Raw genomic sequence first — 56,451 nt, forward strand, 5'->3', positions numbered from 1 at the left:
CACTCAGCTTGACCTGACCTTGAACGCGATTGCTGCCCAGCCCGGCAGCGCCGATCTGTCCCTGCAGCAGTCGCTGCAACGCCATCTGCGCAGCCTCCGCATCTTCCTGGATATCGACGCCGCACAGGTGCTGCACGACCTGGCCGACGCGGCGCAGCGCGTCTTGGAAGCAGGCGACGACACGATGGTTGCATCAGCGATGCGCGACCTGGAACGCATGCGCGCCTTGCTGGACGCGATGTTCCGTCGCCAGGTCGCACAGGCCAGCGCGGCCTGATCGCAAGCGCCATCTAGCCGACACCTGTGGGAGGCCACTCTACGTGGCCTAGGGCCATTAGCGGCGATAGGGCTTTCGCATTACAGCCCCTTCGCCGCTAAAGCGGCTCCCACAGTGTGTGATTCAATCAATCGTGCGCGCCGCCGTGCACGTCTTCGCCGAGCCGGCGATACAGGGTGCTGCGGCTGATCCCAAGCTTGCGCGCGGCCTTGGTGACGTTGCCCTCGCAGTCGGCCAACGCCTGGCGCATCGCCGCTTCGGCGAGCGCGTCCAAACCGGTGCCGTGTTGCATCATCGCGTTTGCCGCCAGTGGCGAAGCCATCACCGGGCGTACGTCGTGCAGATAGGACGGCAGCAGTTCCGCACCGATCATCGCGTCGGGTTCGCTCAGGGCCACCAGCGTGCGCAGGCAGGCGGTGAGCTGGCGCAGGTTGCCGGGCCAGCGATACGCGGCCAGCTGCGCCTGCGCCTCGTCCGTCAGTCGACGGCCCTGGCCAAGCCGCTGCCACAGCGCGCGCACCAGCGCCGCGCGATCGCTGTTGGCGCTGAGCGGCGCGATACGCACGGTATGGTGCGCGATGCGGTAATACAGGTCGGGACGGAAACGGCCTTCGCCCATCGCCTGCTCCATCTCGCGGTGGGTGGCACAGACCAGGGCGAAGTCGAGCTTGATTGGCTTGCCGCCGCCCAGCGGTGACAGCTCGCGCTCCTGCAGCACGCGCAGCAGGCGCGGCTGCAGGGCCAGCGGCATGTCGCCGATTTCGTCGAGGAACAGCACGCCGCCATCGGCCTGGCGCAGCAAGCCCGGATTGCCGTTCTTGCGCGCACCGGTGAACGCGCCATCCTCGTAGCCGAACAGCTCGGCTTCGATCAGGCCTTCGGGCAACGCGGCGCAGTTGACCGCAACGAACGGCTTGCCCGCGCGTGCGCAGCGGCGATGCAGTTCACGCGCGAACACTTCCTTGCCGGTGCCGGTCTCGCCCTGCACCAGCACCGGCAGGCCGGCATCCAGCACGCGACAGGCGCGGGTCAGTTCGGCTTCCTGGACGACATCAAACAGCGGTGCATCGGCCGGCTGCGGGGTGATCGCGGCCGACACAGTGATCGGCGGGCGCGCGGCTGGACGCTTGGGCCGTGCTTCGCCCTCGTCCACGCGGCCGTACAGCGCGCGGCCCTGGCGATCGAGCAGCACGCCATCGTCGCGCAGCTTGCCCAGCGCATCCTCGAACAGCGCCGTGTACGACGCGCGGCCCAGTTCGCCACGCTCCAGTCCGAACAACTGCAGGCCCGCCTGGTTGGCGGCCACCAGGCGCCCGTTGCGGAACGCCAGCAGGCCTTCGCGCGCGGTGCCCAGCAGCGCGGGATCGCGATGCAGGCGCAGCAGCTCGGTATCGGGAATGCCGTCGTCGAAGTAGCGATGCTCGATGTTGGCCACCGCCAGCCGCGCCAGGCCCAGCGCGTGCATGTGCTGCACCTTGGAGTCGCCGGAGATATCCAGCACGCCCACCTGCAAGCCATACGGGTCGTAGATCGGCGAGGCCGAACAGCTGAGGATGCCATGTGGAGTGAGGTAGTGCTCGCCGCCGTGGACCACGACCGAGCGGCCTTCGACGATCGCGGTGCCGATGGCGTTGGTGCCCACCTGCGCCTCGTTCCAGCAGGCGCCGGGCATCAGCGCGACGCGGCCGGCACGGTCAAGGAAGCTGGCGCTGCCTTCGGCGTCGAGGATCCAGCCGTCCTCGTCGGTGAGGATCACGATGCTGCCGGTGGCTGCCGCGTCGGAAGACAGCAACTCCAGTTCGGCACGCGCCAGGCGCCAGAGTTTTTCGTGGCGCTCGCGCATTTCCTTCAGGCGGAAGGCGGGCACTGGTTCGATCTGCGGCGCTTCCTCGGCGGTCAGCCCCAGGCGCTGGCAGCGCACCCAGGACCGCAGGATGGTGTCGGGCACCTTGCCGACCGGTGCACCGCCGTGCTCGAAAAACGCACGCCGGGCCTGGCCCAGATGTCGGTCCGACTGGGATTGCTGCTGTGCCACGGTCCCCTCCAGGTGTCGCATTTTGCGACACCGCAACAGTGCGCTGTCCCAATAAACACCACAGCTTGGGGCGCTTCGCAACGGGGAGCTGTGATGCGCCGCAACAGCTTTTCATCGCGCGTCTTGGAAACACATGGTTCGAGTGCGTGACGCGGCGCAGCACCGGTTTTTTGGCATCGGCCTTGCGCACTCCACCGCACCCGAAACGGGCACCACATCACCCCGCACCAGGAGCTTTCCGATGAACGCCGTCACCAGCACCAAGCCGCTGTCCACCGATCCGCAGTCCATCTTCAAGAAGCGCTACGCCAACTTCATCGGCGGCAAGTGGCTCGAACCCAAGAGCGGTGAGTATTTCGACAACATCACGCCGGTGACCGGCAAGGCGTTCACCCAGATCCCGCGCTCCAACAAGGACGACATCGAGGCCGCGCTGGACGCTGCCCACGCCGCCAAGACCGCCTGGGGCGAAACCTCGCCGACCGAGCGCAGCAACATCCTGCTCAAGATCGCCGATCGCATCGAACAGAACCTGGAGCTGCTCGCCTACGCCGAGACCTGGGACAACGGCAAGCCGATCCGCGAGACGCTCAACGCCGACGTGCCGCTGTGCGCCGACCACTTCCGCTACTTCGCCGGCGCCGTGCGCGCGCAGGAAGGCAGCATCTCGGAAATCGACAAGGACACCATCGCCTATCACTTCCACGAGCCGCTGGGCGTGGTCGGCCAGATCATCCCGTGGAACTTCCCGCTGCTGATGGCGTGCTGGAAGCTGGCCCCGGCCCTGGCCGCCGGCAACTGCGTGGTGATGAAGCCGGCCGAGCAGACCCCGGCCTCGATTCTGGTGCTGATGGAAGTCATCGGCGACCTGCTGCCGGCCGGCGTGCTCAACATCGTCAATGGCTTTGGCCTGGAGTGCGGCAAGCCGCTGGCGTCGAGCCCGCGCATCGCCAAGATCGCCTTCACCGGCGAGACCACCACCGGCCGCCTGATCATGCAGTACGCCTCGCAGAACCTGATCCCGGTGACGCTGGAGCTGGGCGGCAAGTCGCCGAACATCTTCTTCGAGGACGTGGCCGCCGAAGACGACGATTTCCTGGACAAGGCGGTGGAAGGCTTCGTGCTGTTCGCCTTCAACCAGGGCGAGGTCTGCACCTGCCCGTCGCGTGCGCTGATCCAGGAATCGATCTACGAGAAGTTCATGGAGAAGGTCATCGCCCGCGTCGAAGCCATCGTCCAGGGCAACCCGCTGGATCCCAACACGATGATCGGCGCGCAGGCCTCCGGCGAGCAGCTGGAGAAGATCCTGTCCTACATCGACATCGGCAGGCAGGAAGGCGCTGAAGTCCTCACCGGCGGCGAGCAGAACAAGCTCGATGGCGAGCTGTCCGGCGGCTTCTACGTCAAGCCGACGGTGTTCAAGGGCCACAACAAGATGCGCGTGTTCCAGGAAGAGATCTTCGGGCCGGTGGTGTCGGTCACGACCTTCAAGGACGAAGCCGAAGCGCTGGCCATCGCCAACGACACGCTCTACGGCCTGGGCGCCGGCGTGTGGAGCCGCGACGCGTCGCGTCTGTACCGCATGGGCCGCGCGATCCAGGCCGGCCGCGTGTGGACCAACTGCTACCACGCCTATCCGGCGCACGCCGCCTTCGGTGGCTACAAGCAGTCGGGTATCGGCCGCGAGAACCACAAGATGATGCTCGACCACTACCAGCAGACCAAGAACCTGCTGGTGAGCTACTCGCCCAAGAAGCTCGGATTCTTCTGACCGGGCGGCTGGATCGCATCGCACCTCCCCGCGTCGGGATGTGATCCAGGGCTGTGATGGGGTGACCTGGCGACAGGTCACCTCAGCGCGGCTTCCCCGCACCGCTGTCAAGGAGCTCCACATGGCCGTCCGCAATGACGACCAGCGCACAGGCTGCGCCGGTCCCATGGATGTGATCGCGCAGAACGCGCGCGTTGTTTCCCCTTCTTTTCAACATGGCAGGCTGTCGCGGCGCGCACTGTTCAGCGCGCTGGCGCTGGCCTTGCTGGGAGAGAGCACCCTCGCCATGCCCGCGCTGGCCGCCGACGTTGCAGTTCCAGGCATCACCACCCTGCCCACGCTGGACGTGGTCGGTGTGAGTCCGTCTGGCGATGCGACGCTGGCGGCGGACAAATCGCCGTATCCGGTGCGCGGGCTGGATGCGGACCAGCTCGATCGCATGCGCTCGGTCGATCTGACCGCGGCGATGGACCGTTCGGTCCCGGGCATCACCTTGAACAGCGTGCAGGGCAATCCGCTGCAGCCGGACGTGCAGTTCCGCGGCTTCACCGGCTCGCCGTTGCTGGGCATCGCCCAGGGCATTGCGGTCTATCAGGACGGCGTGCGCGTCAACGAGATCTTCGGCGACACGGTTAATTGGGACCTGCTGCCGCAGCAGGGCATCGACCGGCTGGATGTGGTCACCGGCGCCAACCCGGTGTTCGGCTTGAACACGCTGGGCGGGGCGATCGTGCTGCGCTCCAAGAATGGTTTCGACGATCAGGGCACGCAGCTGTCGTACGAAGGCGGCTCGTTCGGCCGCGAGGTGGCCAGCGTTGAATCCGGCGGCAACAACGGCGCGTGGGGCTACTACGTGCTGGCCGACAATCTCTACGAGCAGGGTTGGCGCGATCTGTCGCCCAGCCATGCACGGCACTACTTCGCCAACGTGGGCTGGCACGGCGAACGTGCCACGCTGGACCTGTCGCTGGCCAAGGCCAAGACCGATTTGACCGGCAATGGCGCGCAGTCGATCGAGCAGCTGCAACGCGACCGGGAGAGCATCTTCACCGCGCCCGATGAAACCGCCAACGACCTGACCCAGGCTACACTGCGCGGCAGCTTCCACTTCAACGACGACACCGTGCTGAGCGCGATGGTCTACGACCGCAAGGTCGATACGCGCAGCTTCAACGGAGACGGCAGCGAAGCAGAGGAATGCGAGGCCGACGACGACATCCTGTGCGAGGAGGAAGACGACGAGGGCAACCAGGAAGTCGTCACCGACCAGAACGGCAACCCGATCTCGTCCGAATACGACGCGGTCAACAACATCGGCAAGCGCCGCCAGCGCGCGCACGGCGGCAACGTGCAGCTGGTGTTCTCGCAGGACCTGGCCGGGCATGAGAACCAGCTGGTGGTGGGCGGCGATTTCCTCAGTGGCAACGTGCGCTACGCCAGCATCGTCGCGCCGGCCGTGCTGCTGGAGGACCGCAGCACCTCGCGCGATTCCGGGCTGGAAATCCCCGAGGACGCGCTGGATGTCTATGCCAGCACGCGCACCTACGCGTGGTACGCCACCGACACCTTCAACGTCACCGATGCGCTCGCGCTGACGGTCTCGGCCCGCTACAACGAAACCCGCACGCGCATCGCCGACCAGTCCGGCGAGAACCCGGACCTCAACGGCAACCATGTGTTCTCGCGGCTCAACCCGGCCGCCGGCCTGGCCTGGAAGGTCAACGACGCGCTCACCGCCTATGGCAGCTACAGCGAATCCACCCGTGCCCCCACGCCGGTGGAGCTGACCTGCTCGGACGAGGACGCGCCGTGCAAGCTGCCCAACCAGTTCATCTCCGATCCGCCGCTCAACCAGGTGGTGGCCAAGAGCTGGGAAGCCGGCCTGCGTGGCAAGCACGGCGATGCGCTGCGCTGGCAGGCGGGCGTGTTCCGCACCACCAGCCATGACGACATCCTGTTCCAGACCACCGGCGGCACCACCTCGAACGAAGGCTTCTTCGCCAACGTCGGCGACACCCGCCGCCAGGGCCTGGAGCTGTCGGCGCAGGGCAGCGCGCGCGCCGGCGTGGTGGAGTGGTCGGCCAGCTATGTGTGGCTGGACGCGACCTATCAGGATGGCTTCCAGGAAAACGCGGCCAACAACCCCACCGCCGATGACGATGGGCTGATCACCGTCCAGCGCGGCGACCGCATCCCGGGCCTGCCGCGTCATCAGTTGAAGGCCGCGGTGGACGTGGCGCTGACGCCGACCCTGCGCGTGGGCCTCAACGCGCAGTACCGCAGCAGCCAGTACCTGCGCGGCGACGAATCCAACGACCTGCCGCAGATCGCCGGCTACGCGCTGTTCGGCCTGCAGGCCACGTGGGATGTCACCCCGCGCCTGCAGCTGAGCGCACGCATCGAAAACCTCACCGACAAGCGCTACGCCAGCTTCGGCACGTTGGGCGAGCCGGATGAAATCTTCCCCGGGGATTCCGATCCCCGGTTCCTGGGGCCGGGGGCCCCGCGCGGTGGCTGGGTCGGGGCCCGCTACCGCTTCTAGAAACCCAGCATCCCCAAGGCAACCCAATACCCAGGAGAGCAACACATGAACGTCCATCGTCCCACCCACCAGGCGCTGAAGGCGCTGGCCGTGGCCATCGTGCTGGCCTGCACCGGCACGGCCGCGGCCGCCGATGCCGACTACGCCCCGGTCACCGACGCGCGACTGAAGGCGGCCGGCACCGACAACGGCTGGCTGATGTATCGCCGTGACTACACCAGCCGTGGCTACGCCCCGTTCAAGACCATCTCCACCAAGAACGTGGCCAACCTCAAGCCGGCGTGGGACTGGAAGAGCCCGCTCGACATGGGCCACGAGGCACCGCCGATCGTCAACGGCGATTACCTGTTCGTAACCACGCCCAAGAACCACCTGATCGCCTTCCAGGCCAGCACCGGCAAGCAGCTGTGGACCTATGAGCACGATCTGTCCAACGTCGGCCTGAAGACCATCTGCTGCGACGTGGTCAATCGTGGCGTGGCCCTGTACGGCGACAAGGTCTACATGGCCACGCTGGACAACCGCGTGGTCGCGCTGGATGCCAAGACCGGCAAGGTCGCCTGGAACGAGCAGCTCAACGCGCCCGACGTGGGCTATGCGATGACGCTGGCGCCGCTGGTGGTGAAGGGCAAGGTGATCGTCGGCGTGTCCGGCGGCGAGTACGGCGCGCGCGGCTTCGTCGAGGCGCTGGATGCCAACACCGGCAAGCAGGTGTGGAAGCTGCACACCATCCCGCTGCCCGGCGAGCCCGGCGGCGACACCTGGCCCAAGGGCGCGGCCGAAACCGGCGGCGGCGCAGCCTGGCTGACCGGCTCCTACGACGCCGATACCGACACGCTGTTCTGGGGCGTGGGCAATCCCGGCCCGTGGCTGGCCACGCTGCGTCCGGGCGACAACCTCTACACCGACTCGGTGATCGCGGTGAACCCGGCCGACGGCAAGATCAAGTGGCACTACCAGTACACGCCCAACGACACCTGGGATTACGACGGCACCAACGAGACGGTGCTGACCGACATCACCTACCAGGGCAAGAAGTACAAGGCCATCGTCAGCGCCAGCCGCAACGGCTGGTTCTATGCGATCGATCGCACCAACGGCAAGCTGATCTACGCCGAGAAGTTCGCCTCGGCCACCTCGGTCAGCGGCTTCAAGGACGGCAAGCCGGTCACCGATCCGGAAATGCGCCCGACCGTGGACAAGGAAGTGTTCACCTGCCCCAGCTTCCTGGGCGGCAAGAACTGGTGGCCGATCTCGGTCAGCCCCGACACCCACATGGCTTACGTGCCCACGCTGCACACCTGCATGACCATGAAGGGCGCGGCGGTGAGCTACAAGGCCGGCCTGCCATTCCTGGGCGAGACCTTCCTGGTCAAGCGTGACCCGGCGTTCCCGAATCATTGGGGCTCGGTGCAGGCGATCGATCTGAACACCGGCAAGCAGGCCTGGACCTTCCCGTCCGAGCTGCCGTGGAACGGCGGCATGTTGACCACCGCCGGCGGCCTGCTGTTCTCCGGCAGCGCCGATGGCTACCTGTACGCCTTCGACGCCAAGACCGGCAAGGTGCTGTGGAAGAGCCCGCAGATGGCCTCCGGCGTGCTGGGCGTGCCCTCCACCTGGACCGTCAACGGCAAGCAGTACGTCGGCGTGTTTGCCGGCTGGGGCGGCGGCGTGCCGATCTGGGGCGGCGAGATGGCCAAGGATCCCAAGGTCCGCAACATCCCGCTGGGCGGCCACCTGTACGTGTTCTCGCTGTAAGAAAAACCGGAGCCAGGAAGATGAAACATACCCCGCACCCCACCATCATCCGCACCGTCCTGTCGCTGGCGCTCGTCGCCAGCGGCATCGGCGCCGCCCAGGCCGCGGTCTCGGTCTGCGTGGATACCTCCAGCCCGACCGTGGCGATGGACAAGGCCATTGCCGCAGCCGTAGCCAAGCAGCAGAAGACCACGCTGACCGTGCATGAGTTCGACGGCAGCGGCGATGACGAAGGCTTCGACCTGAAGGAGTTCAACGCCATGGCGTCCAAGGACTGCCAGCTGGTGATGGGCTTCCCGGTGGATGCCTCGGCCAGTGGCCTGCCCGAGGGATTGAAAGCTACCGATGCCTACGGCCGTACCGGCTTCGTGCTGGTGACGCCGGTGGCCGCGCCGTCGCATTCGCTGTCCACCCTGCCCGAAGGCAGCCAGGTGGCGGTGACCTACCAGACCACGCCCAACCTGTACTTCGCCAACTACCCGAAGCTGCAGGCCGACGTGCACCTGACCAACGATGACGCCATCGCCGCCCTGGAGCAGAAGAAGGTCGGCGCAGCGATGCTGTGGCGTCCCTCGGTGGTCGGCTACCTGGCCCAGCACCAGGAGGAGAAACAGTTCGACTATGCCGAACTGGACGAACCCCACTCGCGCTGGAACCTGGTGGCGCTGTACGACCAGAGCAATGCGGCAGCGGCGCAGGCCTTCGACGCCAGCGTCAAGGCGCTGCAGGCCAACGGTGCGCTGGGCAAGCTGCTCGACCCGTACGCGGTGGTCGCCGGCAACACCGGCGCCAGCAAGGGCCAGGCCAATGCCATCACCCTGTCGATGCTCCAGCGTGGCGCGCAGCTGGCCAGCAACGCCACGGGCGCACCCAAGGCCGAGCCGGCTGCGGCCGGTGGCGCGGTCGCCAAGCTCTATACCAGTGCCCAGGCCGACCGCGGAAAGACCGACTATGCCGACAACTGCGCGCTCTGCCACGGCGACACGCTGGCAGGACGCGCGGGCCCGGCGTTGAAGGGAAAGCACTTCGCCAATCCGGCGGCGAACTTCCACGTTGGCGATATTTTCACCATCGTCTCGCAGAACATGCCCGCCACCCAGCCCGCCAGCCTGGACCCGAAGATGTACGCCGACATCATGGCGTTCCTGCTGCAGGAGAACGGCTTTCCGGCCGGCGACAAGGAGCTGACCTTCGACGACGCCAAAGCCTCCAAGGAGCCGCTGGTCTATCACGGCACCGAGCAATGAACCGCGCGCGGTCACCGCTGGCGACAGCGGTGACGGCGCTTTGAATCACGACACAGACCACGTAACACGCCGCACCGTCGGTGGCGCCTCCCCGCACCCACTGACGCCAGCGTCCACACCTGCCTCGCAGGCGTACGACGCGGGAGCTTAGGCGACGTCCGACCCCGCAACGGACGCACGCGGATCCATCCAAGGCACTCACGTGCAGGCCCGCAAAGGCCTGTGCCTGGCCGCCGCATTGCCTGCCGAACGCGGACCGGCCCTGTGTGGGACCGCCCGTGTGGCGGGTCCAACCGAGGCCGGACCAATACCGGCACACCGACGTGCATCCCGGGGAGGGAAACGACATGAGCAAGCAAGCACATCCACGCGCCAGCAACGCCCATCACCTGTCACTGCGCCTGCTGACGGCCTGCATCGCGCTGGCCGCGCTTCCGGCCGCCAACGCGGTGGAGATGACCGCCGGCGACTGGAAGATCGACGTGGGCGGTTACATCAACGCCTACTACACCTCGGTCAGCTGCGGCAGCGAAGCGGTTGGCGGCCTCGCCCTGGCCGGCCGCGCGCTGGGCTGCGGCGGCGAATCCAGCCGCACCACCATCGGCAACGGCCTGCTGCCCAATGCGCTGGTGACCAAGTTCTCCACCGAGCAGGAGGGCTACGACATCGGCGGCCAGATCGCGATCATGGCCCACACCGCCACCGATAGCGCCATCGATGCCAACAGCGGCGTGGACGTGCGCCAGGCGTTCTTCACCATCGGCAACGGCGACATCGGCAGCTTCAAGCTGGGCCGCGATTACGGCGTGTTCGGTTCCAACGCGATCCTGAGCGACATGACGTTGATGGGCGTGGGCGCGCCGGTGCAAGCCACCCAGCGCGGCCGCGTGGCACTGGGCCACATCGGCGCCGGCTACACCTACCTGGGCAACTACGGGCAGATCGCCTGGACCAGCCCGGATCTCAATGGCTTCAGCGCCACCGTCGCCCTGGTCAGCCCGGTCGGCAACAACGGCGCATACGAGTCCAAGTCGGTGCCGCAGGTGCAGGGCCAGCTGCAGTGGAAGAACGACAGCTTCAAGGCCTGGGTCGGCGCCAAGACCCAGCGCTTCTACAACCAGGCCAACGAGGATGATCAATTCACCATGCGCGGCTTCGAGGCCGGTGCATCGGTCACGGCCGGGCGTTTCGGCGGCCTGGTCAACGTCCAGGCCGGCACCGGTCTTGGCATCCTGGCCGACGGCGACCAGGAAGAGACCAAGTCCACCAACTGGCTGGCGCAGGGCACCTTCGCCATCACCAGCAAGGTCAAGCTGGGCGCCAACTACGGCATCAGCCGCAACCGCGACGAGACGCTGGCCACCGGCGGCCTCAAGTCCAATGCCAACGCCACGATCGGTGCGTACTGGCAGATCACCAAGTCCGTGACGCTGGCGCTGGAAGGCAGCCGCACGCGTTCGGAAGCCTTCGACGGCACCACCGTGGACATGAACGGTGGTTCGGTCGGCGGGATCATCTTCTTCTAGCGTTCCACCCCGCGCCGTGCGCATCCGCGGGGGATGCGCGCGGTGCGGGTTCTTTTTTCCCCGCCCGCTTCCCCGTACGAAACAGGAGTCAAAGATGCGCAAGTTGATCCCCATGCTGTTGTTGCTGTGCCTGGCCGCGTTGGCCCCGTCGGCCTTCGCCAAGACCTGCACCGTCGCCATCAGCGGCGATGACGCGATGAAGTTCGACAAGACCGAGATCAAGATCGAATCCAGCTGCACCCAGGTCACCGTGACCCTCAAGCACACCGGCAAGCTCGCCGCCAACGTGATGGGCCACGACTGGGTGCTGGCCAAGACCGCCGACATGCCCGGCATCGATGCCGATGGCATGAAGGCCGGCATGGCGGCCGGTTTCCTCAAGGCTGGCGATGCCCGCGTGATCGCCAACACCAAGGTGATCGGCGGCGGCCAGTCCGACACGGTCACCTTCGCCACGTCCAAGCTCACCAAGGGCGGCGATTACAGCTTCTTCTGCTCGTTCCCGGGCCACTCGACGATGATGAAGGGCAAGTTCGTCTTCGGCTGATGTCACCGCGATTGCGCTGCATCCGCACTGGTCAGACCATCTGCGGATGCAACGTTGTCGGGGAAACGATGTGTTTTCTTCTTTTCCCGGCCCTGTGCGGCGTGCATGCCTGACCAAAGTCGTAGCATGTCGCCGCCTGGCCCATCGCGCGTCGCGCGCACACTAGCGACCATGCTGTCGCGCCGACGGCCAGCTGCCATCTCCGTAGACGAAGAACCGCCATCCATGAACTCCCCGCGCCCCACCCTGCTGCACGTCGCCTGCCTGGCCATCCTCTCGATCAGTGCACCCGCACTGGCCGATGACGCGCCCGCCACCTCCGATCCGGTGAACCTGGATCGCGTCGTGGTCACCACGCGCCTGGAGCGCGTGCCGGCCTTCGACGTGCCCGCCTCCACCACCACCGTGGACCTGGGCGAGGGCGGCCACAACGACGTCAACCTGTCCGATTACCTGGGTGGCGTGCCTGGTTTGCTGGCGCGCGACCGACAGAACTACGCGCAGGACACGCAGATCTCCATCCGCGGCGCCGGTGCGCGCTCGACCTTCGGCGTGCGCGGCATCCGCCTGTATTCCGATGGCATCCCGGCGACGATGCCCGATGGCCAGGGCCAGGTGTCGCACTTCAACCTGCTGGGCGGCGAGCGCGTGGAAGTGCTGCGTGGGCCGTTCTCGGCGCTGTACGGCAACTCGGCCGGCGGCGTGATCCAACTGTGGAGTGCTGCGCCCACGCAGGAACCGGAATTCACCGTGCAGTCCACCTATGGCCGCAACGACAGCTGGACCGCCGGCGCGCGCGTGCGTGGCACCGCTGGCCCGGTCGGCTACAACGTGGCGGTGCAGCGCTTCATGACTGATGGCTACCGCGATCACAGCGCCGCCGAGCGCAACTCGGGCAATGCCAAGTTCACCTTTGACTTAGGAAGCGCCGGCACGCTGGACCTGGTCGGCAACAGCTTCCAGTCCGATGCACAGGACCCGCTGGGCCTGACCTGGGCGCAGGTGCAACAAGACCGCACGCAGGCCACGCCGCAGGCCGAGCAGTACAACACCCGCAAGTCGATCCAGCAGAACCAGCTGGGCGCGCTGTACACGCTGCCCATCGGCGAAAGCCAGAAGGTCCGCGTCAGCGCCTGGGGCGGCAACCGCAAGGTCGTGCAGTACCTGTCGCTGCCCATCGCCACGCAAGCCAACCCGCTCAATTCCGGCGGCGTGATCGACCTGGACAACGACTACGGCGGCGTCGATGGCCGCTGGTCCTACCAGGGCGAACTGGCCGGACGGCCGCTGGAACTCAACGTCGGCAGCAACTTCGAGCGCCAGCGCCAGACCCGCACCGGCTACAACGATTACGTGGGCACCACGCTGGGCGTGCGCGGTGCGTTGCGCCGCGACGAGCGCAACACGGTGGAGAACTTCGACCAGTACGCGCAGGCGTTCTGGGAGTTCGTGCCGCGCTGGTCGCTGCTGGTCGGCGCGCGCCACAGCCAGGTGCGCTTCTCGTCGAAGGACTACTACATCGTCGGCACCAATCCCGATGACAGCGGCAGCAAGGACTATTCGGAAACCACGCCGGTCGCGGGCCTGAGCTTCGCGGCCACCGACGACCTGCGCTTCTACGTCTCGGCCGGCCGTGGGTTCGAGACGCCCAGCTACAACGAGATCGGCTATCGCGCCGATGGCGGCGCCGGCCTGGCCTTCGACCTGCAGCCGGCGGTGAGCCGCAACTACGAGCTGGGCGCCAAGTGGCGCGCGCAGTCCGGCGCACATGCGGAAGTGGCGCTGTTCCGCGCCAGCACCGAGAACGAGCTGGCCGTGGCCCGCAACGTCGGCGGCCGCAGCAGCTACCGCAATGTCGGCGATGCGCGTCGCCAGGGCGTGGAAGTCAGCGCTGGCTTGCCGCTGGCGCAGGACTGGTCGCTGGACGTGTCCTATACCTATTTGGACGCCACCTTCCGCGACAGTTTCCCGATCTGCACCGCGGCCGGCTGTACCGTGGCCAACACTCTGGTCGCCGCCGGCACCCGCATCCCCGGCACCGCGCGCAACCAGCTCTCCACCACGCTGGGCTGGCGCCACGGCGACTGGAACGCCAGCCTGGAAGGCGAAGGCGTCAGCAACGTCAGCGCCAACGACCCTGGCACGGCGATGGCGCCGGGCTACTTCCTGGCCAATATCGAAGCCGGCTACCGCTGGCGCTTCAGCCACGGCACGCTCAACGGCTTCGTGCGCGTGGACAACCTGCTGGACCAGGATTACATCGGCTCGGTCATCGTCAATGAAGGCAACGGCCGCTATTACGAACCCGGCCCGGGCCGCGGCGTGATGGTCGGCGGCCGCTGGACCTGGGGCGGCGACGGCGGCTGAGCCACCTTTCGCAACACATCAAACGAGGAGATCACCATGGACACCCGTCAGGTCATCGCCACCATCCCCACCCTGCAGCTGGTGGACAAGCTGCGCGGACGCCACGGACCGGTGCTGTTCCACCAGTCCGGCGGTTGTTGTGATGGCTCCTCGCCGATGTGTTTCCCCACCGACGATTTCATCGTCGGCGACCACGACGTGCAGCTGGGCGAGATCGGCGGGGCGGCGTTCTACATCAGCGCCTCGCAGTTCGAATACTGGAAGCACACGCAGCTGATCATCGACGTGGTGCCGGGGCGTGGGGGGATGTTCTCGCTGGAGAATGGCGAGGGGGTGCGCTTCCTGGTGCGCTCGCGGTTGTTTACGGATGAGGAGTTCGAGGCGCTGAAGGTGGAGGGGAAAGTTTGATCTTCTCTTTCTCGTTCGAACTACGCCTTGCTGCCGGGCAGGTTTCTAGCAAAGCAGAGCTTCCACGCCGCTGCGCGGCGCGTCTTCCTTTTGTCTTGGCAAAAGGAAGCAAAACCGCCAGCGCCTGACACTCGCCGCCGCGATGCGGCGGTGCCCTGTGCTCCTCGCCGGAAACGGCACGGCGCGCAAACTCGCTTCGCTCAGACACGCGCGCCTCTTCGGCCGTTTCCAACTCCGGTGCTCGGCTCGCTTTAAAGGCGCTGAAATCAAGAGCGAAGCAACAGCAAAATCAACATCGGCACTACGCGCGATGCTGCTCTTGCTTGCGCTTTCAGATCTCCGTGAGGCACGGCGAAGGGATGAGGTAAAAACCCGCAGGGCGATGCACATGGATGTGCATCGTTTTTGGACGGGACAGGATGTCCCATCCAAAAATCCCTCATCCCGTAGCGAACCCGCGCAGCGGGCGTGTCGCCCGGAGTGTGTTTCTTTGCCTAGCTTTCTTTGCACAAGCAAAGAAAGTAGGTCGGGCGGCGAAGCCGCACGAAAGCTCTGCGCTTCAAAGCATCAAAAGCAAAAAGCGGCGCGCGTCAGAACCGAAAGAAATACGGCCCCGCCATCAACACAGCGCCAATCAACACCGTCACCCAAGCGCTATCCACAAACCACGTAAACAACCCCAGCGCCAATCCACACAACGCCGGCATCAGCATCTTCTGGCGAACGCCATAGACCATGTAGCCGCCGCCAATGGCGCCGAACAGCATCCCCCAGACCAGGTTGGCGGTGTCCATGCAATCGCTCGCGGCAAGACAAGTGAGGAGCGCAGTCTAAAACCGCGACATGCGCGCCGTGTGCCGGCCTCAGTCCAGCGTCACCTGCTGGCTGGCCGAGGCGCCGACCACCGTCGCCCAGGGCTTGACCGTCCAGCCCACCACCACGCCGTTGCGCACGTACGGATCGTCCTGGGCGAAGGCGCGCGCGGCCGCGTCGCTGTCGCCCTGGAACAACAGCAGCGCGCTGTCGGCCGGCTCGCCCACCGCGCCGCCCAGGACAAGTTCGCCACGTGCCACCGCAGCCTGTGCATACGCCAGATGCGCGCGGCGGAATTGCCCGCGGCGGGCCAGGTAATCCGGCGCGGTGTCGTAGATCAGCAGGAAGTGCATGGCCAAGGGCTCCGGGCAGGCGAAAGCAGGGTCAACCAGTGTGGTCGTGGCCGCGCGCGGCTTCAATGGCGACGGCACCAGGCCACTGTTGGCTGAACGTTGTCGCCTGCAACCATCTACTGGGACACAAAGCCGCGCCGCTGCTGGGTTTGCCCGGGCTGTGCCTGTTACGATTGCACCCCATTTTTCCGCCCCGGCGCCCTGCGCTGGCGGCGGAAGACGCGCCTGCCGCGCGCCCTCTTTCTCCCGCCACATCGAGTCACGCCGTGTCTTCTTTTGCATCCGTTGAACAGGTCCCGGGCGATCCCATCCTGGGCCTGACCGAGGCTTACAACCACGATACCCGTCCGGGCAAGGTCAACCTGGGCGTGGGCATCTACTACGACGAGTCCGGTCGCATCCCGCTGCTCAAAGCCGTGGCCAAGGTCGAAGAAGCGCTGGCGCTGGAAGCCAAGCCGCGCGGCTACCTGCCGATCGACGGCCTGCCGGCCTACACCCAGGCCACCCGCGAGCTGCTGTTCGGCAAGGATTCGGAGCTGCTGAAGGCCGGCCGCGTCGCCACCACCCAGACCGTGGGCGGCAGCGGTGCGCTGCGCGTTGGCGCCGAGGTGCTGCGCAAGCTGCTGCCGCACGCCACCCTGGCCCTGAGCCGCCCGTCGTGGGAAAACCACCGCGCGGTGTTCGAGGCCGCCGGCTTCGAGGTCAACGAGTACACCTACTTCGACGCCGCCAGCCACGGCGTGGACTTCGCCGGCATGCTCGCCGACCTGAAGGCGCTCAAGCCCAAGACCACCGTGCTGCTGCACGCGTGCTGCCACAACCCGACCGGCGCCGACCTGACCGTCGCGCAGTGGAAGGAAGTGGCGCAGGTGTTGAAGGACGGCGACCTGTTCCCGTTCATCGACATGGCCTACCAGGGCTTCGACAAGGGCATCGCCGAAGACGCCGCCGCGATCCAGGTCGTGGTCGAGGCCGGCATCACCGATTTCATCGTCGCCAGCTCGTACTCCAAGTCGTTCTCGCTGTACGGCGAGCGCGTCGGCGCGCTGACCATCGTGGCCGCCACCGCCGAGCAGACCAAGGCGGTGCAGTCGCACGTCAAGCGCATCATCCGCACCATCTACTCCAGCCCGTCGACCCACGGTGCGGCGCTGGTGGCCGGCGTGCTCAACAACCCCGAGCTGCGCAGCGACTGGGAAACCGAGCTGACCGCGATGCGCGAGCGCATCCACAGCCTGCGCGCGGGCCTGGTGCAGAAGCTGGAAGAAGCCGGCGCCGGCGATTTCAGCTTCATCGCCAAGCAGGCGGGCATGTTCAGCTACTCAGGCCTGACCAAGGACCAGGTGGAGAAGCTGCGCGAAGAACACGCCATCTACGCCATCACCTCCGGCCGCATCTGCGTGGCCGCGCTCAATGCCAACAACCTGGACCGCGTGGCCCAGGCGATCGCCGCGGTGGTCAAGGGCTGAGGCTTTCGCGTGTCCCCGGTGTGATCGGGGACATCGCGGAATAAAAAAGCGCCGGCATTGCCGGCGCTTTTTTGTTGCCTGATGAGCGGCTGAGGTTTTGTGGGAGCAGCTCCCACAACAAGCTTCAAACCTGATCCGAATCAAAGCTGCGCGCGCGGCACCAGCGACTGCGGGCCGATATCGGCGATCGTGCGTGAGCTGGTCAGCACCATTGCCACGCGCATTTCCTTTTCGATCAGGTCCAGCAGATGCGCCACGCCGGCCTCGCCCGCGGTGGCCAATGCGTAGATCCAGGCGCGGCCCAGCAGCACCGCATCGGCGCCCAGCGCGAGCATGCGCACCACGTCCAGGCCGGTGCGAATGCCCGAGTCGGCCAGAATCTTGATGTCGCCCTTCACCGCATCGGCAATGGCCGGCATCGCGCGGGCCGAAGACAAGACGCCATCGAGCTGGCGGCCGCCATGGTTGGAGACCACGATGCCGTCGGCGCCGAAACGTACCGCATCGCGCGCGTCGTCCGGATCGAGGATGCCCTTGATCACCATCGGGCCCTTCCAGAATTCGCGGATCCACTCCAGGTCCTTCCACGAGATCGCCGGGTCGAAGTTCGCCCCCAGCCAGCCGATGTAGTCCTCCAGCCCAGTCGGCTTGCCCACATAGGCCGAGACGTTGCCCAGGTCGTGCGGCTTGCCGTGCAGGCCCACGTCCCAGGCCCAGCGCGGGTGCGTGGCGGCCTGCCACATCCGGCGCAGCGGCGCGTTGGGCCCGCTCATGCCCGAGTGCGCATCGCGGTAGCGCGCGCCCGGCGTGGGCATGTCCACGGTGAACACCAGGGTGGTCACGCCGGCGGCCTGCGCGCGCTCCAGCGCGTTGCGCATGAAGCCGCGGTCCTTGAGCACGTACAGCTGGAACCACATCGGCCGCGAGATCGCCGGGGCGACTTCCTCGATCGGGCAGACCGAGACCGTGGACAGGGTGAAGGGAATCCCGCGCGAAGTCGCCGCACGCGCGGCCTGCACCTCGCCTCGGCGGGCGAACATGCCGGTCAGGCCGACCGGCGCCAGTGCGATCGGCAGCGAGAGTTTTTCGCCGAACAGTTCGGTGCGCAGGTCCAGCGCCGACATGTCCTTGAGCACGCGCTGGCGCAGCGCGATCTCCGACAGGTCCGACACGTTGTGGCGCAGCGTGTGCTCGGCGTAGGCGCCACCATCGATGTAGTGGAACAGGAACGGCGGCAACCGGCTTTGGGCCGCGGCGCGGTAGTCGGTGGCGGCGGAAATGATCATGGGGTCTCCACGGCAACGGGACGGCGCGCGGCGCGCAGGCGGCGGGCCTGGTCTTCGTCCAGCGCGCGCAGGGAGGTGTGGACGAAGCGCAGGTGCGCCTGCGCCGCATCGCGGGCGCGTTGGGCATCGCCGGCGACGATGGCGTCCATCAGCGCGCGATGCTGCTGCGAGAGCGGCTCGAAGGTGCGGGGCGACAGGTAGAGCTTCTCGCGGCTCTCGCGGATGCTTGCCTGCAGCAGCTCGAACAGGCCGCGCATGACCTGCAGCAGCACCAGGTTGTGCGAGGCCTCGGCGATGGACAGATGGAAGGCCGCATCGGCGCGCGCTTCGGCCTGGTGGTCGCCGTGGCCGTGCGCGGTCTGCATCGCCTCAAAGCAGGCCACGATGCGTGCGCGGTCTTCGTCGGTCGCGCGCAGCGCGGCCTGCCAGGCGGCCTCGCCTTCCAGCGCGTGGCGGATCTCCAGCACGTCGAAGGCGTAGTCCGGGTTGTCCTGCACCAGCGCACTCAGCGGCGCGACGATGCGCTGCTCCTGCCAGCCCAGCGCCGCCGCCTGGACGTAGGTGCCGCCGCCGACGCGGCTGACCAGCAGGCCCTGGCTGGCGAGCTGGGCGATGGCCTCACGCAATGCCGAGCGCGAGACCGACAGTTCCTGCGCCAGCGCGCGTTCGGCCGGCAGGCGGTCGCCGGCCTTCAGTCCGCAGGTCTGGACAAGCGCGCGCAGTTCGGCGGCGACGCGGTCGGCCACCCGCATCGGGGCGGGCGGCACGGGAAATTTGGTCTGACCGATTGAGGCATGCATTCCAGCATTAGACGCCGGTTGGTCTGGCCTTTGCAAAGCCTGCTTTGGTCGAATGCGCCTCTCACCGAATGGATTGGACGGACCAATCAAGCAATCCCGCTCACCACACGCCCGGCAGCAGGCGCCAAGTGCGCCTGGCATGAGCGGCCCACGCCGGTCCAAACGCCTGGGCCAGCACGCCTTCTTCCACCTGGATCCGGCGCAGGAACACCGCCGTGCTCAGCACCACCATCACCGCCAACGAAGCCCAGCTACCCAGGCCCAGGCCCAGCCCGTAGAAGCAGGCCAGCGCGCCGGTATAGGACGGATGACGCAGCACGCGGTACGGCCCGGCGGTGATCAGCACGTGCTCGGGCTGGATCCCCACGTCCACGGTGAACTGGCGACCCAGCACGCGGATCGCCCAGATCCGGAACGCCAGTCCGCCGGCCACCAGCGCGGTGCCGAGCCACAGCAGCGGCGCCTGCCAGCCCGCCGGCCAGTGGCCGATGCCAAGCGTGGCCAGCACCACCGCCACGGCGATCGCGCCGTACAGCACGATCCACAGCAGGCGCAGCGTGCCGGCATCGCGGGCGGGATCATCGGCACTGCGGCGGCGATGGCTGACGAACACTTCCATCGCCCACCAGGCGGCGCAGGCGATCCAGAACAGCAGGTGCGGCAGGTCAAGGTGCATGGCGGTCTCGTTGGCGACAGGGGCTTGGGCCCGATGTATCCAGTCTGCGCCGCGATGCATCGCCGATCAGGTGCCGGCGGTCATCGCCGCGACCTGCCAGAAGTCACCACTTGCCGCGCAGCCATTGCGGAGCGGCCAGCGTCGCGGTCAGCATCGTGGCCATGAACGAGATCGTCCGCCGCATCGCCCTGCCCCTGCACCTGGCCGGCCTGGTCAGCGTGGCCGCCGTGGGCGTGTCCTTCCTGCACCAGGACATCGCACACGCGCCGCTGCACTGGGTGCTGCTGTCGGTGTTCGCGCTCTGCACCGTGGGCCAGCATGGCTGGCCGGAATATTCGGCGAGGCGCATCGCGGTGGTGCTGCTGGAAGTGGCCTGCGCACTCGGCCTGGCCTGGCTGGCGCCGCGCCAGGGCACCGCGCCGGTGCTGCTGGTGATGGTGGTCGCGCAGCTGTCGATGCTGTGGCCACCGCGCGTGGTGCTGGTGGTGGCGCTGCTGCTGGATGCGGCGCTGTACGTCGTGCTGCGCGCGAACGGCTTCACCAATGCCGGGCTGATCGTGGCGGTGTACCTGGGCTTCCAGGGCTTTGCGGCATTGATCGGCTACTACGCGCGCACGGCGTGGAAGGCCCGCGACGCCTTGGCCCTGGTCAACGCCGACCTGCTGGCCACGCGCGCCCTGCTGGCCGACAGCGCGCGCGATGCCGAGCGCCTGCGCGTGGCGCGCGAGCTGCACGACGTGGCCGGCCACAAGCTCACCGCGATGAAGCTCAACCTGCGCGCCCTGGCCGGCGATCCGGCCCTGGCGGAGCGCAGCGAGGTGCGCATCGCCCAGCAGCTCTCCAGCGAACTGCTCGACGACATCCGCCAGGTCGTGCAGGCGCTGCGCGATACGCGCGGGTTGGATCTGCAGACCGCGTTGCGTGCCCTGGCCGCGCCGATGCCGCGCCCCGCCCTGCAGCTGTCCATCGCGCAGGACGCCACGGTCACCGATCCGGCCTTGGCCGAGACCCTGCTGCGCATCGTGCAGGAAGCCCTCACCAACGCCGCGCGCCATGCCGATGCCGACACGCTCTTCGTCCAGCTCACGCGCGAGGGCGATGCGCTGCTGCTGCAGATCGAGGACGATGGCCAGCGCAGCGTGCGCCTACGCGAAGGCAACGGCCTGTCCGGCATGCGCGAGCGCATCGCCGCCGCGCATGGCCACCTCGAACTCGACACCAACCCGCGCGGTGCGCTGCGCATCGCCGCCAGGATTCCCGCATGACCGACGCCGCTCCCATCCGTATTGCCCTGGCCGATGACCAGGCGCTGGTCCGCGCCGGGCTGCGCGCGCTGCTGGAGCAGCAAGGCATCGTGGTGGTGTTCGAAGCCGGCGATGGCGCAGAGCTGATCGCCAAGCTCGCCGACCAGCCGGTGGACGTGATCCTGAGCGATATCCGCATGCCCGGCGTCGATGGCATCGAGGCCTTGATCCAGCTGCGCGCGGCCGGCAACGCCACGCCGCTGATGCTGCTGACCACCTTCGACGACAGCGACCTGCTGTTACGCGCGACCCAGGCCGGCGCGCAGGGCTTCCTGCTCAAGGACGCCGCGCCCGAGGATCTGCGCGAGGCCATCGCCCGCGTCGCCGGTGGCGACACCCTGCTGCAGCCGGTCAGCACCGATCCGGTCCGCGCGCGTTTCCAGTATCGCGAGCAGGACGCACCCAGCGATCCGTTCAACGAGCGCGAGGTGGCGATCCTGCGGCTGCTGGCCGGCGGCTATTCCAACAAGGAGATCGCGCGCACGCTGTTCCTGGCCGAAGGCACGGTGAAGAACTACGTCTCCACCATCCTGGACAAGCTGGGCACGCGCGACCGCACCCGCGCGGTGCTCAAGGCGATCACGCTGCGGGTGATCTGAGCCGCGCGTCGGCGTCCAGCCACGCCAGCGCGTGGCGACGCAGCCGCGCATGCACGGCCAGCGCCTGGTCCAGCGCCGCGCTGGGGCCCTGGCCCGGCATCCGCAGCGGCGCGGGCTGGAAGTCCTCCATCGGCACCGGCGCGTCCAGCCCCAGGTGCTGGCCCAGGCGCGCGGCGAACCGCGTGCGCTGCCCGGCCAACAGGTCGTAATCGATGAACACCTGGCGCTGGCGCACCTGCGGCGGCTGGGTCAGCAGGTGCGCGTACACGCTGCTCCACAGCTGCAACCAGTAGTCGAGGTGATCGCGCGACAGCGATTGCAGCGGCGCGCCAGCCAGCAGGAACGGACGCTGGTCGGCGCCGAATTCGTGATGCCCCAACCAGCCCATGTAGCGCACGCGGAACGGATCGTCGGCCGCCAGCGCGCAGGCACGCCGATGCTGCGCGCGCAGCGAAGCGGCCTGCTGCAGCGGATCGCGGAACGGATGCAGCAACGTGGCGTCGGGCGCCGACTGCAGCAGCGCCGGCAGGCGCAGCAGGTTGTTGTTGTTCTTGGACAGATAGCGCGGCCGGCCGTGGCGCAGCTGCACCAGGCGCAGATAACGGGTGAAGGCGATGACGGTCGCATCGCGCGGCGGCACCGGCACCAGCCCGGACGGACTCAAGTAGCGCTCGCCTTCGTGGTGCAGCCAGAACACTTCCTCGATCGCCTCGGGGCTGTCCAGGTCGTGCAGCACGCCATCGCCGTGGCCGCGCTCGCGCGCCTGCACCTGGCGCTGCGTGCCGCCGCTGAGCCGCGCCCAAGTGTTGGGCGCCAGGGCGAACGGCATGTCCCGATACGACAGCGCGGCGAAGTGCCCGGTGCCGTGCAGCATCCGCATCAGCACCGTGGTGCCGGCCCGCGCCAGGCCGCTGACGAACACCGGCTGCGGGCTGGCCAGCACGTCGGCTGCACGGCCGTAGCGCGCCTGCTCCAGGTCGTAGGCCAGTTCGCGCGCCGGCGCGCTGCCCAGCGCCACGCGATGCAGCAGGCGCTCGCCCAGCGAAGGACGGCGCGATCCGGGCGCCCCGCTCATGCGGGGCGGGCAGCGATGGAAGACACGGGCGCTGGCACGGAGGGCTCGGGCACGACAACACAGGTGCGCAGACTGCCCGCGCCAGCGGCCGGCACGATCCCGGCCCTTGTCAGCCCCGCGCACGCCGCGTTTGCGGCCGACACAGACACGCTCACCATCGCCACGCGGGAAATTGGCGACAATGCCCGCCCCCACGTCACGAGGCACCGTCCACGATGCAGCCTGTCACCCTCACCCGTTACCTGGTCGAAGAGCAGCGCGAAGGGCGCATCAGCGCCGAGCTGCGGCAGACCATCTCGGTCGTCGTCCGCGCCTGCACCACCATCTCCATTGCCGTGGGCAAGGGCGCGCTGGGCGGCGTGCTGGGCGAAGCCGGCACCGGCAACGTGCAGGGCGAGGCGCAGAAGAAGCTGGACGTGATCAGCAACGACATCCTGCTGGAAGCCAACGCCTGGGGCGGCCACCTGGCCGCCTGCGCCTCGGAGGAAATGGACCACTGCCAGCCGGTCCCGGCCGAATATCCGAAGGGCGACTTCCTGCTGCTGTTCGATCCCCTCGACGGCAGCTCGAATATCGATGTCAACGTCTCGGTCGGCACGATCTTCTCGGTCCTGCGCTGCCCGGAAGGCCGCAGCGAAAACCCGACCGACGAAGACTTCCTGCAGCCGGGCCGCCAGCAGGTCGCCGCCGGTTACTGCATCTACGGGCCGCAGACCACGCTGGTATTGACCACCGGCCACGGCACCCATGCCTTCACCCTGGACCGCGAGCAGGGCCTGTTCGTGCTGACCCAGGCCCACATGCAGATCCCGGTCGAGACCAGGGAATTCGCGCTCAACATGTCCAACCAGCGCCACTGGGAGCCGCAGATGCAGGCTTACGTGGACGACCTGCTGACCGGCAGCGAAGGCCCGCGCGGCAAGGACTTCAACATGCGCTGGATCGCCTCGATGGTGGCCGACGTGCACCGCATCCTGACCCGCGGCGGCATCTTCATCTATCCGTGGGACAAGAAGGACCCGGGCAAGGCCGGCAAGCTGCGCCTGATGTACGAGGCCAACCCGATGGGCCTGCTGGTCGAACAGGCCGGCGGCCTGGCCAGCACCGGCCGCGCCCGCATCCTGGACCTGCAGCCGGACCAGCTGCACCAGCGCGTGCCGGTGTTCATGGGCTCGCGCGCCGAGGTCGAGGCCGCCGAGCGTTACCACGCCCAGGCCTGAAACCTGAAAGCGCCGGCCACGCCGGCGCCTGACCGGAACCTGACGCCCGCGTCAGGTTCCTGAGACAATCGAACGCTTGTGGCCGCGTCAGCGGCGCCAGCTCAGGTTGTCCCCAGATGTCCCAATATTCCCCGCGCCGCGAAGTCGGCCCTTTCGCCCTGATGCTCACCGGCCTGGGCTCCATCATCGGCTCGGGCTGGCTGTTCGGCGCCTGGCGTGCGGCCGGCCTGGCCGGCCCCGGCGCGATCTGGGCCTGGGTCATGGGCGCGGCGATCATCACCACGATTGCGCTGACCTACGCCGAACTGGGCGCGATGTTCCCCGAATCGGGCGGCATGGTGCGCTATAGCCACTATTCGCACGGCTCGCTGGTGGGCTTCATCGCCGGCTGGGCCAACTGGATCGCGATCGTCTCGGTGATCCCGGTCGAGGCCGAGGCCTCGGTCCAGTACATGGCCTCCTGGCCCTACGCCTGGGCACAGGCGCTGTACGTGCACCTGCCCGATGGCCACGGCGAACTGGCCGTGCCCGGCCTGCTGATCGCCGCGGTGCTGGTGATCGTCTACTTCCTGCTGAACTTCTGGAGCGTCAAGCTGTTCGCGCGCTCCAACACGCTGATCACGGTGTTCAAGCTGGTGGTGCCGGCGGCCACGGGCCTGGCGCTGATCGCCAGCGGCTTCCACAGCGAGAACTTCGGCGTCGGCATCCACGGCGATGCCCACACCATCGACCTGGCCGCGGTGCTGACCGCGGTGGCCACGGCCGGCATCGTCTTCAGCTTCAACGGCTTCCAGAGCCCGGTGAACCTGGCCGGCGAGGCCCGCAACCCGGGCCGCAGCATTCCCTTCGCGGTGCTGGGCTCGATCGCGCTGGCCACGGTGGTCTACGTGATCCTGCAGGTCGCCTACCTGGGCGCGGTGCCGCCGGACCTGCTGGCCAAGGCCGGCTGGCACGGCATCGATTTCCGCTCGCCGTTCGCCGAGCTGGCGATCCTGGTCAACCTGCACTGGCTGGCGATGCTGCTGTACGTGGATGCCTTCATCAGCCCCAGCGGCACCGGCATCACCTATACCGCCACCACCTCGCGGATGATCTACGCGATGCAGCGCAACGGCACGATGCCGGCAGTGCTGGGCCGCCTGCACCCGCGCTGGGGCGTGCCGCGCCCGGCGATGTGGTTCAACCTGGTGGTGTCCTACCTGTTCCTGTTCTTCTTCCGCGGGTGGGGCACGCTGGCGGCAGTGATCTCGGTGGCGACGATCATTTCCTACCTGACCGGCCCGGTCAGCGCGATGGCGTTGCGCCGCAGCGCGCCGGAGCTGGATCGCCCGTTCCGCCTGGTCGGCCTGCCAGTACTGGCCGGCGTGGCCTTCGTGATGGCGACCGAACTGCTGTACTGGGCGCGCTGGCCGCTGACCGGGGAAATCATCCTGCTGATGGGCGTGGCCCTGCCGGTCTACGCCTATTACCAGCGCAAGCAGGGCTGGCATGACTTCGCCCGCCACTTCCGTGGCGCGGCGTGGCTGGTGGTGTACCTGCCGGTGGTGGCGTTCCTGTCGTGGGCCGGCAGCACGACCTTCGGCGGGCGCGGCTACCTGCCCTACGGCGCCGACCTGCTGGTCGTGGCCGTGGTCGGCGTGGTGTTCTACCTGTGGGGCGTGCGCGCCGGCTGGCGCACCCCGGCCCTGGCCGAGGCCAAGGCGGACTAACGCCACGCACCCAAGCCGCCACCGCCACGCTGGTATCGTGGCCGGATGCAGCAAGACGATTTCATCGAGGTCTTCCACGACGCGGTCGATGCGGCCACGTGCGCGGCCATCATCGAGCGCTTCGAGGCCAGCGGCCAGGAACATCCCGGCCTGGTCGGCGGCGGCCACTTCCCCGACCTCAAGCGCAGCAGCGACATCAGCATCAGCGGCCAGCACGGCTGGAGCGATGTCGAGCAGGCGCTCAACCAGGCCGTGTTCCGCGGCCTGCTGCAGTACCTGCGGCGCTATCCCTTCGCCCTGATCGCGCCGGTGATGCTGCAGCACGCCGAGCCGGGCGAAACCCCGCGCCGGATCACTTACGACGACATGCTGGACATGGAGGACGCGCGCCTGTCGCAGCTGCTGATGACCGTGCTGCGTCCGGGCCGGATCAACCTGCAGCGCTATCGCGCCGGCGAAGGCGGCTATCCCTACTGGCACTGCGAGCTATATCCCAAGGACAAGCCCGCCGAGACCCTGCACCGCCACCTGCTGTGGACGCTCTACCTCAACGACGGCTTTCAGGCCGGCGAAACCGAGTTCTTCCACCAGCAGCGCAAGATCGCCCCTCGCACCGGCAGCCTGCTGATCGCCCCGACTGCCTTTACTCACACCCACCGCGGCAACCGCCCCGTGGGCGGCGACAAGTACATCGCCACCAGCTGGGCGCTGTTCCAGCCGGCGGCGCAGTTGTACGGCAACTAGCGAGCGGCTGGCGTGGACGCGCCGTCGTTCAAGCAGACGTCGCGCGCCTGAGTATTGGCACCTGTAGAAGCATCCGATGCCATGACCAGCCCCTCCCTTTGTCCGCGGCGAAAGGGAGGGGCTGGACCGCGGCTTCGAGCGGCGGCGAACGACCGCCAGACAACAGCACCCGCGATGCCTCCCTGTGCCGCCGCCCGAACACTTGACGCCACCCTGCGTGTATTAGAGTATTGATACACATGGACGCATCCCTGCTCTCGATCCAGCCTGCCTCGGCGGTGCCGATCTACCGCCAGATCGTCGACCAGCTGCGCCGGCTGATCCGTGCCGGGCAGCTGCCGGCCGGCGCCACCCTGCCCTCGGTGCGCGAGGTGGCCGCGGTCCACGCGATCAACCCCATGACCGTGTCCAAGGCCTACGGCCTGCTGGAAACCGAAGGCCTGCTGCTGCGCCAGCGCGGCAAGGGCATGGAAGTGGCCGCCCAGGCCGCGGCGGCTGGCTCGCCGGATTCGCGCCTGGCCCTGCTCGATCCGGCGCTGCAGACCGTGGCCCATCACGCGCGCCAGCTCGAACTCCCCGCCGAAGCCGTCCTGGCCCGGCTCTCCGCCCTGCTCGACAAGGAATCCTGAGCATGTCCTCGACCAGCCCCGCCCTGCACCTGTCCACCATCCTGCCCGGCCACGACGCGGCGACGCCCCTGCGCGCCGAAGGCCTGAGCAAGCGCTATGGCCGCCAGACCGTGCTGCAAAACCTGTCGCTGCAGCTGGAACCGGGCACGGTGCTGGGCCTGATCGGCCGCAACGGCGCCGGCAAGAGCACCCTGCTGCAGCTGCTGCTGGGCCTGGCCGAACCCGATGCCGGCCAGGCGACGGTGTTCGGCCAGCCGGCGCTGCGCATGGGCGATGCGGTCAAGCAGCGGCTGGGCTACGTGCCGCAGCAGCCGATGGCCTTCCAGTGGATGACCCCGCGCCAGCTGCTGCGCTTCCTGGCCCAGGTCTACGACGGCTGGGACCAGGCTCATGCCGAGGCGCTGCTGGCGCGTTGGGACATCCGCGCGGACAAGGTGCTGGCCAAGCTTTCGCCCGGCGAAACCCAGCGCCTGGCAATCGTGCGCGCGCTGGCGCCGCGCCCTGCCCTGCTGGTCCTGGACGAACCGGCCGCGGCGCTGGACCCGGTCGCGCGCCGCCAGCTGCTGCGCGAGATCGTCGCCCACGCCGGCGAGGAAGGCGGCAGCGTGCTGTTCTCCACCCACATCGTGTCCGACCTGGAGCGTGTGGCCTCGCACGTGGCCTTCCTGCACGAAGGCCGGCTGCTGCTGCACACCGACATCGACGCGGCCAAAGAAACCATCGCCCGCGTGCACGTGCCGGCGGCAGGCGTTGCGGCCCTACCCGAGCGCCTGCCGGGCGAGCTGGCCCGGCGCGCGCTCGGCGATGGCGGCATCGCCCTGGTGCTGATGGACGATGGCCACACCAGCGCGCAGCTGGCGCAGCGGCCCGGGGTGCAGTGCGAGCCGCTGGGGCTGGAGGATCTGTTCGTGGAGATCGCCGGATGAGCGCGCATCCGCTGACGCTGCCGGCCACGGTGATCGCCAACCGCCATGCCGGCACCTGGCTGGTCCACGCGCTGTGGCTGGTGTTCAACGTGGGCGCGGCGTTGGTCCCCGTGCCCAACCACATGCTGCACCTGCTGCTCAGCGGCTTCGGCATCGCCTTCTGGTGGATGCTGATGAGCGGGCACCTGCTTGGCACCGCCTGGCAGATGCACCGCATGCTGCTGCCGCGGGTGTGGTCCACGCTTGCCAGGCTGCTGCTGCCGGCCTGGATCGTCACCGTGCTGCTGCCCGCGCTGGCCTGGGCCTGGCTGGACCACGCCAGTGTCCTGTCCAGCATGTGGATTCTGACCATGATCATGCTGGGCTCGGTGCTGCTGACCAGCGTGCCGCCGGTGCTGATGCTGGCCATGCTGCCGCTGGGCATCGGGCTGAAAATCGCCGCGCTGCTCGGCCTGCACCTCGACCTGCCGGCGTGGAACGACGCGATGGCCATGGCCGCCCCGCCGTTACTCTGCGTGCTGGTCGTCCTGTGCTGGTGGCCGCTGTTCCGGCGTGGTGCGCCGACCGCCCAGTGGCTACGGCCGATCGCCATCACCCTGCAGACCGGCACCGGGGCGTTCTCGGTCGAGCAGATGCGCCAGCAGCAGACCGTCGGCTGGCTCGGCGGCAACATCCCGCCCGCCCTTGCGCTGCCCGCACGTCACCGCAACCGCGCGGTCATGGGCGTCGCGCTGGGCCCGGCGATCGGCAAACCCACCCTACGTGCGCTGCTGCTCGGCCACCTGTGGCTGGTCGCGCTGATGGCACTGTGGCTGAGCAGCAGTGGCCGCGATGCGGACCATGGCGCTCGCGTCGTCACGTTCTTCATGCCCTCGATCATGGTCGCCATGATGCCGGCCAGCGCGCTGACCCGCATGTGGATGCTGTTCCGCAAGCCGGAGCTGGGCCTGTACGAACTGGCGCTGCTGCCTGGCCAGGCCAGCGGCTCCACCCGCGCCCATGACCTGGTCCAGCAGCTGCTGGAACGCATGGGCACCAGCACGCTGATCGCCATCGTCTTGATGTCCACCTACGGCGCTCTGCGTGGCGCGCCGCCGGTGTATTTCATCGCGCTGCTGGGCACCGGCCTGGCCAGCCTGCTGGTCAATGCCACGCTGGCGCTGTGGTGCGCCGGGCGCGGTGGCGTGCACGGCATGGCACTGGGCGTGCTGATGGTGCTGGAGTGCGCCGCGGTGCTGATGGCCAGCTACCGGATCATCGACCTGGGCCAGGTGCCGGGCTGGATCCTGTTCGCGTGGACCACGCTGATGCTCGCCAGCGGCGTGACCCTGGCCCGCCTGGCGCGCCGCTTTGGCGAACGAAAGCAGCCCTGGCAGTCGCGCGTCGATGGCGGGCAGCCTCAGTGGCAGGGTCCGGCGCTGCTCGGCACCGGCGCGCTGCTGCTCGCAAGTGGCGTGTTGCCCCGCCTGCTCAACACGCCGGCGGCTGGCCACGTGACCGAAAGCCGCGATGCGCTGATGACGGCGATCGGCGTGGCGGGCATCGTCGTGATCCTGCTGGGCCTGAAGGTCCTGCGACGCCAGCGTGCCCTCGCGCGCTGATCTTCCTCGCGTACTTCCACGGAAAGGAACGCCTCCCATGCTGATGCGAACGTTTGCTCTGCTTGTTTTTCTCTTGGCCCTGTCGCTGCTGGCGCTATGCGCGATCGGCCTTGCCCATAGCGCACTGGATTCCCGCGAATGGCTGCTGCTGGCCGATGGTGCCGCGGGCTTGATCCTGCTGCCGCTGTCGGTACGTCGCCTCCGCGCACGTCGCACCGCCGTGGCATCCTGAGACCGCTCACCAAGGAACCTGACATGGACGTGTCCCCTTCCCCGCACCTGCGCGCCCACGATCTCCCCAAGTGGCGGCGCCGCCTAATCTCGCAGCTGGTCGCGCGCTTGCACCTGCCCGTACCGCTGGTCTATGAGATGAAGCAGGAAGCGTTGCAGCATCAGCTGCAGCGCTCGCCGTGGGCCTGGCTTGGCCTGGGTGTCGTGGCGACCGGCTTCGTGCTGCCGCAAGCCTTCGGCCATGGTCCCGGCAGATACGTCTGTTTCGTAGGGCTGGTGGCCTGGCTGTGCATCGGCCAAGTTCGCGCCCGACGCCAGCTGGTGTGGATGGCCGGGCACAAGGCGCGCCGTCTCGCGCGCCTGCGCCGCAACGCATAGCGCTGAACTTCAGCGCTGCTCGGCCAGCAGCAGGCTGGTTTCCGATGAGGCGATGCCTTCGATATCGCGCAGGCGCCGCAGCGCCTGGTCGAAGCCGGCCAGGTCTTCGGTGCGCACTTCAGCCACCAGGTCCCAACGGCCGTTGGTGGAATAGACGCTCACCACTTCCGGCAGGCGCCGCAATGCGGCTACGACCTTGTCGGTGGCGCCACCGCGCACTTCAACCTGGGTGATCGCGCGCACGCCGTGCAGGCCGGTCTCGCTGGACAGGCGGACGGTGAAACCCAGCAGCAGGCCGCTGCGCTGCAGCCGTGCGATGCGGTTCTGCACGGTGCTGCGCGAGACCTTGAGCTGCTTGGCCAGCAGGGCGGCCGGGGTACGACTGTCGGCCCGTAACAAGGCGATGAGATCCTGGTCCAGCGAATCAAGGGCGTCGGCCATGGCGGTTCCGGGCGGCAATCACGAAGCTGCTGGCGATCCGCCAGCAGCTGTCATCGAAATGACAGGTTTACGCAAAACAATGGCGATCTGCGTGCTTCTTGCTGTTTTGCGCGCGGCCTAGCATGACATAACGCCACTCACGAACTGCCTGCCGCCATGTCGACTTCGCCCCGTCCCCGCGTCCTGATGTGCCCGCCCACCCATTTCTCGGTGGAATACGACATCAATCCCTGGATGACCGGCAACCGCGACCAAGCCGACCGCGATCGCGCCGCGCGTCAGTGGAACGACCTGCGCGCACTGGTGGCAGATGCCGCCGATGTGGAGCTGATCGACCATGTCGCCGGCCTGCCGGACATGGTGTTCACCGCTAACGCCGGCCTGGTTTACCGCGACGTCGCCGTGCCCAGCCGCTTCCGCCACGCCGAACGCGCCGGCGAGGAAGCCCACTTCACCCGCTGGTTCTCCGGCCAGCGCTTCGACGTGGACCTGCTGGACGGGATCGAATTCGAAGGCGCCGGCGATGCGCTGCTCGACCGCGCCGCCGCGCGCCTGTGGTTCGGCTACGGCCATCGCAGCGATGCGCGTGCGGCTGGCGCGCTGCACGCACTGCTGGATATCGAAGTGGTGCCGCTGCGCCTGGTCGACCCGCGCTTCTATCACCTGGACACCTGCCTGTGCCCGCTGTCCGGCGGCCACCTGCTGTACTTCCCCGCTGCGTTCGACGAAGCCGCGCTGGCCGCCATCGCCGCGCGCGTGCCCGAAGACAAGCGCATCGCGGTCTCGGAAGAAGACGCGCTGGCCTTCGCCTGCAACGCGGTCAACCTGGACAACGTGGTGATCCTCAACCGCGCTTCGCCGACACTGCGCGCGCAGCTGGAACGCGCTGGCTACCGCGTGCGCGAAACCCCGCTGGACGAGTTCCTCAAGGCGGGCGGTTCAGCCAAGTGCCTGACCCTGCGCCTGGACGAACCCGGCCTGGCATAAGGGTTTGCGGTGGAGGTGAGGGGCGCGCGCACGATTCGTTCAATCGGCGCGATGGCGCGCAAGCGTTTCCCCTCACTGCGGCCCAACTGGCAACGCGTCACGGTGCGCCCACCTCAACGCTCTGCCAAGGAGCTCACCATGAAAACCCAACGCACCTCGCTGCTATTCGCCGCCCTGTTTTCGCTGGGCGTGGTCGCCGCGCCGGCCATGGCCCAGTCCACGACCCACGCCGGCGACAAGGAGATGGTGGAGTCCAGCCAGCCCGGCACCGACACCTGGATCACCACCAAGGTGAAGTCCGACCTGCTGGCCAGCAAGGGCGTGTCCGGTACCGACGTCTCGGTAGAGACCAAGGACGGCGTGGTCTGGCTGAGCGGCCATGCCGCCACCCAGGCCGAGAAGGACCGCACCGTCGCCAAGGCCAAGGCCATCGAAGGCGTCAAGAAGGTCGACGCCAGCAAGCTGATGGTCGGCAGCAAGATGTAATTGCAGCCTAGCAATCGCTTGATCGGGAACGGCGCCTCACGGCGCCGTTCTTGTTTTCAATGAGCGCTGCTGCTTCATCGCGTGTGGGCGCCGCCCTTGTGGGAGCTGCTTCAGCAGCGATGAAGCTTTCCTGGTGAAGCCACATCGCCGCTGAAGCGGCTCCCACAAAAGCATCAAGACATCGCTGCCACGCCAAGAGACAAGTTCAAAATAACTCGCCTTGCGGCGAAGGCTTGCGCGGCGCGATGAACTGCGTGCAATCCAGCGCCGGCCAGCGTTCCCCGTCGTACCCCAAGCGCTTTCTGGCCAGGGCAAAGCGTCGCTCCAGCAGATCGGCGTACACGCCCTGCCCGCGCATGCGGCTGCCGAAAGTGCTGTCGTAATCCTTACCGCCGCGCAGCTGCTGCACGGTGCTCATCACGTGTGCGGCGCGATCGGGCAGATGCGTGGCCAGCCAGTCACGGAACAGCGGCGCCACTTCGTGCGGAAGCCGCAGCAGCACATAACCGGCCGACCGCGCACCGGCCTCGCGCGCCGCTTCCAGCACGCCCTCCAGGTGCGCGTCGTTCACCCAGGGAATGGCCGGCGCGAACATCACGCCCACCGGCACGCCCGCCTCGCTCAGCGCCTTCATCGCACGCAGCCGCGCATGCGGCGCCGAAGCGCGGGGCTCCAGCTTGGCCGACAGTTGGTTATCCAGCGAGGTGATCGAGAACGCGACATGCACCAGGTTGCGTGCGGCGAGCGGCGCCAGCAGGTCCAGGTCGCGTTCGATCAGCGCGTTCTTGGTGATCAGGGTGAAGGGATGCCGGGTTTCGGCGAACACCTCGATGAGCTGGCGGGTCAGCTTCAAGCGGCGCTCGAGTGGCTGGTAGGCATCGGTGTTGATGCCCAGCGAAATCGGGGTGACCTGGTGGCCGGGCTTGGCCAGCTCGCGGCGCAGCACTTCGGGCGCGTTGGTCTTGGCGTAGAGCCTAGTTTCGAAGTCCAGGCCCGGCGACAGGTCCAGATACGCGTGCGTGGGCCGCGCAAAACAGTAACTGCAGCCGTGCTCGCACCCGCGATACGGATTGAGCGTCTGCGAGAACGGCAGGTCCGGCGAACTGTTGCGGCTGATGATGCTGCGCGCGCGCTCCTCGGTGACCTGGGTGCGTGGCAGCACGTCCATCTCGCCTTCTGCGTCGCGCTCGTGCCAGCCATCATCGGCGGCGTGCGCCGTGGTCACGGCGAAGCGTCCCGGCAGCCAGCCGGTCGAACCGCGTCCTTTGATCGCCTCGCCCATCGCACCAGCGTAATCGGCGTGCGTCTCAATCGACGCGACATCACATCGCAGCCTCTAAAATCCGGTCATGCTCGCCCTGCTCGCCACGTTCTGGCACGACATCGCGGATATTCCGCATCTCAAGACCTATCTCACCGCTGCCTGGCTGGCCTACCTGCTGGTGCTGGGCGGCTGGATCATCCTGCAGAAGCGCGAGCCGGTGGCCACGGTCAGTTGGGTGCTATCGCTGGCCGCCCTGCCCTATCTGGGTTTCCTGATCTACTTCCTGCTGGGTCCGCAGAAGATCAAGCGCCAGCGCCTGCGCCGTCATCGTTCGCGCGACGGCATGGATGCTTACGACGCGGCCTGCCCGCCCACCGAAATCTGCACCGAGCTGTCGCTGCTCGGCCAGGCGGTCACCGGCCTGCCGCCCTCCTCGGCCACGCGCGTGGACCTGCTGGTCGATGGCGCCGCGACCTACGACGCCCTGGTCGAAGCGATCGGCCAGGCGCGCAACCACGTGCACCTGGAGTACTACATCTTCGAGCGCGACCGCACCGGCACGCGCATCCGCGATGCGCTGATCGAGCGCGCCAAGGCCGGCGTCCACGTGCGCCTGCTGGTCGATGCGGTGGGTGCAGGCAAGCTCAACAAGCGCTTCCTCAAGCCGCTGCTGGAGGCCGGCTGCCAGCAGTGCTGGTTCCACCCGACCCAGTTCCGGCCCTTCACCCGGCCGTGGGTGAACCTGCGCACGCACCGCAAGATCGCGGTGATCGATGGCACCGTCGCCTTCGCCGGCGGCATCAACATCACCGATGAGGAAAACGACGGCCTCAATCCCAACGCCTACCGCGACCTGCACATGCGCCTGGAGGGCGAGATCGTGCGTGGCCTGCAGCAGGTGTTCGTCGAGGACTGGATCTACGCCAGCGGCCACAAGCGCGAGCACTTCAAGGGCACCACGCTGTGGCCGCCCAATGTGGAGCGTCCACACGGCGACATCGCGGTGCAGGTGCTGACCTCCGGCCCCGATTCGGACTGGGAAGCCATCCATCGCCTGCAGGTCGGCGCCATCCACGAGGCCACCGAACGCGTGTGGCTGGTGACGCCGTATTTCGTCCCCGGCGAGGCAGCGATGATGGCGCTGACCTCGGCCGCGCTGGCCGGACTGGACGTGCGCCTGCTGGTGCCCAAGCAGAGCGATTCCAAACTGGTGACTTTCGCCGCGCGCTCGTACTTCGACGAGCTGCTGGCGGCCAAGGTCAAGGTCTACGAATACGGCCCGCGCATGCTGCACACCAAGGCGCTGCTGTGCGATGACAACCTGGCGATCCTGGGCAGCGCCAACTTCGACCATCGCAGCTTCCGCCTGAACTTCGAAGTGGCGCTGCTGTTCCGCGAGCCGGCGTTCAACGCGCGCGTGGCCGAGTTGCTGGAAGGCGAATTCGCCAACGCCAGCCGCGTGCACAACGAGCGCAACCGCTCGCTCTGGCGCAACCGCCTGCCCGAAGCGCTGGCCCGGCTGGGCTCGCCGTTTCTGTAGGGTGCGGGCCCGCCGCGGATCGGTAGAATCGGCGGCGTCTCCTTCCTGGACGAGCGCCTTATGTACTGGCTTTTCCTGCTGATGTCGCTGGCCGCGATGGCCGTGGCCCTGCGCACGACGTCGATGGCCTTGATGGTGGTCAGCCTGCTTGCCGCGCTGGCCTTGTTGATCGCCTGGATCATGGGCTGGTATTCGGCCCGCGCCGGCAGCAGCGACACCAGCGGCCGCGGCATGATCGACCCGGTGGAACTGCATCGGCTGCGCGAGCAGGCCGCCGCACGCAAGGCCGCCGAACACCAGTCGCCCACCGCATCGCAGGAGCCGCGCGATGGTATCTGAGGCCGCACCGACCGCGCTCAGCGTCAACGTCAACAAGATCGCGGTGCTGCGTAATTCGCGTGGCGGCTTGGAGCCCGATGTCCTGCGTGCGGCGCGCACCTGCCTCTCGGCCGGTGCCCAGGGCATCACCGTGCACCCGCGTCCGGACCGCCGCCACATCACCGCCGAGGACGTGGTCGCGTTGGCAGAACTGACCGCGCAATACCACGTGGAACTCAATGTCGAAGGCAACCCCTTCGCACCGCCGCGCGTGGGCTATCCGGGTCTGCTGGATCTGTGCGAGCGGGTGCGCCCGGCACAGGTCACGCTGGTGCCCGATTCGGACGATCAGCTGACCTCCGATCACGGCTTTGATTTTGATCGCGACAGCTTTCGCCTCGCGCCGCTGGTGCGCCAGCTCAAGGCCTGGAACTGCCGCGTGAGCCTGTTCGTCGATGCCGGCTGCACGGGCTTGCCCACCGCCTTGGCGATGGGCGCCGATCGCATCGAGCTGTACACCGGCCCGTATGCGGCCGCGTGGGCGGCGGGCAATCCGCAGGAGGCCGTCGCACTGTTCCGCGAAACCGCCGCACGCGCCGAAGCCATCGGCCTGGGCGTCAACGCCGGACACGACCTCAGCCAGGAAAACCTGGTCCTGTTCCTCACCGAAGTGCCCAACGTGCAGGAGGTCTCGATCGGCCACGCGCTGATGTCCGAGGCGCTGTACGACGGCCTGGAAACGACGGTGCGCCGCTACCTGGACATCATCGCAGGCGTGCAAAAAGGCTGACCGTTTTCGGCCTTCGCAGATTCAGCGCCGCACTTCATTCACCCGATCGCGCATACAACAACGCCGCCCATTGGGCGGCGTTGTCTTTCAATCAATGCGTGGATCGATTACTGCTGCATGAAACCGATCTTGAGCATCTGTGCGTTCTTCGCAGAAGCCAGCACACGGGCCATGGTTTCGTACTGCGAGTCCGGGTTTGCGTCGATGCGCAGCTGCGGCTGATTGGTCGGGTCCTTCTGGACCTCGTTCTCCATCATGCTCTGCAGTGCACTGACGGCCACCGGGTTGTTGTTCCAGTACACCGTGTTGGACGCGTCGATCCGCAGATCGATCGGCGGCGGCGGTTCCTGCGTCGGCGGCGGAGTCGGCGAACGCTGCGGAAGCGCCACGTCGATCGGATACGTCATGATCGGCGCGGTCACGATGAAGATGATCAACAGCACCAGCATGACGTCGATCAACGGGGTCACGTTGATCTCGGACATGGCGCCCTTGCCACCACCACTACTAAAGGCCATGAGTTACTGCCCCTTCTGCTTGGTGGAGACAAAGCCGACGTCCAACATGCCCTGACCCTGCGCGATGCGCGTGATCTCGTTGATGGTGGACATCTTGGTGGTCTTGTCGCCACGCAGGTTCAACGACGGCTGCGGCGTCTGCTGGGCAGCTGATGACAGGCGCGACTCCAGGACGTCCTTGGTCACCGGTTCGTCGTTCCAATAGATCGAGCCGTCTTCCTGCACCGCGATATTGATCGGCGGCGCGCGCTTGGCCAGTTCGTCCTGGTTCGGGACGAACGTGGTTTCCGGCAACTGCACCTTGACCTTCTGCGACATCAGCGGCGTGGTGATGATGAAGATGATCAGCAGCACCAGCATGACGTCCACGAGGGGCGTCACGTTGATGTCTACCATGGGGCCGCCACTGCCGCCCCCGCTACTGAATGCCATACGGCCTCCGGATGCTTCTAGTCGATGAGTTCGTTATCTACGGATCAGCGCACGCGGGCGCCGGTCGCGAAGAAGTCGTGCAGGTCGTGCGCGAACGTATCGAACTTGGCGATCGTGGTGGAGTTCAACTTGTTGAAGAAGTTGTACGCAAACACGGCCGGGATGGCGACGAACAGACCGATAGCGGTCATGATCAGCGCTTCACCCACCGGGCCGGCCACGGCGTCGATGCCGGCGTTACCGGTGGCGCCGATGCGGATCAGGGCGCCGTAGATGCCCCACACCGTACCCAGCAGACCCACGAACGGCGCGGTCGCACCGACGGTGGCCAGCAGGATCATGCCCGACTGCACCTTGGTGCTTTCGCGGGTGACGGCCTGGCGCAGGGCGCGGTCGACGAATTCCGAACGGCTCAGGCCTTCACCGGCGTTGGAACCTTCAGCGCGCTGGTGGTGGGCAGCCGCCTGGGCAGCGTCCAGAGCGATCTTAGAGAACGGCTCGTTGCGCGGCTGCTCTTCCATGATGCGGATGGCGTCCTGCGCATTGTTGGTTTCCCAGAAGGCGCTGGTGACGCGGTCGGCCTGCGAACGCAGACGCACGGCCTTGATGATGTTGACGATGGTCCAGTACCAGGAGGCCGCCGACATGATCACCAGGGTGAGCAGCACGGCCCAGGACACGACGAAGGCGCCCGGCTTGCTGGTCATTTCGGAGATCAGGTGGGAGAAGCCCATCTGGTTCAGAGCAGCGGCGGCGTTGGTGCCTCCCGCGGCGGCGGCGATCAGAGTTTCCTGCAGCATGACGCTTACCTTTGTTGGAAATTTGGTGGAGAGGTTAGGTGACGCTTATTGGGTGAAACAGGTCCGGGTCAGCCGCCCATGCTGAAGTCGACGGGGACGCGTACGCGGCCTGCGACACTCTGGGAGCCGGACTTACCGGGGTTGAAGCGCCACTTGCGTGCTGCTTCCATCGCGGCGCGGTCGAGATCGCGATTACGGCTGGATTTTTCGACCGAGACGTTGGTGACGTTGCCGCTGGCATCGACGTCGATGATCAGGATCACCGTGCCTTCGACGCCGGCGCGGGCGGCCGACGGCGGATAACGCGGCGGATTCATGTTCTTCGACGAGATGTCCACGCTGGCGCCGATGTCCGGGGTCGGAGCAGGCGGCGAGGGCGGGGCAGGCGGCGTGTAGGTATCGACCGGACGCGGATCCGGCACGTCCACCGGCGGCGCTTCCGGCGGCGGCGGAACCGGCGTCGGCTTGGGCGGGGACAGTTCCTTCACCGGCGGCGGCGGCGTGTCCTGCTTCGGCGGCGGCGGCGGCGGCGGCGGGGGAGGCGGCGGCGGGTCGACGATCTGAACCAGCATCTTCTGTTCCTCCTCCTTCTGCGCCGGAGGTGCGACAGCGGGAATCAACAGAAGCAGGAACACCGCAACGTGCAACGCGATAACGAATGCGAAGCCAATGATGCGGGACCAGTTGAGCCCTGTGGGGGCTTCCTGCTCTCTGTAGCGATTGATGACAAGTTGTTCAGTCATGCGCCAGTGGACTCAATGGAAACGGGGCGTGCGGTGGTGCACGCCGATGTCGGTTCGGTTGGATTCCACTGCAGAAGTGCAGGGGAATCCCCAGCTTAACCCAATCCTTTGTTGCGATTCCAGCAGTTATCCACTGCTAAGAAAACGATTTCAAACGATTACTTGGAGCCAAGAATCGTTTTCGCGTCCTGCGGTTTTTTCACGCCCTTGTCCAGCGCCGATTGAGCGGCCTTCTTGGCCTCGGCTGGACGCCCTTCCTGCATCAGGACACGCGCGAGATTGAGGTACGTCTCGCCGGTGGTGTCCATCGGGGCCGCTTTCTGCCAGGCCTCGATCGCCTGCGGAATCTGAGGCGGCTCTGAATAGTAGTACGCCTGAGCGAGGATCTGATACACCTCGAGGTTCGGCTTGAGGATATTTTTCTGCAGGCCTTCGTTGATCACCGCGATGGTGTTCTTTTCCTGGCCTTCCATGTTGCTGTAGGTCGCGTAGAGCTGGCGGTATTCCTTCTCCTCGGTCAGCTGGCCCGAGGCGCGCAGCTTGTCCAGGACGGCCGCGGCCTTGTCCTTCTGGTCGTTCTGCGAATACATCACGGCCAGGTTGATCTGCGCGTTCTTGTCGTTGGGCGACTTGGCGGCGAGCTGCTCGGCCAGCGCCTGGGCTTCGGCGCCCTGGTTGTTGGCTTCATAGCTGGCCATCAGCACCTGCACCCACTGCGCCTTGGGCTCGGGCGTGGCGGCGATGGCTTCCTTCAGCGGCGGGATCGCCTCGGCGTAGCGCTCGGCCTGGTAAAGCGCCTGGCCCTTCAGGGCGAGGTCTTCGGGCTTGGTCGACTTGGTTTCGCTGAGGTACTTGTCCAGCGTGGCCAGGCCTTCGGGATACTGCTCGGCCTGCAGCTGCAGCTGGGCCAGCATGAACATCGCCTGGTAGTGGCCGTTGTTGTCCAGCGCGTTGAGCGCGATGGCCTGCTTGAGGTACGCGACGGTGCCTGCTTCGTCGTCGGTGCTGTAGGCGGCCTGCGAGGCGATCTGCGAAGCCAGGGCCTTGTCGTAATCGTTGGCGTCGGGGCTGGCGATGATTTCATCGGCATCTGCGCGTGCCTTGGCCCAATCCTGATCGTTGTAGGCCTTGATCATCTTCTCGGCCTTGGGCGCGATCTTGCGGGAGTTCTTGGTCTCCGGCGCTTGGCGCGTGGCGTTCGGGTACAGCACTTCCTGCTTCGATTCGCCACCCTTCTTCTTGTCGGCGCGTTCACGCGTCTGCTGTGCCGAGGCTTCTACCGAAACGGTGCCGGCGAGCAGGCCGATGATGGCCAGGGAGAGCAGGGCATGCTTGGGGCTGCGCAACAACATGGATCACCTCTTGCGGAATCGGTCGTACGTGAGTGCGGGGGGCTGAACAACAGGTCAATGGGAGACCGGGTCGGCGAAACTAGCAGAATCGTCTTAACAATGTGTACGGATTTCGTTGTCCCGGTGCGACGAATGTGCACATCCTGCGATCAGCTGCAGCGTGGCGTCCGGCCGGCGGCGCGCGCCGCTTCCCAGGTCGGCACCAACGCGCCTGCGCGTCCTTGCAGTTCGCGGATACGCGCCTGCGGATCGGGATGTGTCGAGAGCCATTGTGGCGGACGGCTTCCGCCAGCGGACAGCATGTTCTGCCAAAGATTGACCGCCTGACGGGGATCAAATCCTGCCTGGGCCATCAGACGCTGCCCGACCTCGTCGGCTTCGGTTTCCTGGCGCCGCGAATTGGGCAGCAGGAAGCCGGTGTTGGCGGCGATGCCGCCGCCTTGCGAGACCAGCGAACCGTAATCGCCGGCCAGCGCACCCAGCAGCGCGAGTGCCTGCGACGTACGGACCTGGTTGGTGATGCGCTCGTCGAAATGGCGCTCGATGACGTGGCCGATTTCGTGGCCGATCACCGCAGCCAGCTGGTCCTGGCTCTTGGCCACGGGAAACATGCCGGTGTTGACGCCGACCTTGCCGCCGGGCAGTGCGAAGGCGTTGGCCTCGTCATCGATGAAGACGGCCGTTTCCCACGAGATCGAGCGCTGTTCGGCCGGCAGCTGCGCCACCAAGGCGGTGACCACGCAGCGCACGTAGGCGTTCTGCTTGGGATCGCTGCTGACCTTCTGCTTCTGCTTGGCTTCGGCGAAGGCCTGCGCGCCGAGCTGGTCGAGCTGCTGCTGGGACACGGCGCCGACGTTTTGGCGACGGCCGGTGGAGGACGTTGTCGTCGCGCAACTGGCGACCAGCACGGCGATCAGGCTGGCGGCGAGGGCAGGGACGAGGCGGCGGGCGGAAGGCTTCATTGGTGTCAGTGTTGACACAAAAACCATGAACTTTTCGTCAAGCCACGCCGCTCAGGTCGTCACCCCGAACGCCATCATCATGCCGATGGCAAAAGCGTTGTTGAGCCCGTGCGCCACGATCGACGCGCCCAGCGAACCGGTGCGCCGGTACACCCAGGCAAAGGCCACCCCCATGCAGGTATAGACGGCCCACAGCGGCAGCTGGGTCATCAGGGTTTTGTCGCCCACGAACGGCATTTCGTGCATGAAGGCGAACATCAATCCGCTCAGCACCGCGCCCAGCACCGGCCAGCCATCGCGCCAGAGCCGGCGGAACAGCACGCGGCGGAACAGGACTTCTTCGTAGACCGGCGCGGCGACCACGGCGAAGGTCAGCAGCAGCAGCGGATGGTTTTCCAGCGTGCCGCGCACCAGGCTCATGTTGGAGGGGTCGAGCGTCTCCTGCATGGCCGCAGCCAGCTGCGACACGATGATGCTGCAGGTGATCACCACTACGCCGGTGAAGGCGGCCAGCAGCCAGGTCGCCGGGCTGCGCAGCGAGGCGCGCGACAGCTGGCGTTCGTCACGGCGGGGCGGCGCGCGCCACAGCATCGCCAGCAGGGCGGTGCCACCGACGCTGATCAGGCTCAGGGCCATCGTCGCCAGCGGACCGGGCGTGCCGACCGCCTGCATGATGGCTTTAGGCTGATCGGTCGGCGCGCCGTTCAAGGCCAGTTCCACGCCGCGCCACGCACCCCAGGCCAGGCCGCCCAGCAGCGAGAGCAGGGCGAACAGGCCGGCGACGATGAGCAGCTCCAGGCCGAAACGGCGCAACGCCCGGCCCAGCGGCAGCGGCGCGGCCGGCGAGGGGGCCAGCGGTTGCCCGGGCGGTTCGGCCACGGCAGCGACTTCCATGCGCGCCGGGCGTCCTCAGATGTCGAGGTTGGAGACCTTCAGCGCGTTGGCGTCGATGAAGTCGCGGCGCGGCTCCACCACATCGCCCATCAGCGTGCTGAAGATCTGGTCGGCAGCCACCGCATCCTCGATCCGCACCTGCAGCATGCGGCGGGTCTCGGGATTGACCGTGGTTTCCCACAGCTGTTCTGGGTTCATTTCACCCAGGCCCTTGAAGCGCTGGATCTGGCGGCCCTTCTTGGCCTCCTCCAGCAGCCAGGCTTGGGCCTGGGCGAAGTTGCGGATCTCCTGGCTGCGGGTGCCGCGCTGGATCTGGGCGCCTTCGCGCACCAGGCCGTACAGCTGGGCGGCCACTTCGCGCAGGGAGCGCAGTTCGCCGGTCTCAAACGCCGACAGCGGCAGCACCTGAGTCAGTTCCTCGCCCATGTGGCGGCGATGGGCGAGCAGGGCGGCCGGACGCTGGTCGTTGGCGTGCTGCAGTTCCAGAACGTAACGGGGACTACCGATGCTCGCACTATTGAGCGCGCCTTCCAGCGTGGTCAGCTCGGCGCGCAAGGCGTCGTCGGACAGTGTGGCCAGGGCATCGACCGGCGCGGCATCGATCAGCGCTTCCAGCAACGCCGAATCGTAGCGATGCGCGTTGCGGCCGATCGTGTCGCGTGCGTTGGCGAACAGGATCAGCAGCTTTTCCAGCGCTTCGCCGGCGATCGCCGGTTCGCCGGCGGCCGGGATCAGACCGGCGCCTTCGACCGCGCTGTTGGCCAGGTAGGCGTTGAGCGCCAAGTCGTCCTTCAGGTACAGCTCCTGCTTGCCCTGCTTGAGCTTGTACAGCGGCGGCAGGCCGATATAGACATGGCCGCGCTCGATCAGCTCCGGCATCTGCCGGTAGAAGAAGGTCAGCAGCAGGGTGCGGATGTGCGAACCGTCCACGTCCGCGTCGGTCATGATGATGATGCGGTGGTAGCGCAGCTTGTCAGGGTTGTACTCGTCGCGGCCGATGCCGGTGCCCAGCGCGGTGATCAGCGTGCCGACCTGGTCCGAAGCCAGCATGCGGTCGAAGCGCGCGCGTTCCACGTTGAGGATCTTTCCGCGCAGCGGCAGGACGGCCTGGTTCTTGCGGTTGCGGCCCTGCTTGGCCGAGCCACCGGCCGAGTCACCCTCGACGATGAACAGCTCGGACAGCGCCGGATCCTTCTCCTGGCAGTCAGCCAGCTTGCCGGGCAGGCCGGCGATGTCCAGCGCGCCCTTGCGGCGGGTCAGGTCGCGGGCCTTGCGCGCGGCTTCACGCGCGCGGGCGGCGTCGACGATCTTGCCGGCGATGGCCTTGGCTTCGTTCGGATGCTCCTGCAGGAACTCCTCCAGGCGCGTGCCGAAGGCGTTTTCCACGGCCGGACGCACGTCGGAGCTGACCAGCTTTTCCTTGGTCTGGCTGGAGAAGCTGGGGTCGGGCACCTTGACCGAGAGCACGGCGATCATGCCTTCGCGCATGTCGTCGCCGGTCAGGCTGACCTTGGCCTGCTTGGCGATGCCGCTCTGCTCGATGTAGTTGCTCAACACGCGGGTCAGGGCGCCGCGGAAGCCGGCCAGGTGGGTACCGCCGTCCTTCTGCGGGATGTTGTTGGTGAAGCAGTACATCGTTTCCTGGTAGGCGTCGGTCCACTGCAGGGCTACGTCGACCACGATGTTGTTGTGCTCGCCGACCACGGAGATCACGTGCGGGTGCAGCGGATTCTTGGCCTTGGCCAAGTGCTCGACGAAGCTGGCGATGCCGCCTTCGTAGTGGAAATCGTCGCGACGGCCTTCGCCGCGCTCGTCGGCCAGGACGATCTTGACCCCGGAATTGAGGAACGACAGCTCGCGCAGGCGGCGGGCCAAGATGTCGTAGTGGAACTCGACGTTGTCGTGGAAAGCCGTGACCGATGGCCAGAACTGCAGGGTCGTGCCGCGCTTGGTGCTGGTGCCGAGCTGCTTCAGCGGCGCGACCGCGGCGCCGTTGCTGAATTCCTGCTGGTAGTGGAAGCCGCCCTGGAAGATATCCAGCAGCAGCTTCTGCGACAGCGCGTTGACCACGCTGACGCCCACGCCGTGCAGGCCGCCGGAAACCTTGTAGCTGTTGTCGTCGAACTTGCCGCCGGCGTGGAGGATGGTCATCACCACCTCGGCCGCGGAGACCTCGCGACCGAGCTTGGCGCTCATCTGGGCGTGCTTGCCGGTCGGGATGCCGCGGCCGTTGTCGGATACCGAGACCGAGCCGTCGCCGTGGATCGTGACCACGACGCTGTCGGCGTGGCCGGCGAGGGCCTCGTCGATCGAGTTGTCGACCACTTCGAAGACCATGTGGTGCAGGCCGGTGCCGTCATGCACGTCGCCGATGTACATGCCGGGACGCTTGCGGACCGCCTCCAGGCCTTCCAGGGCGGTGATGCTGTTGGCGTCGTAGTTGCCGTTCTGGCCGGGGGTTGCCGGGGTGGTCTCGTCGGTCATTCGCGTGTCGATCGCCTGCACGGCCGGGGCGCGCTGCGAAAGGAATCGCGGCAGCCAACGGCGCTTGAAAGGAAGCCGAAATTATAGCACCGCGGCCCTTTCAGGCCCCTTGGCGGGTCCGGCGCGCTCAGCGGCGCGCGATTGCGCCGTGTTCCACGTGGAACCATGCCTGTGGCGGCGTCTGGATCAGCGCTGTCGGCGCTTCGGTGCCGGTGACGAAGACCTGGGCACCGGTCTGCATCAGCCGAGCCAGCACGCCGGCCTGATGGCGCTGGTCGAGCTCGGACGCGAGGTCGTCCAGCGCCACCACCGGCCATTCGCCACGTTGGGCGGCGTAATCCTGAGCCTGGGCGAGCAGACAGGAGAGGGCGGTGAGCTTGGCCTGTCCACGCGAGAGGGTTTCGCGCTGGGGCAGGGTGCTGAACTCCACCCGCCAGTCCGCGCGGTGCGGGCCCACGCCGGTATGGCCAAACTGGCGGTCACGGTCGCGCGAGACCAGCAGCGCATCGGCCAGCGACAGCTCCTGCCGTCGCCAGCCGGGCGAAAACTCCAGCTGGGCGCGGCCAAGCATCGGGACCAGCGCCTCGGCGACCTCCTGAAGCTGGTTCTGGAGGCGATCAAGGTAGGCCTGCCGATGCCAGGTCACCGCTTCGCCGGAGTCGGCCAACTCCGCATCCCAGGCATCGAGCTGCTGGCCGCCACCGCCGGACTTCAGTAGCGCATTACGCTGCTTGAGCGCGCGGTTGTAGCGGCGCCAGACCGATAGAAAGTCCTGTTCCACGTGGAACAGGCCCCAATCGAGGTAACGGCGGCGGGGTTCTCCGCTTCCCGTCACCAGGGCATGACTCCCGGGCTCGAAACTGACCACGGCGAGCGCCGCACACAGATCGCCCAGTTGGCCGACGTTCTGACCGTCCAGCCGGCCGGTCCATGCCTGGCCGCTGTGGCGTAGGCCCGCGCGACGGACGCGTGCCTCCTGGCCTTCCCGCCATTCGACGAAGACTTCCACGGCATCCGAGCCCGTGCGGATCAAGCCGTCACGCACGCGTCCACGGAAGCTGCGGCCCCAGGCCATCAGGTGCAACGCCTCAAGCAGGCTGGTTTTGCCGGCGCCGTTGTCGCCGGTGATCAGATTCAAACCGGGCTGTGGGTCGATCTCGACCTGGGCAAACCTGCGCAGGCCACCCACCGTCAGTCGTGTCACATGCATTGCGTGGTTTCCCTAACGACAACGCCCGGACGAATCCGGGCGTTGCGTGTGTTTCACGTGGAACAGGCCTGAAACGTCAGAGACGCAGCGGCATGACCACATGGCGCGAACGCTCGCTGCTGGCTTCGCGCACCAACGCCGAGGAGTTGGCGTCGCGCAGCTGGATCACGATGTGCTCGTCGCGCAGCGCCGAGAGCGCATCCAGCAGGTAGTTCACGTTGAAGCCGATCGCCAGGCCGTCGACCTTGGTGTCGGCTTCGATCTCTTCCTGCGCTTCTTCCTGCTCCGGATTGTGGGCGCTGATCTTCATCTGGCCGGGCGAGAGTTCCACGCGCACGCCGCGGTACTTCTCGTTGGACAGGATCGCGGCGCGCTGCAGGGCGGCGCGCAGCACTTCGCGGTCCAGCTTCACTTCGATGTCCGCGCCAATCGGGATCACGGCTTCGTAATCCGGAAAACGGCCGTCGATCAGCTTGGATGTGAAGGTGACATCGTCGCGCTTGACGCGGATGTGGCTGCGGCCGACTTCCAGCTCCAGCACGCGCTCGCCGCCTTCCAGCAGGCGCTGCAGCTCGGTCACGCCCTTGCGCGGCACGATGATCTGGCGCTTGGTCAGGCTGCCACCGGTCTCCAGGCCCGATTCGCACAGCGCCAGGCGGTGGCCGTCGGTGGCCACGCAGCGCAGCGCGGTATCGCGCAGGTCGAACAGCAGGCCGTTGAGGTAATAGCGCACGTCCTGCTGGGCCATCGCGAACGCGGTGCGCTCGATCAGCTCCTTCAGGGCCGCTTCCGGAACGGTCACGCGCTCGCTGGCTTCGACTTCATCGACCGACGGGAAATCGTTGGCCGGCAGGGTGGCCAGGGTGAAGCGGCTGCGTCCGGCGGCCACGCTGACCTTGTCGCCGGTCTGGCTGACCGTGATCCGGCTGCCGTCGGGCAGGGCGCGCACGATTTCGAACAGCTTGCGGGCCGGGATCGTAGTTTCGCCGTCCTGGCCGTCTTCGATCGCAGTGCGCGCAATCATCTCCACTTCCAGGTCGGTGCCGGTCAGGGAGAGCTGACCGTTCTGCACCTGAACCAGGAAATTGGCCAGCACGGGGAGCGTCTGTCGACGTTCCACCACATTGACCACTTGCGCCAGGGGTTTGAGGAAAGCTTCTCGCTGCAGGCTGAAACGCATCGTGTGTGTCCCGGTGCTCTATGTTTTTAGAAGTGTATAAATCTTAAAAGCTGGTGGTGATGGTAGGGCGCAAATTGCGGGAAAACGCGCATAACCAACTGTTTTATATGTATTTTTTTCGCTTCAAACCCGGTGCATAGGTTGGTCGCGTCTTGCGGGAAAAGCTGTGGACAATTTTGGCGCCTGGATTGATCCACCTCTTATCCACAGCTTGTCGCCCTGGTGGCCCACCGGTTGTTCACGTCCCGGCCCCGCTGCACAGCATATCCACCTGACCCGGTGATCGGGCGCGTTCTTACTCGCTCAATTTGCGGATCAGCTTGTCCCAGTCTTCCTTCAGCTTGCCGTCGGACTCCATTAGCGTGCGGATCTGGCGGCAGGCGTGCAGCACGGTGGTGTGGTCGCGCCCGGCAAAGGCGTCGCCGATCTCCGGCAGGCTGTGCTCGGTCAGTTCCTTGGTCAGGGCCATGGCGACCTGGCGCGGACGGGCCAGCGAGCGCGTGCGGCGCTTGGAGAGCAGGTCCTTGATCTGCAGGCCGTAGTAGTCGGCCACGGTCTTCTGGATGTTGGGGATGCCGATGGCCTGCTGCTGGGCGCGCAGCAGGTCGCGCAGGGTTTCCTGGGCGAACTCCGGCGTGATCGCCTTGCCCAGGAAGTTGGCGCGTGCGGCCAGCGTGTTGAGCGCCCCTTCCAGGTCGCGCACGTTGGAGCGCATCTTCTTGGCCAGCAGGAAGGCCACGTCATCGGGGATGTTGGTCCCGCGCTCGGCCGCCTTGGCCAGCACGATCGCCGCGCGGGTCTCGAAATCCGGCGGATCGATCGCCACCGACAGGCCCCAGGCCAGGCGCGACTTCAGTCGCGGCTCCAGGCCCTCGACCTCGCGCGGATAACGGTCGCAGGTCAGGATGATCTGCTGGCGGCCGTCGAACAGCGCGTTGAAGGTGTGGAAGAACTCTTCCTGGGTGCGGTCCTTGCCGGCGAAGAACTGGATATCGTCGATCAGCAGCGCGTCGACCTGCTGGAAGCGGCGCTTGAACTGGTCCATCGAGCGCTCGATCAGTGCCTTGGTCATCGCGCTGAAGAACTGCTCCGAGCGCAGGTACAGCACGCGCGCGGCCGGGTTCTGCCGGCGTAGCTCGTTGCCGGCGGCGAACATCAGGTGGGTCTTGCCCAGGCCGGTGCCGCCGTACAGCAGCAGCGGGTTGTGGGCGCGATCGCCGGGCTTCTGCGCCGCCTGCCAGGCCGCGGCGCGGCCCAGCTGGTTGCTGCGGCCTTCGACGAAGTTGTCGAAGGTGTAGTGCGTATCCAGGTTGCCGGCAAACGGCTCGATCGGCGCGGCGGTGGCGGTGGTGCCCAGCGAGGCGGGCGCCCCACCAATCGGCGCGGCGTCAGGCGCCTTGGCGCGCGAACCGACCGCCAGCGAGACCTGGTCCAGCCCGGCGTAATGATCCAGCAACTCGCGGATGCGCGGCAGGTAGCGTTCGCGCACCTGGTCGACGATGAAGGCGTTGGGCGCGTACAGCACGACCGCGTCGGGACGTTGTTCGGCCTGCAGCGGCTTGAGCCAGGTGTGGACATCTTCAGCCGGTAATTCGGCTTCCAGGCGTTCTAGGCAGCGGGGCCAGGCATCCATTTGGGGAATCGGTCATCCAGCCCGCCGTCACGGAAAAACCGGCGTGGCACATGGGAAAAAGGGCCGCGCAGGGTACCACGATGCACCGGTGGCCCACGGGTCATCCACAGTTCCATCCACAACCCCCACTTGACTCGGCAAAACATGGCCCCGTAGAATTTCCGGTTCTTTCCACCGCAACCGCCTGAGAGCGCCCCATGGCCACCAAGCGCACCTACCAGCCCAGCAACCTCAAGCGCAAGCGCGACCACGGTTTCCGTGCCCGCATGAAGACTGCTGACGGCCGCAAGATCCTCGCCCGTCGCCGCGCGAAGGGCCGCAAGACGCTCTGCGCCTGATGCCATCGCCGCGCCCCGCGCGCGGCTTTGACATCGCAATGCGTCTGCACACCAAGCCCGCGCCACACAACGGTGCGGGCTTTGTCGTGCCATGAGCCCTGAAATGCCCGTTTTGTCGTTCCCCCGATCCGCCCGCGTGCGGACGTCGGCCGAGTACGCGCGGGTGTTCGACACCGCACGTCGCACTGCAGCCCCGATGCTCGCTCTGCACTGGGCCGCCGGTGGCGAGGGCGCGCGCCTGGGCCTTGCCGTCTCGCGCAAGGTCGACAAGCACGCCGTGGGCCGCAACCGGATCAAGCGCACCCTGCGCGATGTGTTCCGTCACCTGCGCGGCCAGCTGCCCGGCGGCGATTACGTCCTGGTGGCTCGGCCTGCCGCGGGTTCGGCCTCGTCCGAACAGCTTCGCGCGGCCTTCCACGGCCTGCTGGTCCGTGCCGGTGCGTTGCCCCCTCCGGGCGCCGACGGCACAATGCGCCCCGCGCCCGTGCCGCCTCCTTCCTCCCTTTCCACGCCGAATGCTTTGACCGGCTGAGACTGCCTGCCTGATGAACCAGACCCGTGTTTTCCTGTTTTTCGCCTGGCTGATGGTGGCGACCTTGTTGTGGATGGAGTGGGGCAAGTGGAAGACCGCCCAGGACCAGCCCGCCACGCCGGTTGCCGCCGCCACCACGTCCAGCACGCCCGACCAGGGCAGCGGTGTGCCCAGCGCCGAAGGCCTGGCCTCGCCGTCGGCCACTGTCGCCGACCAGACCACCGCGCCGTCGAACTCGGCGGCCGCCGCGCCGGCCGTGCAGGGCACCAAGGTCACCGTCAGCACCGATACGCTCAAGCTGGTGATCGATGGCAGCAAGGTGCTGCGCGCCCAGCTGCTGCAGTACCCGCAGACCCGTGACGCCGGCGCGCCGCCGGTCGAACTGTTCAACGAAGACCCGGCCCAGCTCTACACCGCCGGCCTGGCCTACATCGCCCAGAGCGGTGCGGCGCCGGACCAGAGCGCGGTGTTCCGTCCCGAGCAGCCGCAGCGCGATTACGCGCTGACCGCCGGGCAGGCCAGCCTGAGCATTCCGTTCGTGTGGGAAGGCAACGGCGTGCGCATCGTGCGCACCTTCACCGTCAAGCGCGGCGAGTATCTGGTCGGCGTGTCCGACCAGGTCACCAACACCGGCGCTGCGCCGTGGACCGCGGTGGTCTACCGCCAGCTGGAACGCGTGCCGCCGCCGCCGGTCAAGGGCGGTTTCACCAACCCGCATGCCTTCAGCCTGGTCGGCGCCGCCTGGCGCACCGCGGCCGGTGCCTATGAGCGCCGCAAGTTCGACAAGGACTACCTGGAAGACGGCAAGCTCAACCAGGACACCACCGGTGGCTGGGCAGCGATGCTGGAGCATCACTTCCTCAGCGCCTGGGTGCCCGATGCGAAGCAGCCGACCAAGGTCTCGCTGGACGAGCGCACCATCGGCGGCACCCAGCGTTACCTGGTCAGCGAAACCGGCCCCAGCCTCACCGTCGCGCCGGGCCAGACCACGGCGACAGATGCGCGCCTGTGGGTCGGCCCGAAGCTGGTCAAGGCGATCAAGGCCTCGGCCATCCCGGGCCTGGATAGCGCGGTGGACTACAGCCGTTTCGCGCCGCTGGCGGTGATCGGTTCTGGCCTGTTCTGGATCCTGAGCCACCTGCATGACCTGCTGGGCAACTGGGGCTGGTCGATCATCGGCCTGGTGGTGGTGGTCAAGCTGGTGCTGTTCCCGCTGTCCTCGGCCCAGTACAAGTCGATGGCCAAGATGCGCCGCTTCCAGCCGCGCATGGCGCAGCTGAAGGAGCGTTACGGCGAAGACCGCGCCAAGCTGCAGCAGGCGATGATGGAGCTGTACAAGAAGGAGAAGATCAACCCGATGGGCGGCTGCCTGCCGACGTTGATCCAGATGCCGATCTTCCTGTGCCTGTACTGGGTGCTCAACGAATCGGTCGAGTTGCGCCAGGCGCCGTGGATGCTGTGGATCCAGGACCTGACCGCGCGTGACCCGTTCTTCATCCTGCCGGTGCTGAACGTGGCGGTGATGTTCCTCACCCAGAAGCTCTCGCCCAACGTCGGCATGGATCCGACCCAGGCCAAGATGATGCAGTTCATGCCGCTGATCTTCGGCGTGACCATGGCCTTCTTCCCGGCCGGCCTGGTCCTGTACTGGGTCACCAACGGCAGCCTGAGCCTGTTGCAGCAGTGGTGGATGGGCCGCATCCACGGCCAGCCGGTGCTGGCCAAGCCCGAGACCGACGGCAAGGGCCATACCAAGGACGATCTGCCGTCCAAGGGCAAGGGCAAGTAAGCCCGGGCCACATCGCCTAAGATTCAACGAAGCCCGCCGCAAGGCGGGTTTTCGTTTGCGCGGCCCTGGTAACAGGCCGCTCGTCACCACCTGCGGAGCACGCCATGTCCCCTTCGAACGAGCGCGACACCATCGCCGCGGTGGCCACGGCCGCCGGCGCCGGCGGCGTGGGCATCGTGCGCCTGTCCGGACCGCAGGCGCTGGCGATTGCTGCGGCGATGGGCGCGGGCATGTTGCCGCCGCGGCAGGCGCGCTATGCGCGCTTCGTCGATGGCGAGGGCAAGGTGATCGACGACGGCATCGCGCTGGCCTTCGTCGCGCCGGCCAGCTTCACCGGCGAGGACGTGGTCGAGCTGCAGGCACACGGCAGTCCGGTCGTGCTGCGCACGCTGGTCGCGCGTGCCTGTGCGCTGGGTGCGCGCGCAGCACGGCCTGGTGAGTTTTCCGAGCGCGCCTTCCTCAACGGCAAGCTCGACCTGGCCCAGGCCGAGGCCATCGCCGACCTGATCGCCGCTGGCGATGCACGTGCGGCGCGCGCGGCGCGGCGTTCGCTGGACGGCGTGTTCTCACGCCGGGTCGAAGCCGCGGCCGAGCAACTGGTGCGGCTGCGGGTCCACGTGGAGGCGGCGATCGATTTCGCCGACGAACCGCTGGACACGCTCGGCGGTGCCGCGGTGCGCGCCGGCCTGGTCGAACTGCGTGCCGGCCTGACCACGCTGCTGGCCGACGCCGAACGCGGTCGGCGCCTGCGCGATGGCTTGCACGTGGTGATCGTCGGCCCGCCGAACGCGGGCAAGAGTTCGTTGCTCAATGCGTTGGCCGGGCGCGAGCGCGCGATCGTCACCGACGTGGCCGGCACCACCCGCGACACCTTGCACGAGACCATCCGTGTCGATGGCCTCGAACTCACATTGGTCGACACCGCCGGCCTGCGCGAGGGCGGTGATGCGATCGAACGCGAGGGCATGCGCCGCGCCGGTGACGAACTGCAGCGCGCGGACGTGGCGCTGGTGATGGTTGACGCGCGCGATCCGCAAGCCGGCCAGGCTTCCGTCGCCGGCGTGCTCGATTCCGGCACGCGTCAGCTCTGGTTGCACAACAAGACCGACCTGCTGCCGGCCGACCACGCCGTGCCGGGCGAGGCGCTGGGCATCTCCACCCGCACCGGCGCCGGGATTGCGGCGCTGCTGGCCCGGCTGCAGGCGCTGGTCACCGGCGAAGCGGTGGAGTCGGCCGAGGGCGAGTTCTCCGCCCGCGCTCGCCATGTGCTGGCTCTGGAACAGGCGCTGGCGCATCTGGACCTCGCAAAACGCGAGATCGATCACGATACGCTTGAGCTGGCTGCCGAAGAATTGCGGCTCGCCCACGACGCGCTGGGAGAGATCACGGGGAAGATCTCGCCGGATGCGCTGCTGGGGCGGATCTTCTCGACGTTCTGTATCGGCAAGTAGGCGCCTGTCGCCTGTTGACAAGACCTGGCGAATTCCGTGACTTTGCGGTTACAGGCATTCGTCAAGAAATGCTCACCCAGGGGAAACAACCAGATGTCCAAGCACTCACTGACCGCGTTGCGGCCTGTGGCAGCGCTCGCGCTGCTGGGTCTGCTGGCGGCCTGTTCACCCAAGCAAGCTGAGACCACCACCGACGGCGCCGCCACCGGCACTCCGACCGACCCTGCCACCGCAGCCCAGGCCGTGGCCGCCGACACCCCACCCAAGCCGGCCGTGGCCGCCAGCGTCCAGGCCATGAGCGCCGACGACCTGCGCGCCGCCGCCAACAAGGCGCTGGGCCAGAACCGGATCTACGCCCCCGGCGGCGACAACGCGATGGAGTACTACCTGGCGCTGCGCGACAAGCAGCCCGACGATCCGGCCACCACCAGCGCGCTGACCGACCTGATGCCGTATACGGTGATCGCCGCCGAACAGAGCATCGGCCGCAAGGATTTCGAGGAAGCCAAGCGCCTGCAGGCCCTGATCACCAAGGCCGATCCCAAGGCGCCGGCACTGCCGCGGTTGAGCGCCGCGATTGCCGGTGGCGAGAAGCTGCTGGCGCAGCAGACCACCGACGAGGCGAGCAAGGCCAAGGCCGCGGCCGACGCCAAGACCAAGGAAGTCCAGCGCGTGGCCGAACAGGCGGCCCAGCAGAAGCAAGCTGCCGATGCGCTTGCCGCCCAGCAGCGCGAAGCGGCCCGCGCCGAAGCCGCGCGTCCGGCGGCGGCCGCCGCGCCGCCACGCCAGGCACCGGCCGAGCGCCCGGCCCCGGTCGCAGAAACGCCGGCTCCGGCACCTGCTGCCCCGGCCGCTTCCAGCTCCGGCGAACGGCGCTTGCTGAGCGCCCCGCCGCCGCGTTATCCGATGGATGCGCTGCGTGCGAGCACCAGCGGTCAGGTCGTCGTGGAAATCACCATCGGCGGCGATGGCGACGTCACCAATGCGCGCGTGGTCGAAGCCTCGCCGCCGCGTGTGTTTGATCGCGCGGCATTGACGGCGGTGAAGCGCTGGAAGTTCGAGCCGACCGGCTCGGTCAGCACCACGCGCCGCACGATCGCGTTCAATCCGGGCTGATTCGCAAGCAGCGGACTGCTGCAGTGGCGATCGGGAACCGCCATCGCCGCTGAAGCGGCTCCCACAGAAGAAACAAAGAAGAAGGGCCGGCAATGCCGGCCCTTCTTTGTTTCCGTGTCGAAAGAGTCGACAACCCACTCAGCCCGAAATCGCCAGCTGCTCGCCGCGATAACGACGCACCGCCAGGAACCACATCAGACCCGACAGCCCGAAGCTCGCCGCCAGATAGATCACCCATTGCACCGGGTCGATGGCTTCGCCGCGGACGACTTTGAGGATCAGCTGGTTCTGCGCCAGGAACGGTACGGCGAACTGCCACAGCTGGGTCTTGACCGGATTCACCATCAGGATGATCGAGGGCAGCATCGGCAGCAGCATGAGATAGCTCATGTGGCTCTGCGCTTCCTTCATGCTCTTGGCCGTGGCCGACAGGAAGGTCAGCAGCGTGGTGCCGATGAACACCATCGGCATCAGGATCAGCAGCAGCAGCGCGATCGTGGTGAAGCTCACCGACATCTGCCGGCCCACGGTCGGCGAGATCACCGCGGTGAGCTTGAACATCAGCAGAGTGAAGGCCAGTGACAGCAACGCCACCGCGCAGGCCGCGGCGACCTTGCCGCTGACGATGGCGCCGCGTGCGGCCGGCGTGGCCAGCAGCGGTTCCATCGACTGGCGTTCACGCTCGCCGGCGGTGGCATCCATGATCAGGTAGGCGCCGCCCATGAACGCGCTGAGGATCAGCAGGTAAGGCAGCAACACGCCGACCAGGCGGCCGCGCTTGGCTTCTTCCGAGGCCATGTCGGTTTGCCGCACCTGCAGCGGGGCCATCGTGGCCGGGCTCACGCCACGAGCGAGCAAACGCAGCGCACCGACCTGTCCGCTGTAGGCCTGCAACAAGGCCTGCACGCGCTTGACCGGCACTTCCGCGTTTTGCCGCGTGCTATCGCTCAGCACTTCGACCGGGGCTGGCTCGCTCTTGCGCCACTTCTCGGCGTAGTCATCGCCGATGCGCAGCACCACGTCTTCCTTCTGGTCGGCGATGGCGGCGGCGATGTCCTTGGGCGCGTCCTTGATGGTGACGTTCTGGCCTTCCAGCCAGGCGATCAGGTTGGGCGCGTTGTCCTTGCCGATCACCGGCAGCTCCAGCGGCTTTTCCGAGAGGTCGCGGATGCGGTTCTCGGTCAGGGTGAAGATGCCGACCAGCAACAGCGGCAGCAGGATCGGCCCTAGCGCCAGAGACAGAAACACCGTGCGCCGGTCGCGGAACAGATCCTTCAGTTCCTTGCGCATCACGACGGAGAGGGTCTTCAGGCTGTTCATGCCAGCAGGCCCTCCTCGGAACCGATCGCCTTGACGAAGGCGTCTTCCAGGTTCTCCTCGCCATAGTGCGCACGCAGTTCGTCGGCGGTGCCGGCAGCCACGACGGTGCCCTTGGCGATGATCACGATGCGGTCACACAGCGCGGCGACCTCCTGCATGATGTGGCTGGAGAACACCACGCAATGGCCTTCGCCGCGCAGCTGCTTGAGGAATTCGCGCAAGCCGCGCGTGGTCATCACGTCCAGGCCGTTGGTGGGTTCGTCCAGCACCACGTTGCGCGGGTCGTGCACCAGCGCCCGTGCAATCGCGGTCTTGGTGCGCTGGCCCTGGCTGAAACCTTCGGTGCGGCGGTCGATGAAGTCCTGCATGTTCAGGGCCTGCACCAGACGCTCGGTACGCGCATCGATCGTCGCCTTGTCCAGGCCATGCAGCTGGCCGAAGTAGGCGATGTTCTCGCGCGCGGTCAGGCGCTTGTACACACCGCGTGCGTCAGGCAGCACGCCCAGCGCGCGGCGCGCGGCTTCGGGGTTGGTCGCCACGTCGACGCCATCGATCAGCACCTGGCCCGCATCGGGCTGCATCAGCGTGTAGAGCATGCGCAGGGTGGTGGTCTTGCCGGCGCCGTTGGGGCCAAGCAGGCCGGTGATCTGGCCATCGGCTGCGGTGAAGTCCACGCCACTGACGGCCTTGACCTCGCTCTTCTTGGTCTTGAAGGTCTTGTGGAGATTCTGCAGGGCGATCATGGGTCCCATCCGTAGAAGCCGGTGAAAGGCGGCGTGTAGGTCAGCTTGTCCAGGCACTTGGCGTCGAGCGCCTTCGGGTCCAGTCCATCCAGGAACTTGCCCAGCAGCTGCGGCGTGCAGCCCACCGCGATGACGTTGTGGCCCTGGCCGCGCAGCACCAGGTGGCGCGCGTTCGGCAGCGCCTTGGCCACTTCATCGCCGTAGCGTGGCGGGGTGACTGGATCGAACTCGCCGCTCAGCAACAGGGTCGGCACGTTGGTCGAAAGCGGCTTGCGGAAGTCAGCCGCGCGCGTGCCCTTGGGCCACACCGCGCACTGCGCCTTCAAGCCGTCGATCACGGCATTGCCCAGCAGCGAGCCGTCCTGTGCGGGGTCGGTCTTCAGCTCGCTGCCGTCCTCGGCGCAGATCACCGACAGCTGCATGCCCATCGCCATCGCATCGGCAAGTGAGCCGCCGATCATGTTGGCGGTCGCGGCCAGGGTGTCGTAGCGACCCTGCGCGGCTTCGGAAAACTGCAGCGGCAGGGTGGCCGTCATCAGCGGCAGGTAGGCCGACATGCGCACCAGCATCGCGACATCGCCGGCATGCAGGGTTTCCTGCTTGGCCTCGCCAGTGGCCGGGTCGCGGAAGTTCACGACCGGCGGCTTGTCCTTGAGCGTGGCCATCAGCGCGTTGAGGCGCTGGCGCGGATCGCCGAGCTTCTGCGTGCAGGCCGGGTCCTTGGCGCAGCGGCCGAACTGCAGGTCCAGTGCCTGCTCCAGGTTCTGGGCGAACTCATTGCCCAGCACCAGCGTGTTGGGCGCCACGCCATCGAGCACGATCGCGCGGGTGTGCTGC

53 protein-coding genes (2 of these 53 only partly in view) are annotated in these 56,451 nt (G+C 67.2%); 30 read left to right on the forward strand and 23 right to left on the reverse strand.

Translation table 11 applies throughout. The features are described 5' to 3' along the window. A protein-coding gene (locus BMZ17_RS17315; RefSeq protein WP_093141662.1) for a hypothetical protein crosses the window boundary here: on the forward strand, positions 1-277 show its 3' portion. The gene continues 35 nt to the left of window position 1, outside the view; only the last 277 of its 312 coding nucleotides appear in the window; its start codon lies beyond the left edge, outside the window; it ends in the stop codon at positions 275-277. 127 nt (positions 278-404) lie between these two features. On the opposite strand, the gene BMZ17_RS17320 is transcribed toward BMZ17_RS17315, so the two are convergent. Then, positions 405-2,312, reverse strand: a complete 1,908-nt coding sequence (locus tag BMZ17_RS17320; protein ID WP_254775412.1) for a sigma-54-dependent Fis family transcriptional regulator — start codon at positions 2,310-2,312, stop codon at positions 405-407. 241 nt (positions 2,313-2,553) lie between these two features. Between BMZ17_RS17320 and adh the strand changes: the two genes are divergently transcribed. From adh to BMZ17_RS17360, 8 genes are all read left to right on the forward strand, one after another. Beyond that, the gene (gene adh, locus BMZ17_RS17325; protein WP_093141671.1) at positions 2,554-4,083 is read left to right on the forward strand and encodes an aldehyde dehydrogenase; all 1,530 of its coding nucleotides are present in this window, start codon (positions 2,554-2,556) and stop codon (positions 4,081-4,083) included. A 121-nt stretch (positions 4,084-4,204) separates the two neighbouring features. Next, positions 4,205-6,625: a TonB-dependent receptor family protein gene (locus BMZ17_RS17330; protein ID WP_093141676.1), complete on the forward strand. Its 2,421-nt coding sequence runs from the start codon at positions 4,205-4,207 to the stop codon at positions 6,623-6,625. 45 nt (positions 6,626-6,670) lie between these two features. Next, positions 6,671-8,383, forward strand: a complete 1,713-nt coding sequence (locus BMZ17_RS17335) for a methanol/ethanol family PQQ-dependent dehydrogenase (protein WP_093141681.1) — start codon at positions 6,671-6,673, stop codon at positions 8,381-8,383. Positions 8,384-8,403: 20 nt separating this feature from the next. Continuing rightward, positions 8,404-9,630 carry a c-type cytochrome gene (locus BMZ17_RS17340; protein ID WP_093141686.1) on the forward strand — a complete coding sequence of 409 codons (1,227 nt, stop codon included), beginning with the start codon at positions 8,404-8,406 and terminating at the stop codon, positions 9,628-9,630. Positions 9,631-9,977: 347 nt separating this feature from the next. Further along, a complete protein-coding gene (locus BMZ17_RS17345; RefSeq protein ID WP_254775414.1) occupies positions 9,978-11,156 on the forward strand; it encodes a porin in 1,179 nt (392 codons plus the stop codon). Between the two features lie 94 nt (positions 11,157-11,250). Continuing rightward, positions 11,251-11,703 (forward strand): azurin, encoded by a 453-nt coding sequence (azu, locus tag BMZ17_RS17350; RefSeq protein WP_093141691.1) that lies wholly within the window; start codon positions 11,251-11,253, stop codon positions 11,701-11,703. Between the two features lie 225 nt (positions 11,704-11,928). After that, positions 11,929-14,070 (forward strand): TonB-dependent receptor family protein, encoded by a 2,142-nt coding sequence (locus BMZ17_RS17355; protein ID WP_254775416.1) that lies wholly within the window; start codon positions 11,929-11,931, stop codon positions 14,068-14,070. 36 nt (positions 14,071-14,106) lie between these two features. Continuing rightward, positions 14,107-14,478 (forward strand): DUF779 domain-containing protein, encoded by a 372-nt coding sequence (locus BMZ17_RS17360; RefSeq protein ID WP_093141701.1) that lies wholly within the window; start codon positions 14,107-14,109, stop codon positions 14,476-14,478. 590 nt (positions 14,479-15,068) lie between these two features. Here the strand turns inward: BMZ17_RS17360 and BMZ17_RS17365 are convergent. Together BMZ17_RS17365 and BMZ17_RS17370 are read right to left on the reverse strand one after the other, a co-directional pair. Continuing rightward, positions 15,069-15,272, reverse strand: a complete 204-nt coding sequence (locus BMZ17_RS17365) for a hypothetical protein (protein WP_093141705.1) — start codon at positions 15,270-15,272, stop codon at positions 15,069-15,071. A 69-nt stretch (positions 15,273-15,341) separates the two neighbouring features. Further along, on the reverse strand, positions 15,342-15,644 hold the full coding sequence (locus tag BMZ17_RS17370) for a YciI-like protein (RefSeq protein ID WP_093141708.1): 303 nt from the start codon (positions 15,642-15,644) through the stop codon (positions 15,342-15,344). 266 nt (positions 15,645-15,910) lie between these two features. Between BMZ17_RS17370 and BMZ17_RS17375 the strand changes: the two genes are divergently transcribed. Next, positions 15,911-17,113 (forward strand): amino acid aminotransferase, encoded by a 1,203-nt coding sequence (locus BMZ17_RS17375; protein WP_093141711.1) that lies wholly within the window; start codon positions 15,911-15,913, stop codon positions 17,111-17,113. A gap of 140 nt (positions 17,114-17,253) precedes the next feature. Here BMZ17_RS17375 and lldD read toward each other — a convergent pair whose 3' ends face one another. The 3 genes from lldD to BMZ17_RS17390 form a co-directional block, all read right to left on the reverse strand. Further along, a complete protein-coding gene (gene lldD / locus BMZ17_RS17380) occupies positions 17,254-18,399 on the reverse strand; it encodes an FMN-dependent L-lactate dehydrogenase LldD (RefSeq protein WP_093141714.1) in 1,146 nt (381 codons plus the stop codon). After that, positions 18,396-19,151 (reverse strand): transcriptional regulator LldR, encoded by a 756-nt coding sequence (gene lldR, locus BMZ17_RS17385; protein ID WP_093141717.1) that lies wholly within the window; start codon positions 19,149-19,151, stop codon positions 18,396-18,398. Before lldR ends, lldD begins: the two co-directional genes overlap by 4 nt. A 148-nt stretch (positions 19,152-19,299) precedes the next feature. Beyond that, entirely contained in the window at positions 19,300-19,875 is a 576-nt protein-coding gene (locus BMZ17_RS17390; protein WP_254775418.1) for a methyltransferase family protein, read from the reverse strand. A gap of 161 nt (positions 19,876-20,036) precedes the next feature. Between BMZ17_RS17390 and BMZ17_RS17395 the strand changes: the two genes are divergently transcribed. Both BMZ17_RS17395 and BMZ17_RS17400 read left to right on the forward strand, forming a co-directional pair. After that, positions 20,037-21,140, forward strand: a complete 1,104-nt coding sequence (locus tag BMZ17_RS17395; protein ID WP_093141723.1) for a sensor histidine kinase — start codon at positions 20,037-20,039, stop codon at positions 21,138-21,140. Beyond that, the gene (locus BMZ17_RS17400; RefSeq protein WP_093141726.1) at positions 21,137-21,778 is read left to right on the forward strand and encodes a response regulator; all 642 of its coding nucleotides are present in this window, start codon (positions 21,137-21,139) and stop codon (positions 21,776-21,778) included. The genes BMZ17_RS17395 and BMZ17_RS17400 overlap by 4 nt, the downstream gene beginning before the upstream one ends. On the opposite strand, the gene BMZ17_RS17405 is transcribed toward BMZ17_RS17400, so the two are convergent. Beyond that, on the reverse strand, positions 21,759-22,853 hold the full coding sequence (locus BMZ17_RS17405) for a sulfotransferase (RefSeq protein ID WP_093141729.1): 1,095 nt from the start codon (positions 22,851-22,853) through the stop codon (positions 21,759-21,761). The genes BMZ17_RS17400 and BMZ17_RS17405 overlap by 20 nt on opposite strands. 215 nt (positions 22,854-23,068) lie before the next feature. Between BMZ17_RS17405 and BMZ17_RS17410 the strand changes: the two genes are divergently transcribed. The 8 genes from BMZ17_RS17410 (at position 23,069) to BMZ17_RS17440 (ending at position 30,291) form a co-directional block, all read left to right on the forward strand. Continuing rightward, a complete protein-coding gene (locus BMZ17_RS17410) occupies positions 23,069-24,073 on the forward strand; it encodes a class 1 fructose-bisphosphatase (protein WP_093141732.1) in 1,005 nt (334 codons plus the stop codon). A 116-nt stretch (positions 24,074-24,189) separates the two neighbouring features. Continuing rightward, a complete protein-coding gene (locus tag BMZ17_RS17415; protein ID WP_093141735.1) occupies positions 24,190-25,782 on the forward strand; it encodes an APC family permease in 1,593 nt (530 codons plus the stop codon). Between the two features lie 45 nt (positions 25,783-25,827). Further along, positions 25,828-26,526, forward strand: coding sequence for a 2OG-Fe(II) oxygenase (locus BMZ17_RS17420; RefSeq protein WP_093141738.1), 699 nt, complete (start codon positions 25,828-25,830; stop codon positions 26,524-26,526). Positions 26,527-26,765: 239 nt separating this feature from the next. Continuing rightward, on the forward strand, positions 26,766-27,155 hold the full coding sequence (locus BMZ17_RS17425) for a GntR family transcriptional regulator (RefSeq protein ID WP_093141741.1): 390 nt from the start codon (positions 26,766-26,768) through the stop codon (positions 27,153-27,155). A gap of 2 nt (positions 27,156-27,157) precedes the next feature. Then, complete coding sequence (locus BMZ17_RS17430) at positions 27,158-28,081, forward strand: ABC transporter ATP-binding protein (protein WP_093141744.1); 924 nt, start codon at positions 27,158-27,160, stop codon at positions 28,079-28,081. Next, positions 28,078-29,682 carry a hypothetical protein gene (locus BMZ17_RS17435; protein ID WP_093141747.1) on the forward strand — a complete coding sequence of 535 codons (1,605 nt, stop codon included), beginning with the start codon at positions 28,078-28,080 and terminating at the stop codon, positions 29,680-29,682. Before BMZ17_RS17430 ends, BMZ17_RS17435 begins: the two co-directional genes overlap by 4 nt. Before the next feature lie 37 nt (positions 29,683-29,719). Next, on the forward strand, positions 29,720-29,914 hold the full coding sequence (locus tag BMZ17_RS21050; protein WP_139202996.1) for a hypothetical protein: 195 nt from the start codon (positions 29,720-29,722) through the stop codon (positions 29,912-29,914). 23 nt (positions 29,915-29,937) lie between these two features. Then, the gene (locus BMZ17_RS17440; protein WP_093141750.1) at positions 29,938-30,291 is read left to right on the forward strand and encodes a hypothetical protein; all 354 of its coding nucleotides are present in this window, start codon (positions 29,938-29,940) and stop codon (positions 30,289-30,291) included. Positions 30,292-30,300: 9 nt separating this feature from the next. Here BMZ17_RS17440 and BMZ17_RS17445 read toward each other — a convergent pair whose 3' ends face one another. Further along, a complete protein-coding gene (locus tag BMZ17_RS17445) occupies positions 30,301-30,732 on the reverse strand; it encodes an Lrp/AsnC family transcriptional regulator (protein WP_093141753.1) in 432 nt (143 codons plus the stop codon). Positions 30,733-30,888: 156 nt separating this feature from the next. Here BMZ17_RS17445 and BMZ17_RS17450 point away from each other — a divergent pair, with 156 nt between their 5' ends. Both BMZ17_RS17450 and BMZ17_RS17455 read left to right on the forward strand, forming a co-directional pair. Next, the gene (locus BMZ17_RS17450; protein ID WP_093141757.1) at positions 30,889-31,719 is read left to right on the forward strand and encodes a dimethylarginine dimethylaminohydrolase family protein; all 831 of its coding nucleotides are present in this window, start codon (positions 30,889-30,891) and stop codon (positions 31,717-31,719) included. A 138-nt stretch (positions 31,720-31,857) separates the two neighbouring features. Continuing rightward, positions 31,858-32,205, forward strand: a complete 348-nt coding sequence (locus BMZ17_RS17455; protein WP_093142373.1) for a BON domain-containing protein — start codon at positions 31,858-31,860, stop codon at positions 32,203-32,205. 205 nt (positions 32,206-32,410) lie between these two features. Here BMZ17_RS17455 and BMZ17_RS17460 read toward each other — a convergent pair whose 3' ends face one another. Further along, the gene (locus tag BMZ17_RS17460) at positions 32,411-33,487 is read right to left on the reverse strand and encodes a PA0069 family radical SAM protein (RefSeq protein ID WP_093141761.1); all 1,077 of its coding nucleotides are present in this window, start codon (positions 33,485-33,487) and stop codon (positions 32,411-32,413) included. A 67-nt stretch (positions 33,488-33,554) separates the two neighbouring features. Here BMZ17_RS17460 and cls point away from each other — a divergent pair, with 67 nt between their 5' ends. Genes cls through BMZ17_RS17475 form a run of 3 tightly spaced genes read left to right on the forward strand, consistent with a single transcriptional unit; the run spans position 33,555 to position 36,117 of the window. Beyond that, positions 33,555-35,009, forward strand: coding sequence for a cardiolipin synthase (cls, locus tag BMZ17_RS17465; protein WP_093141765.1), 1,455 nt, complete (start codon positions 33,555-33,557; stop codon positions 35,007-35,009). Between the two features lie 60 nt (positions 35,010-35,069). Beyond that, the gene (locus BMZ17_RS17470; RefSeq protein WP_093141769.1) at positions 35,070-35,348 is read left to right on the forward strand and encodes a hypothetical protein; all 279 of its coding nucleotides are present in this window, start codon (positions 35,070-35,072) and stop codon (positions 35,346-35,348) included. After that, positions 35,338-36,117, forward strand: coding sequence for a pyridoxine 5'-phosphate synthase (locus BMZ17_RS17475; RefSeq protein ID WP_093141773.1), 780 nt, complete (start codon positions 35,338-35,340; stop codon positions 36,115-36,117). The genes BMZ17_RS17470 and BMZ17_RS17475 overlap by 11 nt, the downstream gene beginning before the upstream one ends. A 107-nt stretch (positions 36,118-36,224) precedes the next feature. Here the strand turns inward: BMZ17_RS17475 and BMZ17_RS17480 are convergent, their stop codons facing one another. From BMZ17_RS17480 to dnaA, 11 genes are all read right to left on the reverse strand, one after another. Beyond that, complete coding sequence (locus BMZ17_RS17480) at positions 36,225-36,635, reverse strand: ExbD/TolR family protein (protein ID WP_175485658.1); 411 nt, start codon at positions 36,633-36,635, stop codon at positions 36,225-36,227. A 3-nt stretch (positions 36,636-36,638) separates the two neighbouring features. Beyond that, positions 36,639-37,067 (reverse strand): ExbD/TolR family protein, encoded by a 429-nt coding sequence (locus BMZ17_RS17485; RefSeq protein WP_093141781.1) that lies wholly within the window; start codon positions 37,065-37,067, stop codon positions 36,639-36,641. Between the two features lie 44 nt (positions 37,068-37,111). Beyond that, positions 37,112-37,867: a TonB-system energizer ExbB gene (gene exbB / locus BMZ17_RS17490; protein WP_093141785.1), complete on the reverse strand. Its 756-nt coding sequence runs from the start codon at positions 37,865-37,867 to the stop codon at positions 37,112-37,114. A 68-nt stretch (positions 37,868-37,935) separates the two neighbouring features. Then, a complete protein-coding gene (locus tag BMZ17_RS17495) occupies positions 37,936-38,610 on the reverse strand; it encodes an energy transducer TonB (RefSeq protein ID WP_093141790.1) in 675 nt (224 codons plus the stop codon). Between the two features lie 158 nt (positions 38,611-38,768). Beyond that, entirely contained in the window at positions 38,769-39,962 is a 1,194-nt protein-coding gene (locus tag BMZ17_RS17500) for a heme biosynthesis protein HemY (RefSeq protein ID WP_093141794.1), read from the reverse strand. A gap of 149 nt (positions 39,963-40,111) precedes the next feature. Then, positions 40,112-40,924 (reverse strand): M48 family metallopeptidase, encoded by an 813-nt coding sequence (locus BMZ17_RS17505; RefSeq protein ID WP_093141799.1) that lies wholly within the window; start codon positions 40,922-40,924, stop codon positions 40,112-40,114. A gap of 51 nt (positions 40,925-40,975) precedes the next feature. Next, entirely contained in the window at positions 40,976-41,818 is an 843-nt protein-coding gene (locus BMZ17_RS17510; RefSeq protein ID WP_093141803.1) for a CPBP family intramembrane glutamic endopeptidase, read from the reverse strand. A gap of 15 nt (positions 41,819-41,833) precedes the next feature. Beyond that, positions 41,834-44,302, reverse strand: a complete 2,469-nt coding sequence (gyrB, locus tag BMZ17_RS17515; protein ID WP_093142377.1) for a DNA topoisomerase (ATP-hydrolyzing) subunit B — start codon at positions 44,300-44,302, stop codon at positions 41,834-41,836. Between the two features lie 127 nt (positions 44,303-44,429). Beyond that, on the reverse strand, positions 44,430-45,512 hold the full coding sequence (gene recF / locus BMZ17_RS17520) for a DNA replication/repair protein RecF (RefSeq protein ID WP_093141808.1): 1,083 nt from the start codon (positions 45,510-45,512) through the stop codon (positions 44,430-44,432). A gap of 76 nt (positions 45,513-45,588) precedes the next feature. Continuing rightward, a complete protein-coding gene (gene dnaN / locus BMZ17_RS17525; RefSeq protein WP_093141812.1) occupies positions 45,589-46,692 on the reverse strand; it encodes a DNA polymerase III subunit beta in 1,104 nt (367 codons plus the stop codon). A 295-nt stretch (positions 46,693-46,987) separates the two neighbouring features. Next, positions 46,988-48,325 (reverse strand): chromosomal replication initiator protein DnaA, encoded by a 1,338-nt coding sequence (gene dnaA, locus BMZ17_RS17530; protein ID WP_093141816.1) that lies wholly within the window; start codon positions 48,323-48,325, stop codon positions 46,988-46,990. A 197-nt stretch (positions 48,326-48,522) separates the two neighbouring features. Here dnaA and rpmH point away from each other — a divergent pair, with 197 nt between their 5' ends. The 5 genes from rpmH (at position 48,523) to BMZ17_RS17555 (ending at position 53,551) form a co-directional block, all read left to right on the forward strand. After that, entirely contained in the window at positions 48,523-48,663 is a 141-nt protein-coding gene (rpmH, locus tag BMZ17_RS17535; RefSeq protein WP_014162171.1) for a 50S ribosomal protein L34, read from the forward strand. Positions 48,664-48,754: 91 nt separating this feature from the next. After that, positions 48,755-49,195, forward strand: a complete 441-nt coding sequence (rnpA, locus tag BMZ17_RS17540) for a ribonuclease P protein component (RefSeq protein WP_093141819.1) — start codon at positions 48,755-48,757, stop codon at positions 49,193-49,195. A 13-nt stretch (positions 49,196-49,208) separates the two neighbouring features. Next, positions 49,209-50,984: a membrane protein insertase YidC gene (gene yidC, locus BMZ17_RS17545; RefSeq protein WP_093141822.1), complete on the forward strand. Its 1,776-nt coding sequence runs from the start codon at positions 49,209-49,211 to the stop codon at positions 50,982-50,984. Between the two features lie 104 nt (positions 50,985-51,088). Further along, complete coding sequence (mnmE, locus tag BMZ17_RS17550; protein WP_093141826.1) at positions 51,089-52,435, forward strand: tRNA uridine-5-carboxymethylaminomethyl(34) synthesis GTPase MnmE; 1,347 nt, start codon at positions 51,089-51,091, stop codon at positions 52,433-52,435. A gap of 93 nt (positions 52,436-52,528) precedes the next feature. Continuing rightward, positions 52,529-53,551: an energy transducer TonB gene (locus BMZ17_RS17555; protein WP_093141832.1), complete on the forward strand. Its 1,023-nt coding sequence runs from the start codon at positions 52,529-52,531 to the stop codon at positions 53,549-53,551. Between the two features lie 138 nt (positions 53,552-53,689). Here the strand turns inward: BMZ17_RS17555 and BMZ17_RS17560 are convergent, their stop codons facing one another. The 3 genes in view from BMZ17_RS17560 to BMZ17_RS17570 are tightly spaced (each overlapping or abutting the next) and all read right to left on the reverse strand, a layout consistent with a single transcriptional unit that may run on beyond the window. Continuing rightward, positions 53,690-54,871: an ABC transporter permease gene (locus BMZ17_RS17560; protein WP_093141838.1), complete on the reverse strand. Its 1,182-nt coding sequence runs from the start codon at positions 54,869-54,871 to the stop codon at positions 53,690-53,692. Continuing rightward, entirely contained in the window at positions 54,868-55,614 is a 747-nt protein-coding gene (locus BMZ17_RS17565) for an ABC transporter ATP-binding protein (protein WP_093141843.1), read from the reverse strand. Before BMZ17_RS17565 ends, BMZ17_RS17560 begins: the two co-directional genes overlap by 4 nt. Next, a protein-coding gene (locus BMZ17_RS17570) for an alpha/beta hydrolase (protein WP_093141847.1) crosses the window boundary here: on the reverse strand, positions 55,611-56,451 show its 3' portion. Its footprint extends 620 nt past the window's final position; only the last 841 of its 1,461 coding nucleotides appear in the window; the start codon falls outside the window, past its right edge; its stop codon occupies positions 55,611-55,613. The genes BMZ17_RS17565 and BMZ17_RS17570 overlap by 4 nt, the downstream gene beginning before the upstream one ends.

This window comes from Pseudoxanthomonas sp. GM95, from assembly GCF_900109775.1.
Classification (GTDB): domain Bacteria; phylum Pseudomonadota; class Gammaproteobacteria; order Xanthomonadales; family Xanthomonadaceae; genus Pseudoxanthomonas_A.

Coding starts and splice junctions, on each gene's coding strand:
- BMZ17_RS17505 (WP_093141799.1), bottom strand. CDS start 40,924: ATGAAGCCTTCCGCCCGCCGCCTCGTCCCTGCCCTCGCCGCCAGCCTG.
- azu (WP_093141691.1), top strand. CDS start 11,251: ATGCGCAAGTTGATCCCCATGCTGTTGTTGCTGTGCCTGGCCGCGTTG.
- BMZ17_RS17355 (WP_254775416.1), top strand. CDS start 11,929: ATGAACTCCCCGCGCCCCACCCTGCTGCACGTCGCCTGCCTGGCCATC.
- BMZ17_RS17335 (WP_093141681.1), top strand. CDS start 6,671: ATGAACGTCCATCGTCCCACCCACCAGGCGCTGAAGGCGCTGGCCGTG.
- BMZ17_RS17485 (WP_093141781.1), bottom strand. CDS start 37,067: ATGGCATTCAGTAGCGGGGGCGGCAGTGGCGGCCCCATGGTAGACATC.
- BMZ17_RS17480 (WP_175485658.1), bottom strand. CDS start 36,635: ATGGCCTTTAGTAGTGGTGGTGGCAAGGGCGCCATGTCCGAGATCAAC.
- BMZ17_RS17345 (WP_254775414.1), top strand. CDS start 9,978: ATGAGCAAGCAAGCACATCCACGCGCCAGCAACGCCCATCACCTGTCA.
- BMZ17_RS17495 (WP_093141790.1), bottom strand. CDS start 38,610: ATGACTGAACAACTTGTCATCAATCGCTACAGAGAGCAGGAAGCCCCC.
- BMZ17_RS17435 (WP_093141747.1), top strand. CDS start 28,078: ATGAGCGCGCATCCGCTGACGCTGCCGGCCACGGTGATCGCCAACCGC.
- lldD (WP_093141714.1), bottom strand. CDS start 18,399: ATGATCATTTCCGCCGCCACCGACTACCGCGCCGCGGCCCAAAGCCGG.
- gyrB (WP_093142377.1), bottom strand. CDS start 44,302: ATGACCGACGAGACCACCCCGGCAACCCCCGGCCAGAACGGCAACTAC.
- BMZ17_RS17390 (WP_254775418.1), bottom strand. CDS start 19,875: ATGCACCTTGACCTGCCGCACCTGCTGTTCTGGATCGCCTGCGCCGCC.
- cls (WP_093141765.1), top strand. CDS start 33,555: ATGCTCGCCCTGCTCGCCACGTTCTGGCACGACATCGCGGATATTCCG.
- BMZ17_RS17330 (WP_093141676.1), top strand. CDS start 4,205: ATGGCCGTCCGCAATGACGACCAGCGCACAGGCTGCGCCGGTCCCATG.
- BMZ17_RS17405 (WP_093141729.1), bottom strand. CDS start 22,853: ATGAGCGGGGCGCCCGGATCGCGCCGTCCTTCGCTGGGCGAGCGCCTG.
- BMZ17_RS17365 (WP_093141705.1), bottom strand. CDS start 15,272: ATGGACACCGCCAACCTGGTCTGGGGGATGCTGTTCGGCGCCATTGGC.
- BMZ17_RS17555 (WP_093141832.1), top strand. CDS start 52,529: ATGTCCAAGCACTCACTGACCGCGTTGCGGCCTGTGGCAGCGCTCGCG.
- recF (WP_093141808.1), bottom strand. CDS start 45,512: ATGCATGTGACACGACTGACGGTGGGTGGCCTGCGCAGGTTTGCCCAG.
- BMZ17_RS17360 (WP_093141701.1), top strand. CDS start 14,107: ATGGACACCCGTCAGGTCATCGCCACCATCCCCACCCTGCAGCTGGTG.
- rnpA (WP_093141819.1), top strand. CDS start 48,755: ATGAGCCCTGAAATGCCCGTTTTGTCGTTCCCCCGATCCGCCCGCGTG.
- BMZ17_RS17455 (WP_093142373.1), top strand. CDS start 31,858: ATGAAAACCCAACGCACCTCGCTGCTATTCGCCGCCCTGTTTTCGCTG.
- BMZ17_RS17340 (WP_093141686.1), top strand. CDS start 8,404: ATGAAACATACCCCGCACCCCACCATCATCCGCACCGTCCTGTCGCTG.
- BMZ17_RS17565 (WP_093141843.1), bottom strand. CDS start 55,614: ATGATCGCCCTGCAGAATCTCCACAAGACCTTCAAGACCAAGAAGAGC.
- adh (WP_093141671.1), top strand. CDS start 2,554: ATGAACGCCGTCACCAGCACCAAGCCGCTGTCCACCGATCCGCAGTCC.
- BMZ17_RS17400 (WP_093141726.1), top strand. CDS start 21,137: ATGACCGACGCCGCTCCCATCCGTATTGCCCTGGCCGATGACCAGGCG.
- BMZ17_RS17450 (WP_093141757.1), top strand. CDS start 30,889: ATGTCGACTTCGCCCCGTCCCCGCGTCCTGATGTGCCCGCCCACCCAT.
- mnmE (WP_093141826.1), top strand. CDS start 51,089: ATGTCCCCTTCGAACGAGCGCGACACCATCGCCGCGGTGGCCACGGCC.
- BMZ17_RS17430 (WP_093141744.1), top strand. CDS start 27,158: ATGTCCTCGACCAGCCCCGCCCTGCACCTGTCCACCATCCTGCCCGGC.
- dnaA (WP_093141816.1), bottom strand. CDS start 48,325: ATGGATGCCTGGCCCCGCTGCCTAGAACGCCTGGAAGCCGAATTACCG.
- dnaN (WP_093141812.1), bottom strand. CDS start 46,692: ATGCGTTTCAGCCTGCAGCGAGAAGCTTTCCTCAAACCCCTGGCGCAA.
- BMZ17_RS17420 (WP_093141738.1), top strand. CDS start 25,828: ATGCAGCAAGACGATTTCATCGAGGTCTTCCACGACGCGGTCGATGCG.
- BMZ17_RS17440 (WP_093141750.1), top strand. CDS start 29,938: ATGGACGTGTCCCCTTCCCCGCACCTGCGCGCCCACGATCTCCCCAAG.
- BMZ17_RS17500 (WP_093141794.1), bottom strand. CDS start 39,962: ATGTTGTTGCGCAGCCCCAAGCATGCCCTGCTCTCCCTGGCCATCATC.
- BMZ17_RS17460 (WP_093141761.1), bottom strand. CDS start 33,487: ATGGGCGAGGCGATCAAAGGACGCGGTTCGACCGGCTGGCTGCCGGGA.
- rpmH (WP_014162171.1), top strand. CDS start 48,523: ATGGCCACCAAGCGCACCTACCAGCCCAGCAACCTCAAGCGCAAGCGC.
- BMZ17_RS17470 (WP_093141769.1), top strand. CDS start 35,070: ATGTACTGGCTTTTCCTGCTGATGTCGCTGGCCGCGATGGCCGTGGCC.
- BMZ17_RS21050 (WP_139202996.1), top strand. CDS start 29,720: ATGCTGATGCGAACGTTTGCTCTGCTTGTTTTTCTCTTGGCCCTGTCG.
- BMZ17_RS17415 (WP_093141735.1), top strand. CDS start 24,190: ATGTCCCAATATTCCCCGCGCCGCGAAGTCGGCCCTTTCGCCCTGATG.
- exbB (WP_093141785.1), bottom strand. CDS start 37,867: ATGCTGCAGGAAACTCTGATCGCCGCCGCCGCGGGAGGCACCAACGCC.
- BMZ17_RS17560 (WP_093141838.1), bottom strand. CDS start 54,871: ATGAACAGCCTGAAGACCCTCTCCGTCGTGATGCGCAAGGAACTGAAG.
- BMZ17_RS17425 (WP_093141741.1), top strand. CDS start 26,766: ATGGACGCATCCCTGCTCTCGATCCAGCCTGCCTCGGCGGTGCCGATC.
- BMZ17_RS17475 (WP_093141773.1), top strand. CDS start 35,338: ATGGTATCTGAGGCCGCACCGACCGCGCTCAGCGTCAACGTCAACAAG.
- BMZ17_RS17410 (WP_093141732.1), top strand. CDS start 23,069: ATGCAGCCTGTCACCCTCACCCGTTACCTGGTCGAAGAGCAGCGCGAA.
- BMZ17_RS17395 (WP_093141723.1), top strand. CDS start 20,037: ATGAACGAGATCGTCCGCCGCATCGCCCTGCCCCTGCACCTGGCCGGC.
- BMZ17_RS17510 (WP_093141803.1), bottom strand. CDS start 41,818: ATGGAAGTCGCTGCCGTGGCCGAACCGCCCGGGCAACCGCTGGCCCCC.
- BMZ17_RS17370 (WP_093141708.1), bottom strand. CDS start 15,644: ATGCACTTCCTGCTGATCTACGACACCGCGCCGGATTACCTGGCCCGC.
- BMZ17_RS17445 (WP_093141753.1), bottom strand. CDS start 30,732: ATGGCCGACGCCCTTGATTCGCTGGACCAGGATCTCATCGCCTTGTTA.
- yidC (WP_093141822.1), top strand. CDS start 49,209: ATGAACCAGACCCGTGTTTTCCTGTTTTTCGCCTGGCTGATGGTGGCG.
- lldR (WP_093141717.1), bottom strand. CDS start 19,151: ATGCGGGTGGCCGACCGCGTCGCCGCCGAACTGCGCGCGCTTGTCCAG.